We start from the raw sequence: 57,671 nt of genomic DNA on the forward strand, positions 1-57,671 counted from the left end.
CTCCTGCGGATCCTAAGAAGGATCAGACTCCTGCGGATCCTAAGAAGGATCAGACTCCTGCGGATCCTAAGAAGGATTCTGAGTCTACAGATGATAAGATTCATGCTCTTAAGTTAGCGGATGCTAAGGCTGAGTTTACTAAGCAGAAGGCTGAGTTGAATAAGAAGAAGACTGCTCTTATTACGGCTGCTACTGATCTTAATAATGCTGCTCAGGCTGTTCAGTCTGCGAAGAATAGTGTTGATGATGCGAAGCGTAATTTGGCTCAGAATAAAGATAAGAAGAATGTAAACTCTTTGAAGGATGCCCTAAATAAAGCTGATGCTGATTTGAAGAAGGCTGAGAAGGTGCAGGAGAAGAAGAGTGCTGCTTTCAAGGATGCTTACAAAAACTTTATGGAGTTGTTGACTGGTAATTATGCTAAGGCTGTTAACGCTTTAACTGCATTGGATGAGACAGCTGTTAATACTGCTGATACTGTGGCTGGAGTTGAGGAAGCTTTGGCTGATAATGAGGCTGTTAAGAATGCTTTGAATATTGTTCCATCTGCAACGATTCAGCAGGGTAATACTGGCGCTACCAAGCAGGGTCAGCAGGGTAAGCAAGACCAGCAGGGCAAGCAGGGTAAGACTGAGGTTGAGAACAAGAACGGCAAGGACAAGCGCGGTAACACCCACACTGGTACTGGTGTTGGCGTAACTTTGACCGCTTTGGCTGCCACCATGCTCGCTGGCATGGGTGCTGCTGTTCGCAAGGCTCGTCACTAAGCAATGCGCGCGCACTTATGCTAAGTGTGTGAGTGCGCGCTTGAAATAGGCTTGCGTTAGGCGGCGGCGCGTGTTTTGTGCTGCAGCTTGCACGCGGGGTTTAGAGTTTGCTTGGTTTGCCGAAATTTCCTTTTCTTACCGTGTAGGTTCTTTATTCTGCTTGTAAGTGCTTAATGCTTGTTGCTAGAGATGGTTTTCCGCTAGGGACGGGATTCTGTTTTTAGTATTAAAGGCTTGTTAGGTTTTCTAACAAGCCTTTTTCTTTTCCCCCGCGCCAACCTGCCTGAGCGCTAAAGAGCGTAGCGCGCGAAGGCAATTTGGCGCGCTGAGCCGCTAAAACGTAAAGTCTAGTGGACTTTACGTGCGGCGAAGACGTGAGCGCGGCTAATCCGCGCGAACGACATGACCTGCCTTTTCGCTTAGACCGCGCGAACGATGACCTGCTTTGTAGTGCGATTGTACTGGATTTACGGCGTGTCGTTATACAATTGCACTACATAAACACGCAGAACTGTAGTGTGTTTGTACTGAATTTCGGTGTTTTTTGATACAAACACACTACAAGGCTGCATGGGTTACATTAAGTGAGGTAGAGATTCGAGATTTTTCGCACTGAATGAGATGAACCTCAGCGCCGAAGGTGGTGATTCATCGAATGAAGAAGAAAAATCGAGAATCTCGGTGATAAAAACCACGCAAAAGTCCTAGATATTCAGAAGGTTTGATGTATTTCTATACGAGCAATAAATAGCGCCATACTGAGGCCTTGGAATATTAACGTTCATAAGACCCCCGTAAAGGAGCGCGTCACTTGCGAGGAGAGAAATACTCAAACCTCGCGCAATACCGAGTAAGGGGAATCGTTCGCGCGGTCTAAGCGCAAAATCGCAGTGTGCTATTGCTCAAAAATCATGGAAGAATCGCTAGGATATCCATAAGCGTACGCACTCATAATATGCGAAATAGTAATGTTTGCAAGAATCTCCATAAATTCCTGATTTGTGTTGCTAGAAAGCGCGCTATGGTTTACGCTACCGTCTTTGTTTGTAGGGAAAATGGCTTGATTTAGCGCGTCTAGTTCTCCGCGCGCGCAATCCATATACGCTATTGCAACTATTGGCAAGTCTTTTGCGCTAGCTTCGTCTTTTGCAACGCCAGAATCCAGATTCTTTTGCGGTATTTCGTATACTTTTTGTCGCAAGTCGCTTCCGCTTGAAGCAAAGTGCATAAGTGTGTTAGCAATCGTAGCTGTAATATCGCTTTGTCTTAACGAAACGTTATCAACATCTTTTGCAGCTAAAGTTTGTAACATAAAAGCTAGTTTGTCTTGTTCTAATGCCGCTTTTGCAAGTGGGTCGTGATTCCAATACAAGTTACTAGTACTATTTGCAAAGTCATACAATTTTTTGTAAACGCTTGATTCCATTTGATTTGCGATTTTAGAGGCGTTTGCCGCTCCGCTTTCGTTGCCTTGACTTAGATTAGCCAATCTCCATGTGTTTTGCGCGCTAAAAACAACGCCTTGAGCAAATCGTGCGTTGCATTGTACCGCAACGTTTTTCCAAGAATTCGCAGCATTTTGCAAGTTGTTTCTAGTTACGTTTGCTTCTTTTTTATCTACGATTTTTTGATTGCGCTTTGCGCTTTGTAAAACCTGGTAGCACGCATTATTGCTTTTAGATGAGCTAGTCGCAGCGTTATTAACGTTATTAAATTGCTTTGATCCCGAGCAAGCGCTAAAAGCCATTAATACAGCAATAAGCGATGCAAATACTAAAACAAACTTTTTCTTGCGCATTAGAACACCTTTTGCTACGTGTTTGATAATATTTTGCACGCCTTGCAAGGCTTTAGAACAAAACAAAACGTGTCTGCATAATCTACTAAAATAGTCTGTGACTGTGACCAATGTTGGCTTGCTTTGTGTCTAACATTTTATGCTTAACATTTTTAATCATAGTCATAAAATTTTGCGCTTTACATACTTGTTAAAATTAGATTTTAGCGTTTTGTTATGCGTAAAACGTATAAAAGAAGAATAAGTTAATTTTATAAGTGAAAATTTATAAATGAATTACAGGAGGACATGCACGATGGAATTGGATTTGGCGGGAATGCATCAGCTTGCGGCTCAGCAGGGGATTAATGCCGACGAGCTGGACGAGGCACTCGCCGAGGCTTTGCGTCTTGCATACATGAAGACTTCCCACCCAGCAAGGCATGCTCGAGTTGAGCTAGATGAGCGTGCTGGTTGCTTTACTGTATGGGCACGAGATGAGATTCCAGGTGTTCCTACAGAAGATAATCCTCACCCAGCATTTACTTTGGGCGAAGAGTATGACGATACGCCTAGAGATTTTGGACGTCTTGCTGCAGCAACAGCTCGCCAAGTTATTACGCAGCTTTTCCGCAAAGTGGAAGATGACCGCGTATTTGGAGCTTTTTCTGGTCAAAAAGGAAAGCTTATTAACGGTATTGTGCAACAGGATTCTAAAGATCCTTCTAATATTCACGTTGCTGTTGGAGATGTTGAAGCCATTTTGCCTAGAAGAGAGCAAGTTCCTGGCGAAAGATATCGCCACGGTGAGCGTATTCGCGTTTATGTTGTAAACGTTGCTCGCGGCTTGCGCGGACCAGAGATAGTTGTTTCTAGATCTCACCCAGATCTTGTTCGCAGACTTTTTGAGCGAGAAGTTCCAGAACTTGTTTCGGGAGCTGTTTCGATTATGGCTATTGCTCGAGAAGCTGGCGCGCGCACTAAGATTGCTGTTCGTGCTAATACCGATGGTGTTAATCCAAAGGGTGCTTTGATTGGCCCTGGTGGTTCGCGCGTTCGTGCTGTATTGGAAAATCTTGGTCAAGAAAAAATCGATATTGTTGATTGGTCGCAAGATCCAGCACAGTTTGTTTCCGCTGCATTGTCTCCAGCAGTAGTAACAGAAGTTCATGTTGTTAGTGAGAAAAGTCAGACTGCTGTTGCTTTTATTCACGATTCTCAGCTTTCTCTTGCCATTGGCAAGGAGGGTCAGAATGCGCGACTTGCAGCAAAGTTGACTGGTTGGAAGATTGGAATTGAGTCTGCGGAAGAGCATGCTAAAAAGCAAGAAGCAATGAACGCTGATTCTAATTCGGCGGAATAAGATTTTTGCTAGCATTTAGCAAACTTGCGACACTCCCGAGAATCCAACGTTTCGAGTAAGCTGAAAGCTGCAATCTGGGCTTATTAGCAGCTTTTTGCCTAGGGAACGAGGTACAAAATCATGGTTGAAATCATGGTTACACGATGAGATATCGCATTATGAGATATCTAAATAAAAAGCATAAGAGTAAGAATCTTATAACAATATAAAGTGGTTGCGTTCGTTTTACGCTGCCACAGACTGAGGAGAACACTGAGTGGTAAAAAAGCGCGTATACGAACTGGCCAAAGAATTTGGTGTAGATAGTAAAACCGTATTGGAACGTTTGAAGAGTATGGGCGAATTCGTAAAGTCCGCTTCTTCAACTGTTGAAGCTCCTGTAGTGCGTCGTCTAAAGACGGAATTTGTGCCTGCGGATTCTGCTGCAAAGAGCGAATCGAAGCCTTCTGCGTCTAAGAATGTTGATCATGCTTCTAATAAATCTGCGGATTCTGCGTCTAATAGCAAGCCAGAATCTCATGGTCAAAATGCAGAAAAGAAGGCTAATCAAAAGCCAGAACAAAAGTCTTTTGCAAAGCAGAATTCTGCGCAAAAAGTGCATGAAAATCACGAATCTAAGACTTCTAATGCGCATGCTGCTAACAATGCAACTCCTAAGCCTTCGGCTGGAAACGCAAAGCCTAATAATTCTTCTAAGTCTGGCGATTCAAAGCGCGGCGCGGAAAAGCGCGGTGGTGTAGAATCTAAATCTTCCAAGCAAGAGCGTTCTTCGCAAATGCCTCCACGTCCTAGACCACATCAAGGTTCTAGTTCTGGGTCCGCTCCTCGACCAGGAAACAATCCGTTTAGTCGAAAGCAGGGTATGCGCGCGCCTACACCTGGAGACATTCCACGCCCACATCCAATGTCGCGACCAGGCACGGCTGCAGAGAATGCTCGTGGCTCAAAGCCAGGGTCTGGTAATGGCAATGGCGGCAACGGCGGTGGTCGCGGTCGCGGTGGTCGCGGCGGAAACCGTCAAGGCGGCGGCAATGGCGGCAACGGAGCAAATCGTTCCCAATGGCAAGGCTCGCATCGTTCAGGCGGCGGCAATGGCGGCGCAGGAACGCGCCCATCGGCAGAGTCGCGCTTTAACGCAAATCAAGCTGCAAGCTTCCAAGCAGCGGCTGCAGGTGCTCCAAACGCAGGCCCATCCAGGGGTGGTCGTGGTCGCGCAGGAGCCGCAGGTGCATTTGGTCGCCAAGGTGGAAAGTCTTCTAAAGCTCGTAAGAATCGTCTTGCAAAGCGCAGAGAATACGAAGAACTTAAAGCACCAGTTATTGGCGGCGTGCGTATTCCTTCGGGTAACGGCGCTACGATTCGCCTTCGTCAAGGCGCAACGCTTTCGGATTTGGCAGAAAAGATTGATGTAAATCCAGCAGCTTTGGTTACTGTTTTGTTCCATCTTGGAGAGATGGCAACAGCTACGCAGTCTTTGGATGAAACAACATTCCAGATTCTTGGCGAAGAAATCGGCTGGAATATTAGTCTTGTTTCTGCAGAAGAAGAAGATAAAGAGCTTCTTCAGCAGTTCGATATTGACTTAGACGAAGAAGAGCTTCAAGAAGACGATAATCTTGTAACTCGTCCTCCAGTTGTTACTGTTATGGGCCACGTTGATCACGGTAAAACTCGCTTGCTCGATACAATCCGTAAGTCGAATGTTGTAGCGCGCGAAGCTGGCGGCATTACGCAGCGCATCGGTGCTTACCAAGTTACAGTCACCTTAGACGGCGACAAGCGCAAGATTACGTTCTTGGATACCCCAGGCCACGAAGCGTTTACAGCTATGCGTGCTCGTGGTGCGGAGCTTACAGACGTTGCAATTCTTGTTGTTGCAGCAGACGACGGCGTTATGCCTCAAACTGTTGAAGCAATTAACCACGCGCAGGCTGCTCACGTGCCTATTGTTGTTGCAGTAAACAAGATTGATGTTGCTGGAGCAAACCCAGATAAGGTTCGCGGTCAGCTTACAGAGTACGGTCTTGTTCCAGAAGAATACGGCGGCGACACCATGTTTGTGAATATTTCCGCAAAGCAGGGAACCAACGTAGATAAGCTTCTTGAGGCTGTTCTTTTGACTACAGATGCGGAGCTTGATCCTAAGGCGAATCCAAACATGGACGCTCGTGGCGCAACTGTTGAAGCTCGTTTGGATAAGGGTCGCGGTGCTGTTGCAACCGTTCTTGTTCAGCAAGGTACGCTTAAAGTCGGAGATTCCATTGTTGCAGGCACGTCTTATGGTCGCGTTCGCGCAATGCTCGACGAAAATGGCAACCACTTGCAAGAGGCAGGTCCTTCCACGCCGGTTCAGGTGCTTGGTTTGACTTCTGTTCCAACTGCAGGCGACTTGTTCTTGGTTACTTCCGACGATCGTTCTGCTCGCCAAATTGCCGAAAAGCGTCAGGCTACAGAGCGTGCGGCTCAGCTTGCAAAGCGTCGTAAGGTTGTGTCTCTTGAAAGCCTTAAGGAACAGTTTGCTAAGTCCGAAGTGGATATGCTCAACATTGTTATTAAGGGTGATTCTTCTGGCTCCGTTGAAGCTTTGGAAGACTCCTTAATGAAGATTGAGGTTTCCGACGAAGTTGGAATTCAGGTTATTCACCGCGGCGTTGGCGCGATTACTCAAAACGATGTGAACCTTGCAACTGTTGATAAGGCCGTTATTATTGGCTTCAACGTGCGTCCAAATCGCCAGGTTGCAGACTTGGCAGATCGCGAAGGCGTGGAAGTTAAGTACTACTCGGTTATTTACAAAGCAATCGAAGATATTGAAGCTGCTTTGAAGGGTATGCTTAAGCCAGAGTTCGAAGAGGTTGTTACATCTCATTCCGAGATTCGCGAAATCTTCCGCTCGTCCAAGTTTGGCAATATTGCTGGTGTTATGGTTCAAGATGGTGAGGTTAAGCGCGGAACCAAGTGCCGTATTTTGCGTAACGGTGTTGCAACTGTTAACGATCTTGAAATCTCCACTTTGCGTAGGTTTAAGGATGACGTGCAATCCGTTAGCGAAGGCTACGAGGCAGGCATTAACCTTGGAAGCTTTAACGACATTGAGCTTGGCGACGTAATCGAAACCTTTGAAATGAAGCAGATCGAGCGCAAATAATATGGCTGGAACAAACCCTAGAGCCGCGCGAATTGCGGCTTTGATTCACAGAGTGATTGCGTCCAATATGGAATCGCATTTGCACGATAAGCGACTTGCTAACGTAACGATTACAGAAGTGAGAGTTACTAACGATTTGCAAATAGCTAAAGTGTATTGGACGCAGCTTGGTACTGCTGGAAAAGAGCAGGGCGAGCGTATGCGCGCAAACCAGGCTTTGCAACAGGCTAAGGGTCGTTTGCGCACTTTAGTTGGAGCTAAAGCAGGCTTGCGATTAACGCCTCAAATCCAATTTGTTTACGATGAAGTTCCTAGCGAAGCTCACGAGATTGAAGACATTTTGGTTGCGGCTCGCAAGCGTGACGAGGAGCTAGCTAAAGCGCGAGAAACAGCGCAATATGCTGGGGAAGCGGATCCGTATAAAAAGCCTCGTGAAGATGAGGATTTTGACGACGAGGATTTTGACGAAGACAGCGACTTTGAAGAGGATGACTTTGCGGATTCGGGAGATTCTGCGGATTATGGCGACTTCGATAGCGATGTAACTAGCGACTTTAGAGAGGGCAATGAGTAGTCCTGAATTACCATCTTCTGGAATTTTGCTAGTAGATAAACCAAAAGGCGTTACCAGTCACGATGTTGTATCTTTTGCACGCGGCCTGTTGCACACTAAACGAGTGGGTCATGCTGGCACTCTTGACCCAATGGCAACAGGCTTGCTGATTCTTGGATTTGGTAACGCCACGCGCTTGCTCAACTATTTGCTTGGTCACAATAAAACGTACGAAGCTGTGATTCGTCTTGGCGAGTCAACTAATACAGACGACGCGGATGGAAATATTATTGCAAGCGCTAAGAGCGAAAATACTATTCTAAGCTCTTCAAATAACGCAAATATTGATGAAATTCTTAAAGAATTGCGCGTTGTGATCGAAAAGAATTTTACTGGCTCGATTATGCAAACGCCAACATCTTTTTCTGCTATAAAAGTAAATGGCATTCGCGCTTACGACTTAGCGCGTGAAGGTAAAGATGTTCATTTAGAGCCTAGAGAAGTTTTTATTTACGATTTTTCTTTGCTGGATGCGCATTTTAGTGTGGGCGTAAGCGGCGCAAAGGTTATTGACGTGCGCGCAAGCGTTTCTTGCTCTAGTGGCACATATATTCGCGCTCTAGCTCGCGATTTGGGGCGTGTTCTTGGAGTTGGAGGCCACTTAGTGAGCCTTAGAAGAACGCGTATTGGCGATTTTTCTATAGAAGATAGTCGCGTGCTTAAGCTTAAAAGTGTTATTCGCACATTTACAAGCAAAAATGGCGTGACTCAAACTCGTGCGAAGGCTGTTTTAGACGATTCATACTATTCGCAAGGCTCATATGAATCGCGAGGTTCATGCGATTCTCGTACTGCTGGCGATTCGCGAGCTGCTTTGCCAGCTTCATCGCCTTTAGAAAACACTCTTAATCAACACTTGCTAAGCATGTTTGAATCTGCAAAATTAACAATGCAAACAGTAGAAGTAAGCGAAAATCAAGCTAAAGACTTGCGATTTGGCAGAAAAATCACAATTCCTACGATTAGCGCAAAAAACGCGATTGCATACGTAAAAGCCACAAAAGATGAGCAAAACGATGTTGTAGCAGTTCTGGAAACCGCTGAAAAATCGCAAGCAACCGCAGATTTAAGCAGAACGGTTTCTATATCTAAAGCCAAAATTACAACAACAAACGAAAAAATCGGAAAAAATACAAATCAAATAGAAGCTAAACCAATTGTAGTATTTGTACAAAGCTAGTTTGCTGGTAAAATAGGTGTTAGTGTGAAAATGGGGTTGCGGCAAAGTGGCGTCTAAAATAAAGCGATACCAATATTTGCAGCTCTTGCGAACAGTAAGGATATAATGAAGGTCATCGACATTCGACCAGATGCCAACGGTATGATTAGTTGGCCAACGTTGAGCGCTCAACGTAAGTCAGTTGTTACAATAGGCGTATTTGACGGAATGCATCTTGGGCATCGTAAAGTTATTGAGCGAACAGTAGAGATTGCGCGCAAAAACAACGCGTTTTCGGTTGTTATAATGTTTGACCCTCGTCCAAGCGTTGTGCACGAAAATCCAGATTTATTCGACGATTTTGGCGATGACGCGCAAATTCCAGTAGATTCGCAAGCGCTAACAAGCGTTCGTCAGCGTCTTAGAGTTTTGCAACAGTTAGATGTTGATCACGTTATTATTGTTCGATATAGCCTTGCTTTTGCAGCAAAATCGTACAGATTCTTCCTTGGGCAGCTGGTTGGAAAGCTAGGCATGCGCGCGCTTGTTTTAGGCTCGGATGCAGCTTTGGGCGCTAAAAGAGCTGGAAACGTTCATGCTATTAAAGAGCTTGCGCAAGCTACAGGCGTTTTTAATCTTGTTGTTGTAGATGATTTTGGGCCAGGAGACGTTCGCGTTCCAGATCCGATTGTTCCAGAGGTTCCTTTAGAAGGCGGAGAGCCAAAAGATCCTGCAAGTGGCATGAATAAGGCGGAATATCGCGCTTGGAGCAAGGGCATGCCGAATAAAAAGGTTCGTGCTTGGAGCTCTACAAATGTGCGATGGATGCTTGCAAATGGCAGGGTTCGAGATGCTGGAGATATTCTTGGACAGCCGCATAGAGTAGAAGGCACTGTTATTCACGGAGCTGGTCGCGGTCATCAAATTGGGTTCCCAACTGTAAATCTTGGGGAGCGAATTGACGGATATATTCCTGTTGATGGCGTATATGCTGGCTGGATTATTGATTTAGATGCAGACGAGCAAAATGGCGCTTCTTCTAGCAGAAACATTCCTAGCGTAGGTGTTTTGCGTAAAGATGAGCTTCATCTTGGTTCGCATTCACCTTGGCGTTGGGCTGCTGCAATTTCAGTTGGCACTAATCCTACTTTTGAAGATGACGCAGCAAATCGCGCGGATGCTTACGACGATACTCTAGAAGAGCAATCGTCTAATGCATATAATCCGTCTGATTCTTCTAATGCATCTAATACGTCTAATCGAACTGTTGAAGCATATGCATTAACAGACAAGATTCAAGACTTATACGGTCACAGAGTTTGCATTGAGTTTGCGCGATTCTTGCGCCCGCAGCAAGCATTTGACTCGCAAGAGCAGCTTAAAGACGCTATTAGCAAAGACGTTGAGCAAACGCGCGCGCTAGTGTCGGAATGATTTAAAGAAGTTTTGCGTTTCTGGGTCGCTGCAAGCATCCATAACCTCGTACGGCGTGCCATTTTCTGCAACGACGCCATTTCTAAGCAAAACTACTCTGTCGGCCGCTTCGTGCGCAAAATGCATCTCGTGAGTGGCCATTAAAATGGTTGTTCCTTGCTGCTTTAGTTCCGCAACCATGTCTAGAACTTCGCCAACAAGCATTGGGTCTAGAGCAGAAGTAATCTCGTCTAAAAGCAAAAGTTGTGGGCTTGTCATAAGCGCGCGCGCAATCGCCACTCGCTGCTGCTGCCCGCCCGAAAGCTGATCTGGGTAGGACTTTGCTTTATTTTCTAGCTTAATCCTAGACAGAAGCTCCATTGCGCGGCTTTCTGCGCGATCTTTGCTCCAATGATGAACTTTTCGCGCAGCAAGAGTTACGTTATCTAAAACACTCATATGCGTAAAAAGATTGAATTGCTGGAACACAACTCCGATTTGAGATCTAATTTGATCTTGATTTATGCGCGGATCCGTAATATCTGTGTTTCCAAGCCAAACTTGGCCGTCGTCTACTCTCTCAAGCAAATTAATGCACTTCATAAGAGTAGATTTGCCGCTTCCAGAAGGCCCTAAAAGAGCCACCACTTCGTGAGGCGCAATATCAAAAGAAATGCCTTTAAGAACAGGCGTTGAGTTATACGACTTGCGAATATTGCTTAAGCGCAAAACTGGAGTTGAATCCGTATTGTCGCTTGCATTTGTTTGATTGCTTGTGTTCGTGTAATCACTCATTTGTTGATTTACCTTTTGATTTGTTACGTTACTCATCACACAGTTCCTCCGTTTAGCTCGCGCTTGCGAAGTCTTGCTGTATACCAATCGTTTAGAACAATAAACGGAATGCTTAGCGCTATAAACACAACGCTTGCTACAACGTATGGAGTGAAGTTATAAGAAGTTGCTACAGATATTTGAGCGGCTCGAACTGCGTCTACAGCACCCAAAACCGATATAAGTCCTGCATCTTTTTGCATAGATATAAAGTCGTTCATTAATGCAGGAGCCACTTTTCTTAAGCCAAGAGGAATTACCACTAATCGCACAGTTTGACCAGATGTTAAGCCAAGTGACCTTGCAGATGCTCGCATAGATGGATGCACGTCTTCAAATCCTGCGCGCAATACCTCTCCAACGTATGCAGAGTAACTCATAATAATGGCGATTGTGCCAAGTATTGCCGGAGGAATTCGCCCAAAAAGCTGCAATCCTGGTATGCCAAAGCCGATTAAGTAAAGCACAACAAGCATTGGTATGCCGCGCATAATAGTTGTGTAGAATTGCGCTATAGCGCGCAAAGGGAAAAGCATTGGGCTTACGCTTGTGCGAATAACTGCGATTAATGTTCCAAGTATTGCTACTCCAATAACAGCAAACACAAGCACTTGCAAGTTAAGCATTAAGCCTTGCAAAACGGATGGCAAAGATAGCATAAAGTATTTGCCAGAGAAGAAAGTTTCGCGCACTCTTGGCCAACCAGGACTCATTGCAAGCGCCGCAATGCACACGCCAAGCAATACTAAAGTGCTTATTATGCTTGTTAAAACAGATTTAAGATTCTGTTTTTTGCGTATTGCTCTGCGCTCAAGCTCGATATTGCTTAAAGCGCACGTTCCTTCATCTAATGCCGTATTAGCGCTAGATAGTGACGACGCATTAGTGAGTGACTTATTTGATTCGTTGCTTGCAGAATCTGTTGTACTGCCGTTAAGTACTGTCATTGGCGGTAGCCTGAGCCTTTCGACATAATGAATGATACGCACTATTGTAAGCACTTTTATGTGACGATTGGGTTACAAATTGCTTACAATAATGCGTATTGGTAATGACGTTGGTACGATTTTTATTTATTTTGATCTATTTTTAATCTATTTTGTTTGATTTAATTTAGATCAATTTACTTAAGAACTGGCACATCAGTTGTGTACTCTGCAAGCCACTTTTCTTGGAGCTTCTTCAAAGTGCCATCTTTTTCTAGCGCGTTTACAGCCTTAGTAACGTCTGCAGTAAGCTTAGAGCCTTTTGGAAGCACAAGGCCAGTTCCTTCCTTATCTTCCGATCCTGCAATCTGTCCAAGAACAACACCATCCTTAACTTGCTTACTGCGAACAATGTTCACAGAAGATGGAGTATCTATAACAAGTGCGTCAATTTGCTTAGAGTCAAGAGCCTGAACCAATGCGTCGTTATCGTTAAAGGTTTGAATATCGCTCTTAATCTTGTCTTTAGCAAAGCTGTAGCTTGTTGTTCCAACCATTGCGCCAATCTGCGCGGTTTTAAGATCTGCTAAAGTCTTTGCGTTAGCAAACTTGCTGTCTTTTTTAACAACAACTCCTTGAGTTGCATTGTAGTAGCTTGGCGAAAAGTCTACTGCCTTCTTGCGTTCTTCGGTAATAGAGAACTGCTGAAGGTTAAAGTCAAAGTCCTTTGGACCTGGAGTTACTGCGGAGTCAAAGGTTGTACGAACCCACTTAACCTTGTCTTTGCTATATCCAAGTTTCTTTGCAACAGCGTATGCTACTGCGGATTCGTATCCCTTACCGTTTTCTGGCTTGTTATCGTACATCCAAGGTGTGTAAGTTGGCTGAGCTGTGCCGATTGTCAAAACGCCTGGAGTGATCGTCTTTTGGTTTGGATCTTGTGCGTTTTGGCTTCCGCATGCCGCTGTGCTAACCATTGCAGCCACTGCTAATGCTGCTGCAGCGATTTTTGTAGCTGCGATTGCTACGCGGTTAGTGTGCAAGTTGTTATGTACGAAAATAGCCATTTTTTCTCCTTGTTTTTGCTAAAACCTTAAAATTTTTCGCTTATTCGTTTTTTAAGCGATTTAAGTAGGTTTTGCGGCCGTACATTTGATAGTTTATAAGACGATAGGCGTATTTAAGGCTTAATTGTTACAGAATTGTTATCGCGATTGTTTATAACGTGCTATATTTTGTTGATTTAATAGCGTAAATTTGCTCTACTTATGTTCAATTTTGTAAATGTTAAGTGGCTGTTACAATCGGTGTGTTGCGGTGTGTTGTGTTGTTTTGGCGTGTATTTACGATTTTAGAGTCATAAGTATTTGACTGTATTTGGTTGTATTTGATTATGTTTGACTATATTTGATTTTGTTAGATTTTATTAGATTAGATTTATCGAACTTATTTTAGGGGAGACTATGCAAAAGGAATTTTCAATCGGTAATTCTGGCGATTTTAGCAATCTTTCAAATCTCGCGGTTATAGTGGCACTTCAAAAAGAGGCTCAACCTATTTTGCAAGCTTTTAGTGGCGAATATAAGTCTTGGCAAGATTACGGAGTTACTTTTATTCAAGGTAAAATCGCGTCTAATAACAAATGCAATAAAGCAGTTCTTACAATATGCATTGCTGGAATGGGAAAGTGTGCTGCAGCTGCAGCAGCTCAGGCGCTTATAATCGAAGCTAAGCCACAAGTATTGATTTTTAGCGGAATCGCAGGAGCATTAAATCCGCGTCTTAATGTTGGAGACATTGTTATAGGCAAGAATCTTCACTATTTAGAAACAAATACGCAAATTATTGCAGATTGTGCTCCATACAAAGAAGTTTTTGAATCGGACTCAAAGTTATGCGCTTTAGCGGCAAATCAAGCAAAGTTATTAGGCTTTAGGCTTGAAAAGTCTTTGCAAGAATCGTCTTCGGATGCTTGCGATTTTTCCGCGGAATCTAAGCAAAGCGCGTCTAATGCAAATATTACGTCTGATACAAGTTCAAACGGCGTTGCATACGTTTGCGGAAACATAGCAACAAGCGACCAATTCAACACAGACTCAAAGGTTCTAGATGCAGTTCGCGAAGAGGTTTTTGGCGATTGCGAAGAGATGGAAGGTGCTGCAGTAGCGCATATTGCAGCTAAAAATAGCGTGCAGTTCCTTGCGATTCGCGCAATGAGTAATCGTTGCGGAGAATCTTATGAATCGCTTGATGAGCATAAAGACGATTTAGTTCTTGCTGCAAATCGTGCTGGAAGCTTGACTTTGAGCGTTTTGAACGCGCTTGTTAAATAGCTTACGCCTTCAAAGTAGCATACTAGTTTTTAGACGCTAAATTAAATCCGCTAAAAGTAAAGCCAGGGCTTACAACGCAAGACACCAATACATCTGCGTTGCTAGGCACAGTTCGCTGCCATGTTCCAGCAGGAATCACAAGATGACCGCGCGTAAGTAGGCTGTTGCCATCTTTAGTGTTTCCCAAAGTAAAACGTTGCAAATCGGCCTCTGCACAAGGATTTTGGCCGCATCCGCCAAGTTCGATCGTAAGATTTGCAGGCCCATGCCAAAGCCAAATCTCGTCTGCATCAACTTTATGCCACGCGCTTGAATCGCCAGCTGGTAAAAGAAAATAAATAAGCGATGCTAGTGGCCTTGGAGCGCTGGCTGCGGAGTTTTCGTCAACTTGTGTATTAGTTGCGTTTGCGCTCGCGTCTGTGCTGTTATTTGAGCTATATAGTTGCGATGTTGCCAATCGCGAGCGTACCATCCGCCTTCTGGGTGCGCTTCTAAGTGCAATTCTTTAACAAGATTTTTCGCGTAATCGCTCATATCTTCTAATTTAACGCTCATAATATCTCCTGATATTTTCTGTTTTTATGTTGACTTATTTTGCGTAAGACTTATTGCGCAAAAGCGCCATTATTGTACACAAGATTTCCAGATATTACAGTTGCTTTTGCGCTTCCTGCGCCGTGACGAACAAAATTGTGCAAAGTCTCTTCAACTCCTTGCGGCGAGCTTGTGTCTGTTGGAATGTTAAAGAACGCCAGGTCTGCTGTTGCACCAGCATTAATTTGTCCAATTCTGTGCGGTCCTACGTGCAAGCCCATAACGCTTGCGCCGCCTAAAGTAAGCATGCGAATAATTCGATGTGTTAAATCATCTTTTCTATAGCCCTGTGCTGTTGCTAGGTCGTAGATTTTTGCAGCATCGTCTAAAACGTCTAAAGATGGGGAAGAAGATAGGGAATCCGTACCAATCGCAAGCAAGTTTCCTTCTTCCATGTAGTCGCGAATTGGCGCATCTCTCTCTGTAACAGTAATGCGATTGGATCTTGGGCAAAGTGCCACTCCAACTCCGCGTTGGCGCAAAATCCTGCGGTCTTCGCCATCCGCCCAAACGCCGTGCGCAATATGAACGTCTGGCCCCAAAGACCCAAGCTGATCCAAAAACTGAATTGCAGATGCCGTCATTCCGTGCGATTTAAGTTCGCTATAGCTTTCCCAAACATTGCTATTCCAATCTGGCGCAGAATACGTAGTTAGCGTATCTGCGTGATTTCCTGCTTCCATTGGCGTTTCAGCCAAGTGTATGTGCAAGCGCATGTTTAGCTGCCTTGCAATGTCTGGCAAATCCACAAACGGCTCTGTTTCTAGGCTATAAGGCGCATGTGGGCTAATACCTATACTCGGTATGCTGCCGTTGTTCATCATTTGCCCAAGCATTTCTAGCAGCTTAGCGTAGCCTTCTTCCTTCCAATCAACGTTTTTCCAGCCCATTACCTCCCAATAGGCAATTCCGTGCATTCCCTGGCTTGCAAGCGCTCCAACCGCTTCAATATCGGTTACAATATCGGCAGCTGCACTAGTGCCAGCTTCCACCATCATTCTTGCGCCTTCGTATGCAGAAGTCTTCCAAGTTGTTAGCGATGGATTTTTTTGTTTATCTTCTTGCAACTTGTCGTAAACAACGTTAAATCCTTGCTCCCAATCGTGGAAATTTCTATATTCTCCTCGTCCTACGCTTGCCATATTTGTGTATTGCAAATGCGTGTGCGCATTGATAAGACCTGGTGTCATAAGACCGTGCCAATGTTTCTCATTTCTAAACATTTGAATATAAGAATCACTTGGCATCTCGTCTTTTAGAATATTAAGAACCCATTGACGTGTTCCAACGTGCACAACGCGTCCGTTAGATACAGCAACAGCACCTTCGGGGATTATTGGCCCCGTTACTGGAATAACCATTGATGCACTGTATAGTGTGACTTCGCTAAGGGGTGTTGGGTGTGCAAGTTTGCGTATTGGGTCTGTAAGCATTGTGTTCCTTAAGGAATTATGTTGTACTACTTTTGCTTTATTTATTCTATTATTGCTTAGATTTATTATGATTTGGTTAATTGATTTATGCTAACTATTTGCTTCTTCCGCAAATCGCGTTAAATCCCACTTGTAGCCGTTGTTTTTATTGGCTTCGCTTGCGCTATATCCGCGTTTTGCTAGTGCGATTCTTGCTATTTGATTATCGGAGCTTTCTGACAATTGGTAGATTCTAGAATCAAGTCGATTTTCGTTATTTTTATTACTATTGCCGTCTTTATTGCCATTGTGCTCTAGCAAATACGCAACCGCGCTCACTTGAACAGCAAAACTAAAGTCCATAATCTCAATAGGATTTCCGCCGCCTGTAGTGTAATTTGTGCCGTCTCCTTCGCTTATTAGCGTGATTTGCGGACCTAGTGGAACTTGGATTTTTCTTTGTGCTGTTCCAATAATTGGCTTAAAATCAGGGATTTCGTCTAGTGCAATCTCGTTTGCAATTCCACCAATAACAGCCAAAATTGCGTTTTCTTGCATGTTTTGCATATTTTGCAATGTAATCGTGTGCCTAACGCCTGTTGCAGAAACAATCATATTGCTTTCTTTAATAGCGCATTCAAGATTTTTAGCTTCAAATCCATCGAAAACTGCGCGTAAGGATTGAACAGGATTTGTATCGCAAATCGTAACTTTTGCACCCAATGCGCGTATTCTTAATGCAAATCCGCGGCCAACTGGTCCATATCCAACAACAGTTACTTTAGCGTTTTCAAAGCATTCGCTTCCAAGAATTTGTTGCATTGTTGTAACGCATGTTTCGCCAGTTCCATGACGATTGTCAAAATCAGTTTTTAGAGCGCTATTATTTACTGCGATTACGGGGTAGTGCAAGTGCCCAGCTTTTTGCATTGCTTCAAAAGCGCGCACTCCACTTGTTGTTTCTTCTGCGACGCCTATTAGATTTGCTGCGATTTGTGGGCGTTCTAGGCTTGCTAGGCGCGCAAAACTTGCGCCATCGTCGATTATTATGTTTGGCTGTATTTCGTCTAGAAGTTTTAGAGCGCCTTCGTGCGTTTGCTCAGGAGACCAATCGCGGTTTGCTTGCACTAAAATTCCCTCTTTTTTAAGTTGATCTGCCACTCTCTGGTCGGTTTCGTCTGGGCCGCAAAAAACGCCAACAATCGCTCCGTGTGCGTGTAGCTCCCTTAGTAGCACGGCTGTTTTTGGCTCTAGCACAAGGCAAACAGCTATTCTAACGCCTTCTAAATTAAGACCGTTTTCTTGTAAATTGTTAAGTAGCGTGCGCATTACTGGCATGTGGTTTTGCGCGTAGTCAATGGCATCTTTTCCGCTTAAATTAGGCGCGTCTACAGTGGTCTCTAGGTTTTTTGCACATATTTTTACGCAAAAATCAGCGTCTTCCTTAGAATTTACTGGAATTATTCCCCAAGATTGAGCGTTTTGCAAGAATTTTTGTGCATTGTTATTGTTGTTATTGTTGCTGCTGTCACTTTCATTATTTTCATCTTCAATAAACACTCGCGAACCTGCAAGCGAGCGATTAGTTTTTTGCGATGTAAAAGCAGCCCATTTGCTAAAGTCAACCATATTAATCTCCATTAATCTCCTACAATCCCAGCGCTTTCAACGCTTCTTTAAGATTATTTACTTCAACTACATCAATTCCTGCAACGTGAATCTTTTTTTGCAAATGGCAAACAATCGCACGTTTATAGCCAATTCTTGCAGCTTCTTTAAGTCTAGTTTCCATTCTAGAAGCCGATCGAACTTGACCAGTCAAGCTAATCTCGCCAATTGCGCACGTAAAAGGCAAAACTGGCTTATTTTTTGCAGCGCTTGCAAGAGATGCCACTATTGCTAAGTCGCAAGAAGGCTCTTTTGCTTTAGCGCCAGCAATCGTAGAAACGTAAATGTCTTTAGCAAGAAGATTCAATCCGCCATGCCTATATAAAACTGCTGTAAGCATAGCGATTCTATTTGCATCTACTCCCGAAACTGCACGCCGAGGAGCAGGCAGAACAGAGTCTGTAACAAGCGCTTGAACCTCAATAGCAAGGCTTCGATTGCCCTCTAAAGTAAGCGTTACGCATGTGCCTTCGTTTTTGCAATCCTCGTTAGAAGACAAAAACAGGCCAGAAGGGTCGGGGACTTCTTCAATTCCACATCCGCTCATATCGAAGCAGCCAACTTCGTCTGTAGGTCCAAAACGATTTTTAACAGCGCGAAGCATGCGCAATGCCGTTTGACTATCTCCTTCAAATTGGCAAACTGTGTCTACAAGATGTTCAAGCGTGCGCGGACCTGCAATCGAGCCGTCTTTTGTAACGTGACCAACTAAAAGCACTGGAATATTACAAGTTTTAGCAACGTCAATAAGCGCGCTAGCTACTTCTCTAACTTGAGTGGAGCCTCCTGTAATGCCATCAACATCGCTAGAAACAATAGTTTGTGCCGAATCAACAATTGCAAGTGTTGGCTTATACTTTTCGATTAGTGCTAAAGCTGTGTTTAAGTCTGTTGTAGAAGCAAGAAGAAGATTTTGACTTATAGCGTTTATGCGTGACGCGCGCAATTTTACTTGCGACTTTGATTCTTCGCCAGAAATGTATAAAACTAAATTTGTTGCAGACTCGTTGCTTTGAGTGGATTCGCCGCCATTTTTAGCTACTTTTCCAGCGGTTTCTAAAAGCAGAGTAGACTTTCCGATTCCTGGCTCGCCTGCTATAAGCGTTACGGACCCTGGAACAAGTCCGCCTCCTAAAACGCGGTCAAATTCGCTAAATCCTGTGTGTATTCTAATTCCATTATCTGCCTGAATGCTGCTAATCGGCTGTGCGTCTACACTGGAATCGATGTTTAACGCGGCAATCGCGTTTGTTTTTGCGCTTCTTGAATTTCTAGACGATCTTAAAGCTTTAGAAACGCCACTTTGCAACTTTGGCTCGCTAAACTCGCTTAGTGTACCCCATTCGCCGCATTCTGGGCAGCGGCCGTACCATTTTGACCCACTCCAACCACATTCGGAGCACAAGTAATAAGTAGAAGATTTTGCAGCCATGATTTGACGCTAGCTGCATTTATAGACATTTTGCCGTCATACTTTTGTGAGATAATCCAAGTATGTTTAACAGTGTTATGTGGGGTAAAAAATGAATTCTTATACAAATAATTCTTCTACTTCTTCGCAAGGATTTTCTGCGTCTCATAACAATTTACGAAAAGTGCTTATTGTTGCATTAATAGTTGTTGTTTTGGCAATTGTTTCCGCGTTTGTTTGGCCAGGTTGGGCGTTAAATCACCAGCAAAATGCACAATCTGCTAAAACGCATGTGCCTTCTGCAAAAACGCCATCTATTAAGGCTAAAGATTTGCCTAGCACTTCTACTGCTCTGTTAAAAGCTATGCCAGATACTGTTCTTGATTTTGCTCGTGTTGATGCTTCTGCTAGCGCAAAATGGTCTTCGGCTTCTCCTTTAGAAGAATACACAGTTAAGTATTCAACTGGAGAATCTGGAAGTGATGTTTCGCTTGTTGTTGCTCAATGGAGCAGTCGCGACTTAGCGAATAAGCAATATGAGCTTTTGCTAGATGGATTAAGTGGGGTAGATGTTGCTTCTGGAAAAATTCAAGTTTCTGGAAAAACCACTGGCAGCTATGTGTTAAAGACTGAGTCGGGCAATAAAGCTAAAGCTAGTGCCATTTGGCAAAACGACACAGCTGTGTTTGAGTTAACTGGATCAAAGCAATCTGTTGAAAGATTCTATAAGCAATTCCCAATGTAAACTTTGCAAAATATAAGCTGTTTTGCATGTATTTTGTATGTGTTTAACGTATGGTTTTGCGCATGTTTTGCATGTGTTTTTGTAAAACTTTGCTTTAGGATTTTCCAAAGTCGTCAAAACGGTGTAACATTAGGCAAGTTGCACACTTTACATATGAATGGAGGCTTCAGATGGGTTCTGTCATCAAGAAGCGCCGCAAGCGGATGAGCAAGAAGAAGCACCGCAAACTGCTGCGTAAGACTCGTCATCAGCGTAAGTAATGCTGTTTGGCGCGCCTGCCCGTTTGGGCACGTAACACTTTTGAAAGCGTTGGATTTTCCAGCGCTTTTTTTATTTCGATTGACTTATTGCGATTGAAGATTGTAAAAAATTTCCCGAAAACGTATGCAAATTAACTAATTTTACATACATTCTCGGGAAATGATTGGTTAAATATTAGATTATGTAGACTGCTACTTACTTATTTGGATTTGTAAGAGTGCGAGGACCGTTTGGATCTCCAACAATCACAGTATCAACCATGTTCAAGAACAGGCCGTGTTCAACAACGCCAACAGTTTCAATCAAATCTTTAGCAAGCTCTTGTGGGTGGTCAATGCGCTCCAAATGCAAGTCAACAACAAAGTTGTTCTCGTCTGTGCGCACTTCTTTGCCATCTGCGTCAAGACGCAAAACTGGCTTGTATCCACGCTTTTCAAACTTGCGAATCACTTGTGCGGATCCGAATGGAATTACCTCAACAGGAAGTGGGAACTTGCCGATTGTATCTACAACCTTGCTGGCGTCCACAATCCACACAATGCGATCGGAGTTGATTGCAACAATCTTTTCCCAAAGAAGAGCCGCGCCGCCGCCCTTAATGCCGTTAAAGTTCTTATCAACTTCGTCTGATCCGTCAATCGTAACGTCAATATGGTTAACATCGTTAATATCAAGAATCTTAATGCCGTAGCCTTCTGCCTGCTCTTGAGTGCGGCGAGAAGTTGTAACTCCAGTAAAGCTTAAGCCTTCTTCTTTAACTCTGCGGCCAAGCTCGTCTACTAAGAATCGCACTGTAGAGCCAGTTCCAAGTCCAACCATCATGCCATTTTGTACGATTTTTGCGGCCTCAATGCCAGCTGCCTTTTTAAGCGCGTCCTGTTGTGCTTTATCCATGTGTGCCTACTTTCTTGTCTTTCTTGCTGGCGTGGCTAAAATACCAGCGTGTTTATAGCGATTTTTACTAACCGCCACTTATTTCATACATACTACATATTAGTCTGCGTTCAGATTTTATTCTGTTTTGTTTGCAGCTTTTGTTTGAATATAAAATTCAGTTGGCTCTAAGTTAAAAGTGCCATCTGGCATAACGTATCCGCTTAACTGTATTGTGCCTGTTATAAATCGTGGATTTCCGTTAAAACTTGGGCTTGTGTTTGGAGCAGGCGTAAATTGCAATGTTCCGCATACGCGCAATCCTGGAACTGCTTTATATTTTTGTTCTGATTTGTTTTGGGATTCGTTATATTTGGATTCGTTATTTTCATGCGATTCGTCTGTGTCTTTTGATTCTTCTATGGCTTTCGATTCGTCATTTGTATTAATGATTTGCGTAGATGAGTCGCAAGCAGCGTTGTTATTTGCGTATTTAGTGGCATCGCTAAATGTTTCACGCTCTGTTTCACGGCTTGTTTCACGCGTATTATCGCCATTAAAATCAGGATTAATATCTTCTCCAACGCATCTGCCAATGTGGTATTCGCTACTAGAAATTTTTCCATCCAATAGCATTTTTGCGTCTTGCGGAACGTCAACGCCATCCGAATATGATGAAGAAATCAACGATTTCCACCCTTCTAATGGCAAATATCCATCCTTCAATTTGCTGCGGCAATCTTCGGCATAAGTTCTAGCAAGCTCGTCAACCTTCTCGTTTCCCGCGTTTCCAGCGTGTCCCTTAACCCAAACAAACTTAACTGAGCCTTTACGCTTACAAATCTCTTCGTCAATTGCGCGAATAAGTTCTGCGTTTTTTACAGGCTCTTTTTTGGAGTTCTTCCAACCGTTCTTTTTCCAACCATGAATCCAAGTTGTTGCACAATTAATCGCATATTGCGAGTCGCTTTCGATTGTTAAAGGCTCACTTCCAGGATGTGCTCGCAAAGCTTCTAGAACTGCACATAATTCACCTATTTGATTCGTGCCGTTAGTAGCTCCGCCTGCATCCGCGTTACCAGCGTGATTGTGCTCGTGAGCGTTGCCCGCTTCGTCTATGTGGTCTGCCCAAGCCCAGCCCATTGATCCGTTTGGATTTCCTAGAGCAGATCCGTCTGTAGAAACAACAATCATTGCAAAACCTTTCAAAAAATGCGCTGGCAGCATAGCAACCAGCGCATATATAAAAGCTGTTAACTTCGACTAATCGTAAATCAACTTCGATTAACCGAAGTTAACTTTAACTAATCGCAATTAAAGCGTTACGCTAAAGCCTTGTCAACTACAGCAGTAGCTTCCTCAAGCACCTTGTCAAGCGCTTCTGGAGAAACGAAGGACTCAGCATAAACCTTGTAAATGTTCTCGGTACCAGATGGGCGAGCAGCGAACCAATTGTTCTTAGTTGTAACCTTCAAGCCGCCAATCTTAGCGCCGTTTCCAGGAGCCTCAGTGAGCTTTGCTGTAATATCTTCGCCAGCAAGCTTAGTCGCTTCAACGTCGTTGCCACTAAGAGCCGCAAACTTTTGCTTTTGCTCAAGAGTGGTTGGAGTATCTACGCGCTTGTACCAGCTTTCGCCAAAGCGAGCAACCTGGTCTTGATGAAGCTGAGCAGGATTCTTTCCAGTCTTTGCAGTGATTTCTGCAGCGAGCAAATCAGGAATCAAGCCATCCTTATCGGTGGTCCACACGCGGCCATCCTTGCGCAAGAAGCTCATTCCGGAGCTTTCTTCTCCTCCGAAAGCAACTTCGCCACTAAAGAGTGGGTCAACAAACCACTTAAAGCCAACAGGAACTTCCACAAGCTTTGCGTTAATGGAAGCAGCTACGCGGTCAATCAAAGAAGAAGACACAAGCGTCTTGCCGATTGCAGTATTCTTTGGCCAATTTGGACGAGCGCCGCCGAACAAGTACTCCACGCATACTGCAATGTAGTGGTTCGGGTTCATAACACCCCAGTTAGGGCACACAATACCGTGGCGGTCAGCATCTGGATCGGTGCCGCCAACTAAATCGTACTTATCCCAAGCGCCAGCGTTAAGCTGATCAACTAAGCCCTTCATTGCGTAAGGGGAGCTTGGATCCATACGAATCTTGCCATCGTGGTCAATTGTCATGAATCGCCAAGTTGGGTCAACTTCTGGACGTACAACGCCAATGTTCAGGCCGTACTTTTCGTTCATAAGTGGCCAATAGTTTACGCTTGCGCCGCCGAGTGGGTCAATTCCCAAACGAACTCCGCTAGAGCGAATAACATCGAAGTCAATAACATTTGCCAAATCGCTAACGTAGTGTTCGCGGTAATCGAAGCCTTCAACCAAATCAGACTTGATTGCTTCTTCGAAAGGCACGCGCTTAATGGACTTGTAATTGTCGAGCAATTCGTTTGCGCGGTTTGCAATCGCATTAGTTACGTCTGCGGGGGCAGGGCCACCAGTTACAGGATCGTACTTAAAACCACCGTCGGTTGGAGGATTGTGTGAAGGAGTTACTACGATGCCATCTGCCAAACCTTCGCCGCTAAAACGCTGAGTGCCATCAGCTGCGCGATTATGCGTCAAAATAGCTTGCGACACAACAGGTGTTGGAACAAAGTCGCCTCGCGAATCCACGCGAACGTGAACACCGTTAGCAACCAAAACCTCAATAGCGGTTTTTTGAGCAGGCTCAGAAAGAGCGTGCGTATCTCGACCAATATAAAGAGGGCCAGTTACGCCAGCGTTCTTGCGATACTCTGCAATAGCTTGGGTGATTGCAACAATATGAGCTTCGTTAAACGAAGTTTTTAATGCAGAACCACGGTGACCAGACGTGCCGAAAATAACACGCTGTTCTGGAATGTTGGAATTTGGAACTTCATCGTAGTAAGCGCCAATCAAAGCGTCGACGTCTACTAGATCTTCTGGGGTGGCGGGCAATCCCGCATTTTTTGCTACCATAATTTTTTATTTTGCCACGGCGATGGTATTTTAACGTAAGTCGGCGGTATTTTGGGTTAAAGAAGATTGCAAACTCTCTGGCACACGCACGCATAATGCTCTTTTATCTACGCTAAAACGCAAGTGTTTTGTGTAGCCCAAAATATCTCCGTCAACTTGCACAGGAGCAGATCGCTCAAGTTTTACAGTAGCTGCCAGCCCCTGCGATTGATCGATTTTAGAGTTTGTGGAAAATGGGCTTTGTTGCGCTTTTCCAGTAACAGTTTGGTGTACAACATCTCCAAATAAGTTAGCCCATCCAATTAATCCGCCAGATGTGTCAATAATCTCAAAGTCGAGTATGCCATCGTCGTAAGCGGCTTCTGGCATAAGCGAAAACATTGGAATCTGACCGCAATTTCCAGCCATAAGCGTGCGGAAAGATATTGCACTAGATGTGTAATCCGTTCCATCTTTGCGCGTAAAAGTAACGTCTCCGCGGTATTTTGGCGCAAACAAGTGCTTAACGCCTGCAACAAAGTACGCAAGCCAGCTTATGTTCTTTTTTAACGCTGGATTAGTGTCGTCTATCATAAGCGCGTCGAATCCGATTCCCGCAATAATCAAAAACGCGTGACCGTGGTCTTCGTACGGTTTATCGAGTATAAAAACGCGACCAACGTCAACAAACCTAGACCCATGGCTAGTTGCCACTCTTAGTGCAGCTTGAACATCGTCTACAGGAATCCCCATATTTCGCGCAAACAAATTTCCCGTTCCAATTGGAATTATCCCCATTGCGTGGTTCGTTCCGCTAACTGCGCTCGCAACTGTTCTAACAGTGCCATCTCCGCCAACAGCAACAACAACATTTGCGCCATTTTTCAAAGCTTCTAACGCGCATTCGCGCCCGTCTTTATTAAGCTGCGTATCTATTATTTCGTACGTAAAATCGTTGCAATCGCAATATTCTTTAATGCTTTTTCTGTATTCTTCGGCTTGCGGTTTAGAAGGATTTAGTATAAAAGCGTAGTGAACGCTGTCTCCGTGCCTTTCTGCCAGTTTTTCTGCTAAATGATGCTTCTTCAAGGTACGCGTAACTATCATGATGACGAATGGCGCAAAAACTAGCGCAAAAACAATCACCATTAACGCAATTGTTGCTTGAATTGGCATATCTGGCATATTTATTATTCTTGCACACATCTTTAATATATGGACATTATTTTGACAATATTTATAAAATTTGATTATTTCTTTACATTTTCATCACTTATTGCGTTATTTTACGCATTGCGGCATTTGATTAGAGCTTGATTGCGGCATTTGAATATGAGTTTGATTATGCGCTTAATTACATTTTGACATTGGCATGTTTGCTGAGTTAGTGCCATTTATATGATTTTTATATGCTAAGCAAGTGATAAACTTACAGCGTGCGTTTGCGCGTAGAACTAGCAGGGGTTTAAGGTTATGTCTGAATCGCAAGAAAATAATATGAGCGTTTTTGAATCCGACGATACTGAACAATTTGAAGTATCGAAAAAACGTGTTAAAGGCAATAAGTCTGCGCTTGTATTGCTTTACTCGTTTATTATTTTCTTAATACTTGTAGTTGCGGCTTTTGTAGGGTCGCAAGCATACTTCCGTAACCGTGTTGCTCCTGGAGTGCATTTTGCTGGCAGCAGTGAAGTTTCGGGCGCGCAGATTGAAAAAGTCGCAGATGCTGTAAATAGGGCGATTGAAAACACAAAGATTGAGATTAAAGACGATTCTGGAAAAATCTCTGTTGAAACACTTAAAGACTTATCGGTAAGTGTAGATAAAAGCGCAACTGTGCAAAACATTATGCGCGCAAAGCACAATAACGTGTTTACAATGCTTATGCCTTGGTTGCAAGAAAACGTTGGACTTAAAGCCAAGTTAGACAACGAAAGCATGGACGCGTACATTGTTAAAAAGTTTGTTAGCGAAAAAGATAGGGCAATGCCGTATACAGCTAAGTTCGATTCTTCTTCTAACTCTTATGTTGTAGAAGATGGTGTTCCAGGCCGTACGATTATAACTTTGCCAGTTCGTGAGGCAATTAAGCGTGTTCTAGAAAATCCTGGTAAAACAGTAAAAGTTACGGTTGGCTCTCGTAGGGTAGAAGCTCCAATTAAGCGTGATGTAGCGCAAAAAACTGTTGATCAACTCAATAATCTGCTATCTAAAAAAATTACGTTAGATAATGGCGATTCAAAAGATTTTACGCTTTCAAAGGCTGTTTTAGCATCTTGGATTAAGATCGATGCAGATTGTGCAAAAAAGAAGATTTCGTACAAGGTTGATGCCTCTGCTGCCGACGCATGGCTTTCTAAAGAGCTTGCTAAGAATCTTAATCAACAAAAAGTAGACCAAGAAGACACCTATAACAAGCAAGGAAAGTTTATATTAACAACGCTTAAGGGTGAAAATGGTATAGAAGTTAAGTATTCTAAAGACTTTGCAAATAAAGTTGTTCAAGCTGTAGAAAAGTCGGCAGATGCAAAGCTTAGTGTTCCAACAAATGTTGTTAAGTTTGGAATCGAAAAAAAGACTGTTGATATGCGAGTTGTTGTTAACAAGTCAAACCAAACAATAAGCGTTTACAAAGACGATCAGCTTCTTAAAACATTCCCAGTTTGCAGTGGCTCAAACGGTTATTACGAAACGCCAAACGGAACGTACTTTATTTACTTGCGCTACCGAGTGCAAGATATGCGCGGATTTAACCGAAACGGCTCTAGGTATTTCTTGCCTGGAATTACTTGGGTTAGCTACTTTAACGGCGGAATCTCATTCCACACAGCTCTTTGGAACAATGTTGGTATATCTCAAGGATATCCTGCAAAGTACGGTTCTCATGGATGCATAAACATGTATGAGCAAGATGCAAAGTGGGTGTTTGAAAACTGCCCTCGCGGAACAGTTGTGGAAGTTGTTGGAGAACAACCAGATGGACCAGTCCGCTAATAAAGCAGCGAATTTGAAGGGCAATTTGCCTGCTGCATCTAGAAGAGTTAGTAGCACTCCGATCCAGGTTCGTGTTACAGAAACGCTGTTTGATACTCCTTCTAGCGAAGAGCGCTTAGATAAAAAGCCTCCGATTGTTCAATTTGCTAGAAAGTTTGCAACGTCTAGCTTTGGACTTTGGGTGCGTATAAGTGGCAAAATCGCTCGGCATTTTGGCTGGTTCCCTAGCGTTGAGCCATATATTGGCTACGGTACCGACCGCTACGCACGCTTGATTTGCCGAACCGTTTTAGCGCCTAAAAATGGACATCATTCCGCGTTAAAGCGCGGTATTTACGCAATGCTTGTTGTTCCTGCAATTCGCGTTAAGGTTGCTCTAAGTATTGATAATGTTGCTGTTGAATGGGCGCAGGTTGGCGATTCTTCCGTGTATGATAAGCCAGATTCTGCATATAACAGCAGCGCAGAGTATTGCGTTTCGGATTGTTCGGGTTACTTGGATTTGGTTACCGAAAGGTCGCTTTTGCCAGGCGAACACAAGGTTTCGTACACGGTTGATAATCGCAATGCTGTTGAAGCAAGCATGTTTGTTATATCGGAGCAAACGCCTTTAGGTATTATTTCCGACGTTGACGATACTATTATGGTCACTCAAGCGCCTTCTCCTCTTAGAGCTGCTTACAATTTGCTTATTATGAACCCCGAGCATAGGCATGCTGTTGATGGAATGAGCCACTTTTTTAGGCGTATTAAGGATTCAATTCCTAGCGCTCCATTCTTTTATCTATCCACTTCTCCTTGGAATGTGGAAGCTTCAATTCGACACTTTATTTTGCGCGAGGGTTTTCCTGCAGGACCTCTTCTTCTTAGGGATTTAGACCCGCGTCCTAAGACTTTTGTTCCAACTGGCCCGCAGCACAAGCTTGAGTTTGCTCAACAGCTTATGGATGATTTTCCAGACATGCGATTTATTCTTATTGGAGATGACGGCCAAAAGGATCCTTCGACTTATGCAAAAATCATTGAAAAGTTCCCAGATCGCGTTCTTGCTGTTGGCATACGTCAGCTTAAAAAAGACGCAACTTTGGTTGATTTTAGGCGAAGCATGTCTAAGAATTTTGGCGTGACTCTTGCATCTTCTAGAGTTGCTAAAACTTGCAATGGTATTTTTGTTGAAGCTAAGGGTGCTGCTGGTACTTTTGAAGGTGTTCCATTCTTTGCTGCTCAAAATGGCAATTTGCTGGAAGATATTATGATTCCGTTTATTGCTGATTCTGTTAATAGCAAAGCGTGATTTTAATCAAAGACTGATTTTAAGTGTTTTAAGTGTTTTAAGTGTTTTAAGTGTTGTAGTTGTAAGTGTTGTTAAGATTGTAAAGATAATAAAGGTTGTAAAGGTTATAAATGGAAGATAGTTCGCTAAAAGTTAGTGATTTTAATACTGTTAATAGTGATTTTAATACTGTTAAAAAGCCACTTCTTGCAAAACGAGTTGACTACGTTCGTAAGTTTCATAACGATGTATTCGTAGACGAATATGCATGGATGAATAACACTAAATCCAAGGAGTTGCGTGATTATATTGACGCTCAAAATGAGTACACTAGCAAACGCGTTTCTAGTTTAGAGCCTTTACGTAAACATTTGTTTAGCGAGCTAAAAAGTCGTGTTCAAGAAACAGATATGTCGGTTCCAACGCGCATGGACGGCTATTGGTATTACGTTAGAACAGAAGAAGGCAAACAATATGGCGTTCAATGCCGTATGAAAATTAAGAGCGAAGATGATTGGAATCCACCCGTTATAGATGAGCGCGCGCATGCTGGTCAAACGCCACGCGAAGAGGTTATTTTTGATGCGAATATAGAAGCTAACCGTTTTAATGGCGGATTCTTTCAGCTTGGCGGAATGGATATTAGCTTAGACGGAAGTCGAATGCTGTTTGGAGTTGACTCTAAGGGTGATGAAAGATTTGACTTTTATATTCGCGATTTTTGCTCGGAGAAAAGTGGCGATTTTAATGGCAAAAGTGGCGGCTTTGATTGCAAAAATGTTGAAGAAAATGGTGGCGAAAGTGGCGATTACAACACTCGCTATAACAACAGTTTTGTAACACTTTCGGATTGCATCAAAGGCGTATCTTCCGCGCTTTTAACGCCAGATGGAAAATGGGTTTTCTACGTAACTTTAGACAGCGCTTGGCGACCATATCAAGTATTTAGGCATAGGGTTGGAACAAGTGTAGAAAATGACGTTAAAGTTTTTGAAGATTTAGACGAACGCTTTTTTGTTAGCGTGTACGAAAGCTTCGACGAGCGAAGCGTTATTATAAACAGCAGTTCTAAAACCACTTCACGCGTGTTAATGCTGCCTCTAAGCACTCCAGAAGGCGATTTTAGAATGGTGCTTAAGCCTATAGAAAACGTGGAATACGACGTTTCGTTTGCGTGCTTTGAGAATTCTGGAGAAGATGGCAAAGACATTCCACTAATGTTTGTAAGCCACAATCTTAAAAATCCTAATTTTCAAATTGATGTTATAGATTTGCGGAAGCACTCTGCGGATTCAATGCCATTTAATATTGGCGAAGGCATCTGTGTTGCGCAAGGGTCTCCATACGGATGCCAAAATGGCGATTTAATAGAAAAAGGCGCGAGTAAAAAGGCCATTAGTGCGCCGTATTACAACAGCAAAAATCCTAAGATTTTGCAAGGTTTGCGCGGCTTGAGCGTAGATGGTTTAAGCGTTTATAAAAACTACGTTGCTCTTTCTTTCCGTGCGAATGGCTTGCCTCAATTAGCAGTTATGACTAAAAGCAATGCTGTTGAAGATTTTAAGGCAGGCTGCCCATGGAGATTCCGCCTTGTAAAAGAAGATGGGTTTGTGGAAGATTCTTGCGAGTCTGCGGATTCTTGCGATTCGTTAGTTTCTTGCGATTCTTGCGCAAAAGTCGGAAGCTTCCGTTCCGCTAGCGCTCGCAAAGAATTGTCTAAAATAAGTCTTGAACAAGCAAAAAATAGTCGAATCAGTCTTATTGGAGCAACGGGAAATCCGTGTTATGAAGCGCCAAAAATACGTTATTCTTGCTCAAGTTACGCAACTCTTGGAGCGTTAAAAGAACTAGACCCAGCAACAGGTAAAAGCGTTTTACTTAAGCGCGGGAAAATTTTAGGCGATTTTAACGAAAACAACTACGCAGAAAAACGAGTGTGGGTTAAAGTTCGAGACGGCGAGAGCGTGCCAGTTTCGCTAGTGTGGAAAAAAGACGCTGTTGCAAAAACAAATGCAATGTTTATAACCGCTTACGGAGCGTACGAGATTAGCAGCGATCCGTATTTTTCTGTTGCGCGTTTAAGCATGTTAGACAGAGGCGTGCTTTTTGCTCAAGTGCATGTTCGGGGCGGCGGAGAAATGGGTCGCGCGTGGTATGAGAATGGCAGGCGGCGCAATAAAAAACACACTTTTGAAGATTTTGTAGATGTTACGCGCGCTTTGCAACAAGCAGGTTATGCTGATGCGAATCAGACTGTTGCAAATGGTGGTTCCGCGGGCGGTCTTCTTATGGGAGCTGTGGCAAATATGGCTTCGCAATGCTATGCAGGAATTGAAGCGGACGTTCCTTTTGTAGACGCGCTTACGTCTATGTTGGACGACTCACTGCCGCTTACTGTTACCGAGTGGGACGAGTGGGGAGACCCGTTGCACAATGCGCAAGATTACGCGTATCTAAAGTCGTATACGCCTTACGAGAATGTGCCTGAACACGTCGATGCAAGTGAGTTTCCAAAGATTCTTATAACGTCTTCGATTAACGACACTCGCGTTCTTGTTACGGAGCCGCTTAAGTGGCTTGCGCGATTGCAAGCGGCTGGAGCGGATGCGATTGCGCGCATTGAAACAGAAGGTGGCCACGGCGGAGGCTCTGGTAGATATAAAAAGTGGGAAGAAGTTTGCTACGAAAACGCGTGGTGTTTAGATGCCATGGGTATTTCGTAGAATATCCTTAAAACACATTGGAGGCTGATTGTGGTAAGAATTAAGCCAGATAAGCCCTATGCGGAAGACCTTCCATTAACGCATACAGCGTTATTTAAGCAAGTGCCACTAGACCAAGCGAGGGAGCTGCTAGAACACTTGCATGAGTCGGTTTTTTCTAAGGGGCAGGCGATTTTTAACGAAGGAGATACGGATCGCCGCATGTATCTTTTGGAGCGCGGACGCGTTAAGCTCGTTCGTCATTCTAGAGATAATCGTGTGCAATTGCTTAGCATTCACACGCATGGGGAAATTCTTGGGGAGATTCCTGTTTTTGACCCGTATGGCGGGCCGCGTACGGCTTCTGCGATTGCTATTACAGATAAAACTCGCGTGCTGTGGCTAGAAAATGAAGTGCTTTTTAACTGGTTAGGTCATCATCCGCGAGTTGCCGTAGATATGCTTCAAGTTTTAGCTGCTCGCTTAAGAGCAAACAACGAGCATATTTCTGATCTTGTTTTTATGGACGTTCCAGCAAGATTAGCAAAAACGCTTTTGAACCTTGCTTCTAGATTTGGAGAGCCTGTTAGAGAAGGCGTGCTTGTTCCTCACGATTTAACTCAAGAAGAGCTTGCGCAATTGGTTGGATCTTCTAGAGAAACAGTTAATAAAGCGTTGATGGATTTTGCGCAAAGAGGTTGGATTAAAAGACATGGAAGGTCGATTATTATTTACGAGCCTGGAATGTTGATTCGCCGAGCAGAAAGATAAATCGTGCAAATCGCGTAAATCTTATAAATCTTGTAAATTGCGGTTTTTGCGTGCCGCAACGTAGAGGCAAGCCTCTAGAATAGTACGCATGCCTAAAAAGAAATCCCTAACAACTCGTAGAGTACTCGCACTGTTTCTTACGTACATCACTTTGTGTGTTGCAGGTGGTGTAGCTTCTAGTATTCTCTTTGTTCCAGGGGTAATGAGCATAAACAGCGTTGTTAAGTCTGTTGTGCCTTCTCTTAGGGTAGATGGTATTGATTTTGACGTTACTGCCTTGCCTCAAAAATCGCGATTATACGCTTCCGATGGCAAAACGGTTATTGCAACTTTTTATGCTCAAAACCGCACTGTTGTACCACTTAGGCGAATATCGCAATATATGCAACAGGCAATGGTTGCTCGAGAAGATCGACGATTCTTTGAACATTCTGGCGTAGACGTTCAAGGTGTTATGCGTGCGTTTGTGCAAACATTTATTAAAAAGTCAGATATGCAAGGCGGATCTTCTTTAACACAGCAATACGTTAAAAACGTTCTTATGATCAAAGCTAAGGAAGATAACGATCCTATATCGGAATATCATGCTGCAGAAAGTACTGTTGCTAGAAAATTGCGAGAAATGCTAATCGCAATTCAAATGGAGAAAAAATACTCAAAGTTAGAGATTTTGCAAGGCTATTTAAACGTTGCACAATTTGGTAGTAACAATCTTTATGGTGTAGAAACAGCTGCTCATCGTTACTTTAATACTACGGCTGCAAAGCTTAATCTTGTTCAAGCGGCAACGATTGCTGCAATCACAAAAAATCCTTCAAGGTACGATCCTTCTATAGAAGAAAATTGGCCAGAATCGCAAAAACAGAGGAATATTGTTCTTGATTTAATGCTCAGGCAGAATTTTATAAGCCAAAAAGAGCATGATGATGCTGCAAAAATTCCAATTAAAGATACGCTTAATATTCAGCACGAAGTTGCAAATGTTGGATGCCAAGCTGCTGGAGACGCTGCATTCTTCTGCGATTACGTTACTAAAAAAATATTGAATTCTCGCGAGTTTGGTAAAACCACTGTTGCGCGTCAAAAGCTTCTTAACGAAGGCGGATTAGACATTTACACAACAATGGATATTCTTGCAAACTCTTCTGCAATGGACACAGCTAGGGCTACTGTTCCAATCCACGATCCAAGCGGTTTTGAAGTTTCGATTGCTGCGATTAAGCCTGGAACTGGAGAAGTTCTTGGATTTGGAAGCAACCGTATTTACGATGCTACAGATGCAGCAAAATCAGACCCTACACACACTGCGATTAACTACGCTGTAGACGAGCGAGACGGCGGAGGTTTAGGCTGGCAGATTGGTTCTACGTGGAAGCCAATTAACATTGTTGCTTGGCTGCTTGCTGGAAAGTCGATTAATCAGCCTCTAAGAACAAGCATGCTTTATAACAATACCGATTTTTCTTGCGCAAGGTATCGTGGAATTGGGCGCTGGTCTGTTCAAAACTCTGGCGGCGGTAGTGTTAGCCCAGAAACGCCTTTAATGGGTCTTGTTCATTCTCATAACACTATTCAGGCAGCAATGGGAACCCAGCTTAAGCTTTGCGCTGTTGCGGAAGCAGCTAGAACGTTGGGGTATCACAATTCTCCACTTGGTCAAGAAGACGTGTTCTCTAAGAACTCGTTTAATCCTCCTATGTTGATTGGTGCTGTACAAGCTTCGCCGCTTACAATGGCAAATGTTTATGCAACAATTGCAGCTAATGGCGTTCAATGCGATCCTATAGCTATTAAGCGTGTAGTAGATAAGAACGGTAAGCGTTTGCGTGTTCCTAGCGCTAATTGCCATCAAGCAATACCAAAGAAGGTTGCTCAAACAGCAGCATACGCCATTAATCAAGGCGTTGTTCAGCCAACTGGTGTTGCACATATGGCTCAGCTAGAAGGTGGACGAAAAACGTTTACTAAAACTGGTACTAACGAAGACTTTTACATGGCAACAGCTGGATTTGTGCCAAACAAGGTATCTGCGTTTATTGCGGTTGGAAATGCGGAAGTTCAAAAAAGCTTTAACAACATGCGCATTAATGGCGTCTACCACAGCACATGGTATGGTACCTACATCGCTATGCCTGCTTGGAAAAAGTTTATGGATACGTACCTAAAGGCATCTAACACGCCTATGGATAACGATTACGGAAAACCAGATCCAAAGTATATGGCTGGCGGAAAAATGCCGTTGACTAGCGAGCAGATGCGTAGGCAATATGAGTTGCAACAGCAGCGTGATAGGGAAGAAGAAGCGCGCAGGCAGGCAGCTCAAGAGCAAAGCCAGGGTTCGCAAAGCGATCAGAGTGCACAAGGCTCTCAGGATTCGCAAGGTGATCAAAACTCGCAACAAGATGCAACTACAAACGGACGCTACGCAACGGGTGACGGAAGGCAAGACCAATATTCTGGTGACGCCAGCAGTGGCGATACTTCCAGCTTGTATTCTGGCGGAACTCGTTAGTGTGTTGTTGCTAGTGTGATGTCACTAGTGTGACTCGCCTAGAGCGCGTCTACTCCAACAGCATCCTTAACACTATTAAAGCCGTCTTTTCTAAGAATCTTTGCAAGACCGCGCTTTAACGTTGTAATTTGTTGAGGGCCTCTGTACATAAGCGAAGAAACGAACATAACCAAGTCGGCTCCGCTTCGAATCTTTTCATAAGCTTGTTTTGGTGTAAATACGCCACCAATTCCAGCAATTGCAAAGCGAGACCCAAACTCTCTTCTAGTTCGCTTAATAAGCTCATTGCTTGCGGCAAATGTTGGAGCCCCTGAGATTCCACCTTTCCAATCTGCAGGAATGTCTAGTCCATCTCTATTCTTGCGCAAATTTGCAATGCTCACGCCATCAACCTTATGTGCGCTTAAAATGTCTAACAAAGACTTAAATTGAGGCCATCCGCCCTTTAAGTTCAAAGGCATTTTTACAAGAGTTGGCTGAGGTCTGCTAACTTTATCTAAAACACTAAAAAGCTTATCTAAAGCATTTGGATTACTAAAAGGTTCGCCAGCCATAGTGTTTGGGCAAGAAATATTAACCTCAATCATCGAGCTTTTTCCGCTTGCGCGCTGCATAGATATGCGATAATCTTCAATGCCTTCGTCTAAATCACCAACAAGATTATCGTTAGTTCGCGCAATGCTTACAGAAAGTTGCATGCTTTTAGCATTTGTCCACGCTTTTTCTACTCTAGGAATCACAAATTCGCTGCCGTCGTTTGCAAGACCTGCATGAACAAGAAGCGAATCATATTGCGGAAGCCTATGATACCAAGGCTTAGCATTTCCTGCGCATGGGCGAGCAGTTGTGGAGCCAACTGTTTCAAAACCAAAACCAGCGTTGTCTAGAACTGTGCACAAATCGCAGTTTTTATCGAGTCCTGCGCTTAAGCCAAATGGATTCGCAAAATCTACTCCCATAACTTGCGTTTGTAAAATTGGATCCGTGTAGTCAAGCATTTGTCGCAAAAGCCACATTAATCCAGGAATGCGCTCGCTTATTTTGCAAAATGCGATCATGCGGTCATGTGCTTCGTCTGGCGGAATATTAAACACTAAGTGCGGCTTAATAATGTGCTTGTAGCTAAAAGTAAATAGGTCTGTTGCAGCAAGATTCACAGCATTGTGTAAAGAATTTTCAGATACGTAACTCATGATTCAATACTATACGACCTTAAGCATTTTGCAATTTTGGTGCAAAGCGAATCGACTTGCATTAGCGCGCTACGCTCTAAGCGAAAAAGGCAGGTCGTTGCGAATGGTATAGCAGCACAGCTATATTTGTGAGTTATGCCTACTTATGATTTGGGATTAGAACACGTTTCCCTTGAATTTGCAACAAAAACGATTTTCAAAGACGTAACTCAAGGCGTTTTTGAAGGCGATCGCATAGGAATCGTAGGCAAAAACGGAGACGGAAAGTCCACTCTTCTAAAGCTTCTTCAAGGTGTGATTAGCCCAGATTCGGGAAGAGTTACGCGCAGAAATGGCCTAACATTTGGCATTTTAAGCCAGCGAGATCCGCTAGACGATAATGCTACGGTTCGCCAGGCTGCGCTAGAAAATCGCCAGGATTACGAGTGGGCTGCAGATTCAAAGCAGCGAGAAATTGTGGAGTCTCTTTTGGGCGGAATCAACCTTGAAGCTAAGGTTGGCACGCTTTCTGGAGGACAGCGCAGGCGCGCGGATTTGGCAAGGCTTCTGCTGCACGATTGGGATATTTTGGCTTTGGATGAGCCTACGAATCATCTTGATGTTCTTACAATTCATTGGCTTGCGGAGCATCTTTTGCATAGGTGGCAAGACGGGCAGGGCGCTCTTTTGCTTGTTACACACGATAGATGGTTTTTAGACGAAGTTTGCTCTTCTATGTGGGAAGTTCACGATGGCGCAATCGACCCGTTTGAAGGCGGCTACAGTGCGTACATGATGCAGCGAGTTGAGCGCGAACGCCAGGCGGATGTTCGCGAAGAGCGCAGGCGGAATTTGGCTCGTAAAGAGCTTGCGTGGCTTTCTAGAGGTGCTCGAGCGCGTTCTACAAAGCAAAAATTCCACGTTAAGCAAGCTCGCGAGCTTATAGCAGACGTTCCACCAATGCGAGATACTCTTGAGCTAAAAAGAATGGCAACTTCTCGTCTTGGTAAGCAAGTTGTTGATTTGATTGACGTTACGCAAATTTTTGAGGATTCATCAAAGCCTGTTGGAGCAGATGCGGATATTGTAAAATCGCCATTTTCGCAACCTACGCATGATGGTAGCGTTACGATTTCTGTAGAAGAATCGCAAGTAGAATCGCAAGAATCGCCATTATCACAAGAAGAATCGTCATTAAAAGAAACGTGTGCAGCATTACAAAAAACGATTAGCGGACGCATGATTTTAGACAATCAAACGTGGCTAATAGGGCCAGGAGACCGATTCGGAATAGTGGGAGCCAATGGTGCTGGAAAATCAACGCTTTTAGGCATAATCGACGGCTCTTTGCATCCAACTAAAGGTCATGTAAATATTGGCAAAACTGTAAAATTTGCCGTCCTTTCTCAGCGCCTAGAAGAGCTGGAAAAGCTTGGAAAATATAAAGTCAAAGAAGTTTTGAGCCGATATAAGCCAAGCTACATAATCGACGGCAAAGAAGTGACTCCTGGTCAGCTTATGGAGAGGCTTGGTTTTAAGCCAGAGCAGCTTATGACGCCAATCGCAGACCTTTCGGGCGGCCAGAAGCGCCGCATGCAATTGCTTTTGATTCTTCTAAACGAGCCAAATGTGTTGATAATGGACGAGCCTGGAAACGACTTGGATACAGACATGCTTGCCGTTATGGAAGATTTACTAGACACTTGGCCAGGAACTTTGATTGTTGTGTCTCACGATAGATACTTGCTTGAGCGAGTGACTGATCAGCAATTTGCGTTGATTGACGGGAAAATTCGCCATCTTCCAGGCGGAGTTGATGAGTATCTAAAGATTATGGAAGACTACGAGCGTGCAAATATGCAAGAGTCTAAGGCAGATTTTGCGGCAGAATATGGGGGTAAGTCGGAGTCAAAGTCGGAGTCTGCAGAAGGTGTTGGATTAGATTCAAATCAAAAGTCAAATCAAAAAGCTGAAGCAAAATTAAGCGGAAAAGCGTACTATGATGCTACAAGAAGAGTTGCGGCAATAGAGCGCAAACTAGAAAAGCTTGAAGAAGAAAAAAGTGCGATTGAGCAAAAAATGGCAAGCCACGATCCTAGCGATTTTGTTGGCTTGCAAGAGCTTAACGAGAAGTTGCAGGCGAATCAAAGCGAATCTAGCGCGTTAGAAGAAGAGTGGCTTGAGCTTAGCGAGCAGATTTGATACAAAAGCACCACACTTTTTGCATCGCGATTTTGCTCAAGATTAATGCCACGTGCTAGTTAATGCCGCGTGCTAAATTGTTGAGTTATGGCTCAAATTAAGGATATGTTGGAATCTGTAAAACCTATTCGCTTTGATGGCAGAGATGTAGACGAGTTGCGACCAGTAAAAATCACGCGCAATTTTACAAACGTGCCAGAAGGCTCCGTTCTTATTGAGTGCGGAAACACGCGCGTTATGTGCACTGCCACTTTTACTATTGGCGTTCCGCGCTGGAGGAGAGACACTGGTTTAGGTTGGGTTACAGCCGAGTATTCAATGCTTCCAAGGGCCACTGCCGAGCGCACCGATCGCGAGTCTGTTAAGGGAAAAATCGGCGGACGCACGCACGAGATTAGTCGACTTATTGGTCGTTGCCTTAGGGGCGTTATAGACATGAAGGCAATGGGCGAGTGCCTTATTCAAATTGATTGCGATGTTCTTCAAGCAGATGGCGGCACGCGCACAGCTTCGATTACAGGCGCATATGTTGCTCTTGTAGACGCGCTAAATTGGGCCGAAAAGCACAAGCATATTCGCAGTGCTAAAAACGTTCTTAAAGACTCCGTTTCCGCTGTTTCTGTAGGTGTTATTAATGGCACTCCAATGCTTGATTTGCCTTATGTAGAAGATAGTCAAGCTATGACAGATATGAATGTTGCTATGACTGGTTCGGGCAATTTTATTGAGATTCAAGGCACAGCGGAGCATCGTCCGTTTAATCGCGATGAGCTTAACGTCTTGCTTGATTTGGCAGCCAAAGGCAATCGCGAGCTTCAAGCGGCTCAGCGCGCAGCTTTAAGTCAAAATTAAGTCAAAATTAAATAGAAGTTTATAGAAGCTTATATCTGTTTATATCTGTTTATTCGATAAATTATTAAGGAGTTGCGAGCGTGAAACTTGTTGTGGCAACGCATAATGAGGGTAAACTCGTTGAAATTAAGCGGATTCTTAACGAAGAGTTTGCGGAAATATCGGAGCATATTGAGCTTGTTACTGCTGGCTCTCTTGGACTTCCAGACCCAGTAGAAACAGGTGTGACTTTTGAGCAAAATGCGCTGATTAAAGCTAGAGACGTTTCTGCAAGAACTGGATTGCCAGCAATAGCGGATGATTCTGGCTTGATTGTAGACGTTTTGGGCGCGGCTCCAGGCATATTGTCTGCTCGTTGGAGTGGTGTTCATGGAGATGACAAGGCAAATAACGCGCTTTTACTTAAGCAGCTAGAAGATATTCCAGATCAATGCCGAACAGCGCGATTCCGTTGTGCTGCGGCTCTTGCTGTTCCTAAAGGCTGCGTTGATGCGGATCTTGAAAACGCTATGTGGAAAAACAACGGTTTTGAGACTGTTCGCGTGGGAGAGATGGTTGGGTGCTTGATTCGCGAGCCTAGAGGTTGCAATGGTTTTGGCTACGATCCACTTTTTGTGCCAAACGATCAGCCTATTAGGGATGGTGTTCAAATGCACGATTTAACTAGCGCGCAACTTAGTCAGCAAGAAAAGAATGCGATTTCTCACCGCGGAAGTGCGCTAAGAGCGCTTTTGCCTGAATTAAAAGCTATGTTTGTTAAATAGTTGTGACTTGAGTTTGTGATTTTAGCTCGCGACTTGAGTTGTGATTGTATCTTGCGATTAGTAGCGGCAATAGACTTGTGATTAAACTACAAAATGTGCGCGAGATGGGACTTGAACCCACACGTCGTAAGACACAGGAACCTAAATCCTGCGCGTCTACCATTCCGCCACTCGCGCAAAATCGCCTAAACAGGCAAAAAATGGATTTTTAAGAGCCACTTGACAGAATCGAACTGTCGACCTTCTCATTACGAGTGAGACGCTCTACCGACTGAGCTAAAGTGGCAACTGCCCGAGAAGCATTCGCGACTCGCGCACAAATCAAATACTATATATGAATATTTAGATTTTGTCTAGTGCGCCGCGCCGTAATGTTCGCATGTGTTCTAGTCAAAGTGTATTTCTGTCCGCTTTTGTGAGTATCTTGGCAATTGGAAGATGTGATGCAAGCACCTTGCTTAAGCTCATTTTTACACTTGTTTACATTATGATTTTTGCTTACGATTCATGATGATTTTGCATTGTGTTTAAGTGTGCCAAAGATTGTGCTTAGACTTAAAACATTTATTAAATCATCACATCACTTAATAAAGATGAAAGGACCTAGAAATGGCCATCAATCCACCAGTTGACGCCGTTAAGACCCCAGAATGGGCTGCATTGCAAAAGCACTATGATGAGTTGCAATCCGAAGGCGTGAGCCTGAAGAAGTGGTTTGCCGAAGATGCAAGTCGCGTGGATAAGTTGAGCTTCGAAGCTGGAGACCTCCACTTCGATCTTTCTAAGAATTTGATTAAGCCAGAAACGCTTAAGCTTTTCGCAAACCTTGCTAAGGCTGTAAAGCTCGACGAGCGCACTAAGGCAATGTACACTGGCGTGCACATTAACAACACCGAAGATCGCGCAGTATTGCACACCGCTTTGCGTCGCCCAGCAGAAGACGCTGGCAAGTTCATTGTTGACGGTCAAGATACTGTTGCCGACGTTCGCGAAGTTTTGGGTCGCATCTACGACTTTGCAAACAAGGTTCGCTCGGGAGAGTGGAAGGGCGTTACTGGCAAGAACATTAAGACTGTTGTAAACATTGGTATTGGCGGCTCTGACTTGGGTCCAGTCATGGTTTACGAAGCCTTAAAGCCATACGCAGACGCTGGTATTAGCGCTCGCTACGTTTCCAACATTGATCCAAACGATATGGCAGAAAAGACCAAGGATTTGGATCCAGAAACCACGCTTTTCATCATTGTTTCCAAGACTTTCACCACTTTGGAAACTTTGACTAACGCTCGTAGCGCTCGCACATGGTTGCTTAACAAGCTTCAGGAGAGCGGTGCTATTGACGGCAGCGATGCAAAGAAGGCAGAAGCTGTTGCAAAGCACTTCGTAGCTGTTTCCACCAACCTTGAGAAGGTGGAAGAGTTCGGCATTAATCCAACCAACGCTTTTGGCTTCTGGAGCTGGGTTGGCGGCCGCTACTCTGTAGATTCCGCTGTTGGTACTTCTTTGGCTGTAGTTCTCGGACCTGAGCGCTTTGAGGAGTTCTTGCACGGCTTCCATGCAATCGATACTTACTTTGCTGAGACTCCATTCGAGAAGAATGTTGTGGTTCTTCTTGGTATGCTCAACGTTTGGTACCGCAACTTCTACAAGGTTGCTTCCCACGCTGTTCTTCCATACGATCAGTACCTGCATCGCTTCCCAGCGTATTTGCAGCAGCTCACTATGGAATCCAACGGTAAGTCGGTTCGTTGGGATGGCACTCCTGTAACAAGCGAAACTGGCGAAATCTTTTGGGGCGAGCCAGGCACCAATGGCCAGCACGCTTTCTATCAGTTGATTCACCAGGGCACTCAGCTTATTCCAGCTGATTTCATTGCTTTTGTGAACACGCCAAATCCTACTAAAGATGGCGATCAAGATGTTCACGAGCTGTTCTTGGGCAACTATCTTGCACAGACTAAGGCTCTTGCTTTCGGCAAGACTGCAGACGAAGTTCGCGCTGAAGGCACTCCAGAAGAGATTGTTCCAGCTCGCGTATTTAGCGGCAACCGTCCAACCACCTCTATCTTTGGCGATGCTTTGACTCCATTTAGTTTGGGCGAGTTGATTGCTCTCTACGAGCACATCACCTTTGTTGAAGGCACTGTTTGGGGCTTGGATTCCTACGATCAGTGGGGTGTGGAGCTTGGCAAGCAGCTTGCAAAGCAGATTACTCCTGCAATTTCTAAGGATGATAGCGCTTTGGCAGCTCAGGATGCTTCTACCCAGAGCTTGATTCGCTTCTACCGCGCTCATCGCAAGTAAGTGAGTGTGTAACAATCTTATTTGATTGTTGATCTAAAGCCTCTTGTTGATTAAACTCTTCAAGAGGCTTTTTTATTTTTTGCTCCAACCTGTCTGAATGCTCTTCCTTGTTTGCTGTTGCGCAAGTAAGGTAGAGATTCGAGATTTTTCGCAGCGGATGAAGCGAACCTCAGCATGAAATGGTGATTCGCTGAAGCAGCAAGAAAAATCGAGAATCTCGGTGATAAAAACCACGTAAAAGTTCTAGATATTCAGAAGGTTTGATGTATTTCTATACGAGCAATAAAAGAGGAGCGTAGCGACGGGACTTGCGAGGAGAGAAATACTCAAACCTCGCGCAACGTTAAGTAAGGAATTAGCGCTCTATGCTTAGAGCGTAGCGCGAAAAGGCAATTCAAAAATAGGTTGACTTAAGAGTGGTGATAATTTATAATGAGCACGGTCGGTAGGTAAGGCTACCACGGGGATACGGGTTGCTGCCGCAACACAGTGGAGACACTGCAAGTTGGTCAACAGTCGTTGTCGATTTCAAGGCTTCGACTAATGCAACGCCATCGCCCTGCGAAGCTGAAGCTTGAACGACAAGATTAATGTTGATTTCTTTTGATTTGTAAATCACATTGTGTCCTCTTGCTTGCCGTCCGGTTCAATGACGATGCGATAGTACGGTTTTGCGTTGGCGCGCACAAGCTAGAGGAGGTGATTGCCGTGAAAAATGACAGTAGCAGTAGTACAAGTTGTAATCAAAGTGCTAATACAGTTAATGCTGTAAGTGACGATTCAGACAGTATTAGTAGTAGTACGGACGTTCCCCCTGAATATAAAAAAGCCAGCAATCGCCGCCAGAATACTTGCGTTTAGTGATTTAGTGATTTAGCTGATTAGGCTTACTAGCTTTATTGGGCTTATTAGCCTTATTAGTATTACGCAAAATAGTGGTGATAAGCGGCTCTCAAAGAAAATACGCGTTACCAGAGGACTTATCATGACAATATTTACAACATCTGGAAAAAGTGGTGCCAGCGCGCAAGTAGACGAAAACACTCGTTTTTGGTCCGACATTATTGTGTGCGTTGGCATAATCGCGCTTTTTGGAGTAAGCGCTTTCCTTTTGCAGCGCATTAACCAACCAATTGGCCCTAGTGGCATACCTTCCGCGGTTTCAACCGACCTTATTAATTTGCCGTATTACACGCTTAGATCCGTGTTTCGTATGATGCTTGCGCTTATTGCGTCGCTGATTTTTACGATTATTTACGGCTCTCTTGCAGCGCGCAGCCGCCGCTTGGGCAAGGTTCTTATTCCGCTGCTAGATATTTTGCAATCCGTTCCAATTCTTGGCTTCCTTTCGGCTACAGTAACGATTTGGCTTGTTATTTTCCCAGGATCGATGATGGGCGTTGAAGCCGCTTCGATTTTTGCGATTTTTACAAGCCAGGCTTGGAATATGACTTTCTCGTTCCACCGCTCGCTTTTAAGTGAGCCTAAGGAGCTGGACGAGGCCGTGCGCAGCTTGCAACTTACGCATTGGCAGCGATTCTGGGTGCTGGATATGCCAAACGCAATGATTCCGTTGCTTTGGAATTGCATGATGAGCGTTGGCGGCGGATGGTTCTTCCTTACTGCTTCCGAGATGATTTCCGTAAACAATCACACTTACGCGCTGCCTGGAGTTGGTAGCTTTGTTGCGCAATCTGCTGCAGAAAACAAGCTTGGAAACATTTGGTGGGCCATTTTATCCATGATTGTTGTTGTGCTTGCAATTGACTTCTTCCTTTGGAAGCCACTTACCGCGTGGGCAGAGCGATTCCGCATAACGCAAAGCGCATCCAATGAAGAGCGAAAGAGCGCGATTCTAACGCTGATTCGTCATTCGCATGCAGACGAAGTTATTAGCAAGCTGTTTTCGCCTATTCGCGAATGGTTGGAATTGGTTACGCGTCCATTCGGCCGCACGGGTGCAAAATGGCCTCGTAAAGCGTCTGCCCGCAAGCTTGGCGATTTAGTTTTTAACGTTGTAATGATTGTTCTAATTATTGCTGCGGCTGCGCAAATGCTTTACTTTGTAGCAACTCGCACAGGTTTGCAAGAGTTTGTTACAGCTGGAGTGTTAGGTGCTTTGACTTTTGCGCGCGTTGCTGTGTTGATTTTTGTAAGCTCGCTGATTTGGGTGCCAGTAGGCGTGTATATTGGTATGAATCCTAAGATTTCTCGCATTATGCAGCCTGTTGTGCAAATCTTGGCTAGCTTCCCAGCAAACTTTGTGTTCCCATTTGCAATGATGTGGTTTATGGCTTGGCACATTGACCTTGGTTGGGGAAGTATTATTTTGATGGCGCTTGGCACGCAATGGTACATTCTGTTTAACGTTATTGCAGGCGCTAGTGCGATTCCGGATGATTTAAAAGAGATGACAAGAAGCTTTAGATTAAATCGTGTGCTTAAGTGGAAGACTCTTGTTTTGCCTGCGATTTTTGGATCTTGGTGCACTGGCGGAATTACGGCCGCTGGTGGCGCTTGGAACGCTTCGATTGTGGCAGAGATTGTGGAATACGGCAAGAATCACATGGCAACTCAAGGTTTGGGCGCGTATATTACGAATGCAACAACCGTTGGTGATTCTGTAAAAACGCTTGTAGGAGTAACGGTTATGAGCTTAATTGTTGTGTTAAGTAATCGACTGTTCTGGGCGCCTTTGCAAAGGTATTCGGCAAAAAGATTCGTGTTGAATTAAGCGATTTGTTGAATTAGGCGATTGGCTAATCGCAGTTAACCGATGATTAGTTGCTTATTAGTCACCATTAATCACTAAATCAATAAATTCAAAAAAATTAAACTTATAAACCTACAAACCTACAAACCTAAAAACTTATAAACTTTACGAAAAGATTGGCAAAATTATGAACACTTTGAACAAAACCGCGGAAAAGGCTGCGCAATCTTCAATTACAAGCGATATCATCGACGCAAAGCACATAAGTCAAAGCTTTACGTCCGATAGTGGCACTACTCAGCACGTGCTTCACGACATATCGTTTACGCTGCGCGAGGGAGAGATCGTAGCAATTCTAGGGCGTTCGGGCGCTGGAAAGTCAACCTTCTTGCGAACAATGGCAGGCTTAATTCAGCCAACAGAGGGAACAGTTACGTATCGCGGCCGCGAGCTTACAGGTCCAAACCCAGGAGTTGCAATCGTTTTCCAAACATTCGCACTTATGCCGTGGCTTACTGTTCAAGACAATGTGGAGCTTGGTTTGCGCGCTAGAGGAGTTAGCAAAGAGAAGCGTACGGAGCTTGCGCTTGCTGCAATCGACGCAATCGGCTTGGATGGCTTCGAAACAGCGTATCCAAAGGAGCTTTCTGGCGGTATGCGTCAGCGCGTAGGCATTGCTCGCGCACTGGTTTTGCGCCCAGACGCACTGTTTATGGACGAGCCTTTCTCTGCTCTTGACGTTCTTACTGCAGAAAATCTTCGCCAAGAAGTTCTTAAGCTTTGGTCTAGCGAAGAGCGCGATATTAAGTCTGTTGTAATCGTTACGCACAATATTGAAGAAGCTGTGCAAATGGCGGATCGCGTGGTGGTTTTGGGATCTCATCCAGGTCATTTGATTGCAGACGTGCAAGTTGATTTGCCTCGACCAAGAGACAAGCATAGTGCCGAATTTGAGGCGATGGTAGATAATCTTTATGCGATTTTGACTGGCTCTAACCCAGAAAGCGATCTTGAATCGCAAGATACGGATTCAATGGAAGCTTCCGATTCGCCTAGTGCGGCTGCCGACTCTTTGCCTGCGGAACAAACGGATGCGGAAGAAACCGAAGCCGCTGCAATCGCCGACATGCTTATTCAAAAGCATCACGATGCAGAGGTGGAAGCTAAGCAAAACGAAGAGCAAGCGGAAGCTGGCGAGCCTAAGTCAGAGCCAGTTGCTGTGCACTTGCTGCCGAACGCAACGCCAGGAGGCATGGCTGGTTTGCTAGACGTTATATCGGAAGAGCCGAATGGCATTGATTTGGCTGATTTGGCTGCGGATTTGTCGTTTGAAATCGATGATTTGTTCCCACTTGTGGATGCTGGAACAATGCTTGATTTGCTTACAGCAGAAAATGGTCATATTACGATTACGCAAGCGGGTCAAGAGTGGCATAATGCCGACATTTTGCACAGCAAGCAGGTGTTTGCGCGACTTGCGATTGAGCATGCGCCTCTTGTTCACGCGATTGACCAGGCTTTGAGCAGAAACCGCAACGGCAAGCTTCGTGGTGAGTTGATTTTGGATTTGCTTCGCAGTAAGCACACGGACGCTTTGGCTCGTCAGCAGTTTGATATTGCGATTAGCTGGGGTCGTTATGGTGAGCTTTTTGACTACGATGCCGACGACGACGAGTTAACGCGTACTGTTGAGACGGCGCCGCTGAATGGCGTTGCGCGCTAAAATAGTGCGAAATAGTGCTTAATAATGTCCATTATTGAGCATAAATTTATGTTCGTATGCTTTCAATAAGCGGATGCCGCATAGTCTGCTTATTAGTAGTCTAGCCAGCTTTTGAAGATTGGCGGATGGAAGCCCCAAAAAGCAAACTTTTTGGGAAAGATTATTCAAAGTAAAGTTTAAAAGTCAAAATTAAAATTAGACAATTTACTTTGATATAACTTGCGCTGATATGCGGCGGCGATGGAGGAATTATTATGGTGAATGCTGTAGAAGCATTTGATGCTAAGCATCTTAAGGCTGCCGAAGAAATCCCAGCTTTCCGTCCTGGAGATACTGTTGACGTTAACGTTAAGATTCAGGAAGGCAACAACACTCGTATCCAGACTTTTACTGGCGTAGTTATTGCTCGTAAGGGTGCTGGCGTTCGCGAGACTTTTGTTGTTCGTAAGGTTAGCTTTGGTACTGGTGTTGAGCGTCGCTTCCCACTTCATTCTCCAGCTATCGATTCGATTAAGCTGGTTCGTAGTGGTCGCGTTCGTCGCGCTAAGCTTTACTACTTGCGCGCTTTGCGTGGCAAGGCTGCTCGTATTGCCGAGCGTCGTGACAACAGCGCTGCTAAGTAAATTTATTTAGGTTAAGGATTTACATAAGGATTAATATGCATTCCGAAGACTTGCAAAATAGCGATAATCATATTGTTAATGTAGCAGGTCACGGCTTGAATCCTTCTCCTGTTCCACCCGAGCCAGAAGTCAAGCGTAATCTTGCTTCTGGCTTTGGTGTTATGAGCGTTTTTAATTTTGGTTCTAAGAGTGCTAGGAGGGGTATGCACTCTAAACATTGCAAAATAAGGGGAAATCACGTTTCTGGTAATTGCGTGAATCATAGCGATTATGTGAATTATGCTTTGCGTGGTAATAATTCGGAGCAAAGCGATTATCAAAATTCGCAAGCGCAAAATGGCTCTAAAGCAAGAACAGTAAAGCTTTTCAAAACTTCTTGGAAAGAGCTTATTGCTTGGTATCTTGTGCCTATTATTGTTGTAATTTTTTTGCGTATTTTTATTCTTGGCGTGTATTTTATACCGTCGGGATCTATGCTAGACACAATTCATATAGGCGATTACGTTGTTACGTCTAAACTAACTCCTAGGGTTTTTCCGCTAAATCGTGGTGATATTGTTGTTTTCGAAGATCCTGCTAATTGGCTAAGCGGAGAAAGCAGCAGTGGCGGCATTCTTTCAGGCAAAGATTTAATTAAGCGCCTTATTGGTCTTCCTGGAGATACAGTTGAGTGCAAAGGGGATGGCGACCCGATTTTGGTTAATGGCGTTCCAGTTCTTGAATCTGCTTACATTAGGCCAGGTGTAAGTCCGAGCGCATTTGCTTTTAAGGTAAAAGTTAAGCCAGGCCATGTTTTTGTTCTTGGAGATAATCGCGCTAATTCAGCGGATTCTAGGTATCATAAGAACGATGGGGACGATGGTTTAGTGCCAATTTCTAAAATTGAAGGTGTTGCGTTTATGCGTTTTTGGCCGTTTAATCGTATGGGTATTTTTGAAAATCACAGCGATGCTTTTGACAATGTAAAAGCTAAATCTGCAAATAAGTAAGACGTAAGTAGACGTAAGTAGACGTAAATAGACGTAAATAGGCATCGCAAATAAGTAGTTAAGAGTAGGCAAATTTTGGCAATTATTCCATCTTTTGACTTTGAGCAGAGCCTTATAAGCAGCGGATTTGACTGGGTTATTGGCTTAGACGAGGTTGGTCGCGGCAGTCTTGCTGGTCCTGTTATGGTTGGAGCTGCTCTTTTTAGCGCGCAAAAGATTAAGTCGGGCAGTTTTCCGCAAGGTTTAGCGGATTCTAAGCTTCTTAATGCGCATAAGCGGGAAGGTTTGCTGGAGCCGATTGAAAATTGGTGCGATGCTTTTGCTGTTGGCTCTTGCACAAATCGTCAAATTGACGAGTGGGGTATTAGCTACGCTCTTGGTGTTGCTGCGATTAATGCGATTAACGATGTTCAAAATCGCATGCGCTCTAGCCTTAAAGATGCACAGATTGCTGCTATTTTGGACGGTCCGTTCAATTACGTTGGCAAAGCTTTAGGTACTTTTGATGCGCCTAGTATGCAATTTTCTGTAAAAGTTCACACTTTAGTTAAGGCAGATCAAAAGTGCGCTAGTGTTTCTGCGGCTTCTGTTATTGCAAAGGTGACTCGAGATTCGTTGATGATTGATTTAGCGCAAAATCCAAAATATGCTGTTTACGATTGGGCGCATAACAAGGGCTATGGTTCTAAAGCGCATAGGGATGCGATTTTGGAGCACGGCGCTAGCGATTTGCATCGTTTGAGTTGGCATTTGGGGTAGCTCGTATTTTGTAGCGCGCATTTTGTGTAGTGTGTATTTTGTGTAGCTCGCAATCTACAATTCGGCGTGTTGATGCCTGGCGTTTAGCGTAATCTTATGTGTTGTAAGAGGTAGTGAATCTGTGTGTTAGAGAGTGCTTGTAAAAGTGTATTTTACGGGTTTGCAAAGTGGTTTATAATGCTTTAAGAGTTTAGATGTGCTGTGAGTATTAGATTTGTTTGATGTTTATATGTTGGGCTGTTTTTGTGTTTGTTTGCATTGTGTTAAATGTGTTTGCTCTTATGCATAAGATAACTACGTTGATTTTGTAGGTTTTATTGATTTTGTAAGTTTTGTAGGTTTTATGAACAAGAAAAGGATAGTTAAATGATTAGTCGTTTCTTTGCTTTTGTTCCAGGTGTTAAACATCTGGTTGCCTTAAGAGCGGCGTGTCTTGCTATATCTTCTCTTGCAAACATCGGTTTTGTGTATGTTTGTGTTGGTATTCTTTCGCCTATTTTGATTCCAGCAAAATACACTGGTAAATCTTTGCTTAGCTCCGTTGAGTTAACGTCTTATTTGATTTCGCTTGTTGGTATTTTGATTATAAAATACGTTGCTTTCCATCAATCTTGTATTTTTTCTACCGAGATTGGCACTCGCGTAGCTATGAAGCTTCGACCGAAGATGTTGCGATCTATGATTTCGCTCAGTTCGGCTAATCGTACTGATTCTGTTGAGTATTCTTCGATTTGCGTAAATGAAGATATTGCTTGGGTTCAGCGTTGGGCTGGTTTGCTTTTGCCGCAAATTTTTGCAGCTTTTCCTATGCCTTTTGCTGTTAGCATTGCGTTGTTCTCAATCAACACTTATTTAGCGAGTATTTGCCTTATTGCGGCCGTTTTTTCTGCTTTAGCTCTTTGTACTGCGCTTTATAACGTTCGTGTTTTGTTGCGTTGTTTGTGCGCTTTTTTGACGTATTTTATGGTTGCTGTTGCTGTTGTTTGCACGGTTTGGCTTCTTTCAGTTAGGTCTGTTGGTCTTCCTGCAGCAATGCTAACTTTGCCTCTGCTTATGTTAAGTGTGGATCCAATTCGCCGAGTTGCTAATTGCATGCATATTAAAAATCGTGCTGTTTTGGGGCTAAATAATATTGGCGATTTGTTCAAAAGTGTTGCTGCTAATGGTGGTTCTTCCAATAATTCATCTGCTTTGGATTCCGAATATTCACAATCCGTGCTAGAAAAAATAGACAATAAGTCGTCTTTGAGTATTCCAGATGGCGCTAGCAACGTTTCTCTTCATGTTCGTTGTAATTTTGTTAAGAATAATCGTCCTTTGCGAGCATCCTTTAATGTTTCTAGTGGAAAACTGAATATAATGCCAAGCGAGTATTACGATTTAGTTGCGAATAACGTTCTTAATGGCGTTACTTTTAGCTCTAAATCGAATGTTGCGCTATCTTACAGTGATAGTTACGCTTTGCCTGATTTGGGTGCGGATTCGCCATTTGTGGCATCTGATTTTGGCGATATTGTGGGAAATCCTTCTTATATAACTCTAAATAACGTAGATCCTGGTGCATTGGCGGATCTTGTAACGATTGTTCGCAAGAATAGTCACATGTTTTCCGCCACTTTGCGAGAAAACTTACTGATGGCGTCTAAAAATGCTACTACAACGTCTATGTGGCAGGCACTTGGGGCTGCTCGCGCGGATGGTGTTGTTTATGCAGATTACAACGGTTTAGACTTGCGAGTAGAAAATATTCATGCCGAAAATAAGCAAGACATTCTTAGGCGACTTGTTATGGCGCGCGCGTTGATTCGCCGCACTCCTGTATACATTTTTGACTATTCTTCCAAAGATATTAGCGCTAAAGAAGCTAAAAACTTATGCGATATTTTGCGCAAAATTGCCAAAAAAGCAACTATTCTTGTGTTTCTTCCAAGCGATAGCTACGCCACTAGTGCAGACAATTTAGTTAAAGTTAGTGTGTTTAGTGATTCGCGTGCGCGAGCTGCATCTGTAGGCGCACTAAGTGGTGATTCAAATGGCGATTTGAGCGCGCAAAGTGGCGATACAAGTAGCGATTTAAGTGGCGATGAGCGTGAAAATGAGCATGAAAATATTGCGCATAATAGTGGCAAAAAATCAAAAGTGTCTTACTTAAAGAAAGCATTATTTGCCATTCTCAGTGCCTTCTCAACTGTAATAAATATTGTTTGCGCTTTGCTGATTCCTGTTTGCGCAATCGCAGCAATGTTTGCTATAGCAAGCAGGCCGCTTTTTGGCTTAGGTGTTAAAGACTATGTTCTTGTTGTAGTTGTTTGCGCATGCTTAAGATGCTTAACGCTTGTTGCGTCTTTTGCAGGACTAGACCTTCATCACGCTCACTTACACAAGGCAGGTCTTAGTATGAGCGTTGGAATGATTCTTTCGATTATTCCAGCAATCGTTTTGCTAAGCTACTTTAGTGTTCAAATCGCGATTTTTGCGTCTGTGATTTGTTTGCTAATCGTGTTTGTAATTCCAGGATTGTTTAGTTTGAGCCTTAAAAGCTTTATTAATAAAGTTCATTTAGACCAAAAAATGGTTGAACTAGAAGTAGACGATGTAGAGCTTGGTTTGCAAGAAGTATTAGCATTCCGTCAAGGAGACTATTGCGTTAAACGAGTTGTTGATTCAATGCGAAAATTGGCTCAGCAACGCGTAAGATTATCGCGCAAAGTCGGCAGAATGCAAGCGATTCTTATGTCGGTTTCTCTTATTGGAATCGCAAACGCAATAATGCTTGTTTCTAGCACAATCCACCCGCTTGTAACTAAGAATCCGCAATGGAACGTTGTGTACGCAGTTATGGCAATCATTATTCTTATTAGCCTTATTCAGCAAGTGCTCAACATTGTTATACGTCGTATTCCTTGGGTTGTAGATATTAATCATGCTGCGCAATCGTAGTAACCGTAGCGGTCGTAGTAACCGTAGAGTAGGTGATGCGCGCTATAGCAACGCTCCAATCTCTAGGAGCGTAACGTCTTTTATATGGCTTATTGCGCTCGCGATTCTTGTAGGAATTGTTATTGGCTTAGTTTTGCCTAAACTCAACCAAGATGTTGGAAATATCACTGGAGAATACGTTGCCAGTGGAGATGCTGCCGAAAAGCTTAGCAAGTTAAAAGTAGATAAGTCGCATGCTTCTGGATATAACAGAAGCGTTTTTGGGTATAGAACTACAGACGATGATAAAAACGGTTGTGATGTTCGAGAAGACGTTCTTGCGCGTGATTTAACGCATGTTCGCTTTAAGTATGCGGGATCTTGCAAAGTGGCGTCTGGGCTTTTACACGACCCATATACAGGATTAGATATTAACTTTGTGCGAGGCAGAAAAACTAGCGCGCTTGTTCAAATTGATCACGTTGTGGCTCTAGAAAACGCTTGGCAGTCGGGTGCTTGGAAGTGGAATCGCGCTAAGCGACTTAAGTTTGGTAACGATATGCTAAACCTTCTTGCCGTGCAAGGAGCAGCAAATCAAGAAAAAGGTTCTGCTTCCGCAGCCTATTGGCTTCCATCTAATAAGTCTTTTAGATGCGGTTATGTAGCTAGGCAGATTGCTGTTAAGTATAAGTACGACCTTAGCGTTACAAGCGCCGAAAAGCAGAGTATGGCGTCTGTTTTGCACGGGTGTTCTGCGCAAGAGCTGCCTACAAAGTAGTGGCGCGTTGCTCAAATCGGCGTGTCGAGCTACAAAATCCGTCAATTTTTCCCGACTTTGTAGCTCTACTCGGCAAAATCTGCAACAAAATGCGCAAATGTCGAATAAAAAAGTGTGCAAACCAAAACTGATTTGCACACTTATTAATCAACGTTAAATTAAAGGCTTAAAGCTATGTTAGGCTTTTAGGCTTCCCACTTAGTAGGCTCAATAACCTCTTTGCCACCCATGTATGCTTGCATAGCTTTTGGAATATCAATCGAACCATCTTCGTGCTGATGATTTTCCAAAATAGCAACAAGCCAGCGAGTAGTAGCCAAAGTGCCATTAAGCGTGCTAACTGGGCGAGTTCCGCCATCTTCTATGCGCTCGCGAACATTCAAGCGACGAGCCTGATACTCCGTGCAATTAGAAGTAGAAGTAAGCTCGCGGTAGCGGCCTTGAGTTGGAACCCAAGCTTCGCAATCAAACTTACGAGCAGCAGAAGAACCAAGGTCACCAGCAGCAGTATCAATAATGCGGTAAGGAACTTCCACCTTAGCAAGCATCTCTTGCTCCATCCCAAGCAACTTTTGATGTTCTGCGCGAGAATCTTCCTGCTTGCAATAAACAAACATTTCTACTTTATCGAATTGATGCACGCGAATAATGCCAGAGGTATCTTTTCCAGCAGCACCAGCTTCTCGACGGTAGCAGCTCGACCAGCCACAGTAGCGCAAAGCGCCATTGCTTAAGTCAAGGATCTCATCCTCATGCATGCCAGCAAGAGCAACTTCGGATGTGCCAACTAGGTATTGATCATCTGGCTCGCGAAGGCGATAAATCTCGTCTGCGTGCGAATTCAAGAATCCAGTTCCGCGCATAACTTCTGGACGCACAAGTGTTGGCGTAATCGCAAGCGTAAAGCCGTGCTCTTCTGCTTGGTCTACAGCCATTGTAAGCATTGCGATTTGCAATCGAGCTACAGCTCCGCGCAAGAAGTAGAAGCGAGAGCCTGCAACCTTTACGCCTCTGCGCATATCGATTCCAGCAACGCCAGTTCCAAGAGTTAAGTGGTCTTTTGGCTCAAAGCCTTCTGCTGCAAAGTCGCGAGGTGTACCAACCTTCTTAACAACAACGTAGTCGTCTTCTCCGCCTTCTGGAGCTTCGTCTTCTACAATGTTAGAAAGCTTCCACATTGCTGTTGTGTAGTCGGCAGTAGCTTGCTCGGATTGAGCCTTAAACTGTGCAACTTTTTGCGCTAACTCTTTTGTTTGTGCAATAAGTTCGGCTTTTTGGTCTGCGCTTGCGGCCGCTACCTTTTTGCCAATTGCTTTTTGATCGGCTCTAGCTGCCTCAAATGCCTTTAAGCTTGTGCGGCGCAAATCATCTGCGCGAAGCACTTCATCGACAAGTTCTACGGACTCGCCACGCTTGCGTTGCGACTCCTTAACTACGTCGGCATGTTCACGAATAAATTGGATATCAAGCATGTTTTCTAGCCTAGTGCCGTAAGGCGACAGATAATGCGTATAAGCATGGTGCGAATGGCATACGCAAATGAGCATGTGTACGTGTAAAATTTATTAAATCTTGTTTTAAGGAGTAAAAATGGCACTTATTCACGCTACTCAAGAAGATTTTGAGAAGATTGCAAGCACCAACGAGGTAGTTGTTGTTGATTTTTGGGCCACTTGGTGCGGTCCTTGCCGTGCTTTTGGGCCGATTTTTGAGCAAGTAAGCGCAAAGTTTGAAGATGTTCCGTTTGTTAAGGTAGACATTGATCAGTCTCCAGATTTGGCGAGTGCGGCTGCGATTAAAGCGGTTCCAACAGTTATGGTTATTAAGCGCGGAGATGTTATTTATCGTCAAGCTGGCGCTTTGCTTCCAGCTGATTTAGAAGATTTAGTTAATCAAGCTAAGGCTTATGATCCTAGTAAAGATGATGAAAATAGTAAAGATAATTAAAAACAGTAAAGATAATTAGGTGATTCTGTAAGCGAGTAAAGTGAATTTAATAAGGGTATAAAATAATCGCAAGAACCTTGATTTTTAGCGCTTCTCTTTACGTAAGACTACAATTACATATACTTTGTGCAAAAAGTCGTATAACTAAAATCGTATAAAAGATTGTATAAAAAGTCGTATAACGTTTTAGATTTACACTTTGCACTAACTTCTATCAAGGAGAGTTATGACAAGTCACAGAAAGAAAACTGTTACGCTTACTTCATTGAGCATGCGTCAATGGGCAAGAGTTGCAGTGATTTTTATTAGTATTGTGGCTGTTGTAGTTCTTGGAGTTGTTTCTCGAAACTTTTATTCTGGTTCCAAATCGAATTCCGCAAAGTCTTATGTAACCGCCTATTCGGCTACAGATAGCGAAAATCAGGTTTCTCGTGGTGCATACAGAAACTCGCTTAAACCATCTAAAAAAGGCGCAACTTCTTATATTACTGTAAATATAAATGGCCATCATCGCGCGGTTTTTGGAACAGATTTTACAAACGTTAAGTCCGTTTTAGAAGCGGGGGACATAACTTTGGATTCGCACGACGTTGTTACGCCGTCTCTTGATTCAAAGGTTAGCGAATCTACTGTTATAACTATTAAGCGCGCTGGTGCCAAGCTTGAAACTTCCGACGAGCCTATTGCTTTTAATACGGTTAAAAAAGAGACGTCGGCTCTTCCAAAAGGTACAGAAAAGGTTAAAGATCAAGGTGCGCCTGGCGTTATGGAAACGAGCAAAATCGTTACGCGTGCTGGCAAGAAGATTGTGTCTTCCAACGTTTTTGTGTCTTTTGTTAAGCAAGCTCCAAAAGATAGGGTTGTTCTTGTTGGAACTGGCGGCGCTAGTGTAGATTCTGCTTCTGCTGAGTCTATTGGAACCACAGTTCCAGCTGGCGAGATGCAAGAGTGGGCTCATTCGTGGCTGCTTTCAAATGGATACAGCGAGGCTGATTTTACTGCTACTGTGTTTATTATCTCGCATGAATCGGGTTGGCGCGTAAATGCTATGAATCCTTCTGGCGCATATGGCTTGCCTCAAGCTTTGCCTGGAAGAAAGATGTCTTCTATGGGAGCCGATTGGGCAACTAATTATCAAACTCAGCTTCGTTGGTTCTGGAATTATTGCAATGGTCGTTATGGCTCTATTCAAGGCGCCTACAGACATTGGCTATCGCACAGAAGCTACTGATTTGACTTGTAATTATTTTTTCGAGAATCGTGGGGTTATAGAGAATCGTGGGTTTTTAGTTTTGTAAACAACAAACTCACGGAGTAGTCTTATAGCTTGTTTTAAGGCGATTATTGTAGAGTCGAGTATATTTCTTGATTTTGCAATAATCGCTGATTATTTTATGCGTGTTTTGCAAATATGGAAGGAAGTTTAAGTGACAATATTGCCTAGAAAATCATGGTTTAATAAGAGTGGTGACTCTGTTAGCAAGTCTTATAAATGCAAGCCTTTTGGGAATTTGCATGAACTTAGCCATGCTCTTGTTGGTGAGCAAGCGTATAAGAATAATCGTCTTACGCGTGCAGCCTTGGTTTCTTTGGCAATTCTAACTTTTATAACGTTTATTGGTAATTTTGCGCAATTGCAACTTACGGCCGCGCTGCCAACTATTGTGCACGAATTTAACATTAGTGTTACTACAGGTCAGTGGCTTACGTCTATTTTTCAGCTGATTATGGCCATTATGGTGCCGCTTACTGCGTTTTTAACTAGGCGATTTTCCACGCGTCAAATCGTTATATCGTCTATGATTCTTTTTACGCTCGGCTCAATTATGGCATGGCTTAGCAATGACTTTATTATGGCGCTTGCTGGTCGAACTTTAGAGGCGATTGGCACGGGCGTTATGTGGCCAGTGTTGCAAATCACCGTGTTTTCCGTGTACCCAGTAACACGGCGAGGAATGGCAATGGGCAGCGTTGGTATGGCTATGAGCATTGCGCCTGCAATCGGCCCAACTGTTGGTGGCATGCAAACCGATTTTAACGGGTGGCGTTCAATCTTTCTTTCGCTTAGCATTATTGGCGTAATTTCTATTGTTCTTTCTGCATTCTTCTTGCACAATTTTGGTGAGCAAGATCGCAGCGCCAAAGCCGACTTTTTCTCCGTTGGGCTTTCGATTATTGGCTTCGGCGGCGTTATGTTTGGCTTTACAAATATTGAAGCGTACGGAATTGCTAGCGCGTTTTCTTGGGCGCCTATGATTGTTGGCGCGTGTGGTGTGGCGTGGTTTGTTGCTAGACAGTTGCGCGCGCATGCTAGTGGTAAGCAGCCGCTACTTGGCATTAACGTTTTGAAGAATCGCTATTTTACAGTTGGTACTGCTTGCGCATGCTTAACGTTCTTTGCGTTTAGCTCGATTATGGTTGTTATTCCGCTTTATATTCAGTCTGATCGCGGTTTTTCTGCCACTATGAGCGGCCTTGTGCTTTTGCCTGGCGCGTTTGGAATGGCCATTTCGCAATACTTTGGTGGGCGTATGCTGGATCGTTTTGGCGTGCGGCCAGTGGCAATGGCTGGCTCGTTGATTTTGCTTTTTGGCACAGTCATGATGAGTCTTATAGACATGCACACGTGGATTTGGTGGATTTCTATTTGGCAATTTACGCGTCAAATTGGCATGGGATTCTTGCTTATGCCTGTTACAACGTGGTCATTAAACTGTTTGCAACGCAGCGAGCTTGGCGATGGATCTGCTGTGACTAACACAATGCGCCAGCTTTGGGGTGCGATTGGTGCGCCTGTGCTTGTTGTAACAATGGCCACTTTTACGCAATGGCATCACGTTCTTACGGGCGTTGGAAGTGCGGATAATGTTGCGGCTAGTATTTTTGGCGTGCAATGGACTTTGAGGATTAGCGCGATTATTACGGCTATTATGGCTTTGATTGTTATTTTTGGCGTTAAGGGAGAAGGCGCGGGTTCGGCGCATCAGCTTGCACGCAGGGCGATTGACCGTATGCGCGTTTTGCACATTCCGCACGCGTCGGAGCATAAAGACGTTATGCACGATCATACGCATCATCAATACTGATATCTGCCCATCTTTTTGTTGCTCTACACGCTGTGAATCAGATACAAACGCACCACATAAACTCACATAGATTACGACAAGTGAGGTAGAGATTTGAGATTTTTCGCCCTGAATGAGATGAACCTCAGCGCCGAAGGTGGTGATTCATCGAATGAAGAAGAAAAATCGAGAATCTCGGTGATGAAAGATACGAAAAAGTCCTAGATATTCAGAAGGTTTGATGTATTTCTATACGAGCAATAAAAGAGGAGCGTAGCGACGGGACTTGCGAGGAGAGAAATACTCAAACCTCGCGCAACAACAAGTAATGAGCGTT

Annotated in this window: 41 protein-coding genes, 2 tRNA genes, 2 pseudogenes and 1 riboswitch; of the genes and pseudogenes, 28 read left to right on the forward strand and 17 right to left on the reverse strand. The window is 43.9% G+C overall.

What is annotated here, in order from left to right; all coding sequences use genetic code 11:
- Positions 1–767: pseudogene (locus tag AC1EKB_RS02300) on the forward strand (hypothetical protein); the annotation flags it as partial.
- A gap of 895 nt (positions 768–1,662) precedes the next feature.
- Here AC1EKB_RS02300 and AC1EKB_RS02305 read toward each other — a convergent pair.
- Positions 1,663–2,565 carry a hypothetical protein gene (locus AC1EKB_RS02305; protein ID WP_481248740.1) on the reverse strand — a complete coding sequence of 301 codons (903 nt, stop codon included), beginning with the start codon at positions 2,563–2,565 and terminating at the stop codon, positions 1,663–1,665.
- 295 nt (positions 2,566–2,860) lie between these two features.
- Here AC1EKB_RS02305 and nusA point away from each other — a divergent pair, with 295 nt between their 5' ends.
- From nusA to ribF, 5 genes are all read left to right on the forward strand, one after another.
- Positions 2,861–3,907 carry a transcription termination factor NusA gene (gene nusA / locus AC1EKB_RS02310; RefSeq protein WP_004131711.1) on the forward strand — a complete coding sequence of 349 codons (1,047 nt, stop codon included), beginning with the start codon at positions 2,861–2,863 and terminating at the stop codon, positions 3,905–3,907.
- 256 nt (positions 3,908–4,163) lie between these two features.
- Positions 4,164–7,055 carry a translation initiation factor IF-2 gene (gene infB, locus AC1EKB_RS02315; RefSeq protein ID WP_415694568.1) on the forward strand — a complete coding sequence of 964 codons (2,892 nt, stop codon included), beginning with the start codon at positions 4,164–4,166 and terminating at the stop codon, positions 7,053–7,055.
- 1 nt (position 7,056) lies between these two features.
- The gene (gene rbfA / locus AC1EKB_RS02320; protein ID WP_481248741.1) at positions 7,057–7,629 is read left to right on the forward strand and encodes a 30S ribosome-binding factor RbfA; all 573 of its coding nucleotides are present in this window, start codon (positions 7,057–7,059) and stop codon (positions 7,627–7,629) included.
- Entirely contained in the window at positions 7,622–8,848 is a 1,227-nt protein-coding gene (gene truB / locus AC1EKB_RS02325; protein ID WP_481248742.1) for a tRNA pseudouridine(55) synthase TruB, read from the forward strand. The genes rbfA and truB overlap by 8 nt, the downstream gene beginning before the upstream one ends.
- Positions 8,849–8,953: 105 nt before the next feature.
- The gene (gene ribF, locus AC1EKB_RS02330) at positions 8,954–10,261 is read left to right on the forward strand and encodes a bifunctional riboflavin kinase/FMN adenylyltransferase (RefSeq protein WP_415694571.1); all 1,308 of its coding nucleotides are present in this window, start codon (positions 8,954–8,956) and stop codon (positions 10,259–10,261) included.
- On the opposite strand, the gene AC1EKB_RS02335 is transcribed toward ribF, so the two are convergent.
- The 3 genes from AC1EKB_RS02335 to AC1EKB_RS02345 all read right to left on the reverse strand — a co-directional run bounded on the left by AC1EKB_RS02335 (position 10,247) and on the right by AC1EKB_RS02345 (position 13,067).
- Positions 10,247–11,071, reverse strand: a complete 825-nt coding sequence (locus AC1EKB_RS02335) for an amino acid ABC transporter ATP-binding protein (RefSeq protein WP_004133426.1) — start codon at positions 11,069–11,071, stop codon at positions 10,247–10,249. The two genes, ribF and AC1EKB_RS02335, sit on opposite strands and share 15 nt — an antisense overlap.
- Positions 11,071–12,021 (reverse strand): amino acid ABC transporter permease, encoded by a 951-nt coding sequence (locus AC1EKB_RS02340; protein ID WP_481248743.1) that lies wholly within the window; start codon positions 12,019–12,021, stop codon positions 11,071–11,073. Before AC1EKB_RS02340 ends, AC1EKB_RS02335 begins: the two co-directional genes overlap by 1 nt.
- A gap of 176 nt (positions 12,022–12,197) precedes the next feature.
- A complete protein-coding gene (locus AC1EKB_RS02345; RefSeq protein WP_415694573.1) occupies positions 12,198–13,067 on the reverse strand; it encodes an ABC transporter substrate-binding protein in 870 nt (289 codons plus the stop codon).
- A gap of 396 nt (positions 13,068–13,463) precedes the next feature.
- On the opposite strand from AC1EKB_RS02345, the gene AC1EKB_RS02350 reads away from it, so the two are divergent.
- On the forward strand, positions 13,464–14,333 hold the full coding sequence (locus AC1EKB_RS02350) for a 5'-methylthioadenosine/S-adenosylhomocysteine nucleosidase family protein (protein WP_481248744.1): 870 nt from the start codon (positions 13,464–13,466) through the stop codon (positions 14,331–14,333).
- 22 nt (positions 14,334–14,355) lie between these two features.
- Here AC1EKB_RS02350 and AC1EKB_RS02355 read toward each other — a convergent pair whose 3' ends face one another.
- The 5 genes and pseudogenes from AC1EKB_RS02355 to radA all read right to left on the reverse strand — a co-directional run bounded on the left by AC1EKB_RS02355 (position 14,356) and on the right by radA (position 19,439).
- Positions 14,356–14,805: a cupin domain-containing protein gene (locus AC1EKB_RS02355; protein WP_481248745.1), complete on the reverse strand. Its 450-nt coding sequence runs from the start codon at positions 14,803–14,805 to the stop codon at positions 14,356–14,358.
- Positions 14,772–14,888 (reverse strand): annotated as a pseudogene (locus AC1EKB_RS02360) (hypothetical protein); the annotation flags it as partial. The pseudogene AC1EKB_RS02360 and the gene AC1EKB_RS02355, both read right to left, overlap by 34 nt.
- Positions 14,889–14,938: 50 nt before the next feature.
- Positions 14,939–16,360 (reverse strand): amidohydrolase family protein, encoded by a 1,422-nt coding sequence (locus tag AC1EKB_RS02365; protein ID WP_481248746.1) that lies wholly within the window; start codon positions 16,358–16,360, stop codon positions 14,939–14,941.
- Positions 16,361–16,450: 90 nt separating this feature from the next.
- On the reverse strand, positions 16,451–17,968 hold the full coding sequence (locus tag AC1EKB_RS02370) for an adenosylhomocysteinase (protein WP_481248848.1): 1,518 nt from the start codon (positions 17,966–17,968) through the stop codon (positions 16,451–16,453).
- A 19-nt stretch (positions 17,969–17,987) separates the two neighbouring features.
- Positions 17,988–19,439, reverse strand: a complete 1,452-nt coding sequence (gene radA / locus AC1EKB_RS02375; protein ID WP_481248747.1) for a DNA repair protein RadA — start codon at positions 19,437–19,439, stop codon at positions 17,988–17,990.
- A 91-nt stretch (positions 19,440–19,530) separates the two neighbouring features.
- On the opposite strand from radA, the gene AC1EKB_RS02380 reads away from it, so the two are divergent.
- Entirely contained in the window at positions 19,531–20,163 is a 633-nt protein-coding gene (locus tag AC1EKB_RS02380; protein WP_004131724.1) for a hypothetical protein, read from the forward strand.
- A gap of 170 nt (positions 20,164–20,333) precedes the next feature.
- Complete coding sequence (locus tag AC1EKB_RS02385) at positions 20,334–20,423, forward strand: 30S ribosomal protein bS22 (protein WP_004268639.1); 90 nt, start codon at positions 20,334–20,336, stop codon at positions 20,421–20,423.
- 196 nt (positions 20,424–20,619) lie between these two features.
- On the opposite strand, the gene rpiA is transcribed toward AC1EKB_RS02385, so the two are convergent.
- The 4 genes from rpiA to AC1EKB_RS02405 all read right to left on the reverse strand — a co-directional run bounded on the left by rpiA (position 20,620) and on the right by AC1EKB_RS02405 (position 25,457).
- Positions 20,620–21,318 carry a ribose-5-phosphate isomerase RpiA gene (rpiA, locus tag AC1EKB_RS02390; RefSeq protein ID WP_481248748.1) on the reverse strand — a complete coding sequence of 233 codons (699 nt, stop codon included), beginning with the start codon at positions 21,316–21,318 and terminating at the stop codon, positions 20,620–20,622.
- Between the two features lie 117 nt (positions 21,319–21,435).
- On the reverse strand, positions 21,436–22,491 hold the full coding sequence (locus tag AC1EKB_RS02395; RefSeq protein WP_481248749.1) for a ribonuclease H family protein: 1,056 nt from the start codon (positions 22,489–22,491) through the stop codon (positions 21,436–21,438).
- Positions 22,492–22,619: 128 nt separating this feature from the next.
- Positions 22,620–24,293: a phosphoglucomutase (alpha-D-glucose-1,6-bisphosphate-dependent) gene (gene pgm, locus AC1EKB_RS02400; protein WP_481248750.1), complete on the reverse strand. Its 1,674-nt coding sequence runs from the start codon at positions 24,291–24,293 to the stop codon at positions 22,620–22,622.
- Between the two features lie 30 nt (positions 24,294–24,323).
- Entirely contained in the window at positions 24,324–25,457 is a 1,134-nt protein-coding gene (locus tag AC1EKB_RS02405; protein WP_415694582.1) for a diacylglycerol/lipid kinase family protein, read from the reverse strand.
- Between the two features lie 288 nt (positions 25,458–25,745).
- On the opposite strand from AC1EKB_RS02405, the gene AC1EKB_RS02410 reads away from it, so the two are divergent.
- The 5 genes from AC1EKB_RS02410 to AC1EKB_RS02430 all read left to right on the forward strand — a co-directional run bounded on the left by AC1EKB_RS02410 (position 25,746) and on the right by AC1EKB_RS02430 (position 34,524).
- Positions 25,746–27,266: a L,D-transpeptidase gene (locus AC1EKB_RS02410; protein ID WP_481248751.1), complete on the forward strand. Its 1,521-nt coding sequence runs from the start codon at positions 25,746–25,748 to the stop codon at positions 27,264–27,266.
- The gene (locus AC1EKB_RS02415; RefSeq protein ID WP_481248752.1) at positions 27,250–28,560 is read left to right on the forward strand and encodes an App1 family protein; all 1,311 of its coding nucleotides are present in this window, start codon (positions 27,250–27,252) and stop codon (positions 28,558–28,560) included. The genes AC1EKB_RS02410 and AC1EKB_RS02415 overlap by 17 nt, the downstream gene beginning before the upstream one ends.
- A gap of 110 nt (positions 28,561–28,670) precedes the next feature.
- Positions 28,671–31,262 (forward strand): S9 family peptidase, encoded by a 2,592-nt coding sequence (locus AC1EKB_RS02420; RefSeq protein ID WP_481248753.1) that lies wholly within the window; start codon positions 28,671–28,673, stop codon positions 31,260–31,262.
- Positions 31,263–31,292: 30 nt separating this feature from the next.
- Positions 31,293–32,012: a Crp/Fnr family transcriptional regulator gene (locus AC1EKB_RS02425; protein WP_004131732.1), complete on the forward strand. Its 720-nt coding sequence runs from the start codon at positions 31,293–31,295 to the stop codon at positions 32,010–32,012.
- Positions 32,013–32,100: 88 nt separating this feature from the next.
- Complete coding sequence (locus AC1EKB_RS02430; RefSeq protein ID WP_481248754.1) at positions 32,101–34,524, forward strand: transglycosylase domain-containing protein; 2,424 nt, start codon at positions 32,101–32,103, stop codon at positions 34,522–34,524.
- A gap of 38 nt (positions 34,525–34,562) precedes the next feature.
- On the opposite strand, the gene AC1EKB_RS02435 is transcribed toward AC1EKB_RS02430, so the two are convergent.
- The gene (locus AC1EKB_RS02435; protein ID WP_481248755.1) at positions 34,563–35,717 is read right to left on the reverse strand and encodes a quinone-dependent dihydroorotate dehydrogenase; all 1,155 of its coding nucleotides are present in this window, start codon (positions 35,715–35,717) and stop codon (positions 34,563–34,565) included.
- Positions 35,718–35,852: 135 nt separating this feature from the next.
- On the opposite strand from AC1EKB_RS02435, the gene AC1EKB_RS02440 reads away from it, so the two are divergent.
- The 3 genes from AC1EKB_RS02440 to AC1EKB_RS02450 all read left to right on the forward strand — a co-directional run bounded on the left by AC1EKB_RS02440 (position 35,853) and on the right by AC1EKB_RS02450 (position 39,514).
- Positions 35,853–37,898, forward strand: coding sequence for an ABC-F family ATP-binding cassette domain-containing protein (locus tag AC1EKB_RS02440; RefSeq protein WP_481248756.1), 2,046 nt, complete (start codon positions 35,853–35,855; stop codon positions 37,896–37,898).
- An 87-nt stretch (positions 37,899–37,985) separates the two neighbouring features.
- Positions 37,986–38,750: a ribonuclease PH gene (gene rph / locus AC1EKB_RS02445; RefSeq protein ID WP_004112121.1), complete on the forward strand. Its 765-nt coding sequence runs from the start codon at positions 37,986–37,988 to the stop codon at positions 38,748–38,750.
- Positions 38,751–38,830: 80 nt separating this feature from the next.
- Positions 38,831–39,514: a non-canonical purine NTP pyrophosphatase gene (locus tag AC1EKB_RS02450; protein ID WP_415694589.1), complete on the forward strand. Its 684-nt coding sequence runs from the start codon at positions 38,831–38,833 to the stop codon at positions 39,512–39,514.
- A 96-nt stretch (positions 39,515–39,610) separates the two neighbouring features.
- Here the strand turns inward: AC1EKB_RS02450 and AC1EKB_RS02455 are convergent.
- Both AC1EKB_RS02455 and AC1EKB_RS02460 read right to left on the reverse strand, forming a co-directional pair.
- Positions 39,611–39,691: transfer RNA gene (locus AC1EKB_RS02455), tRNA-Leu, on the reverse strand.
- A gap of 36 nt (positions 39,692–39,727) precedes the next feature.
- Positions 39,728–39,800 (reverse strand) — tRNA-Thr (locus tag AC1EKB_RS02460).
- 323 nt (positions 39,801–40,123) lie between these two features.
- Between AC1EKB_RS02460 and pgi the strand changes: the two genes are divergently transcribed.
- The 8 genes from pgi (at position 40,124) to AC1EKB_RS02500 (ending at position 52,322) form a co-directional block, all read left to right on the forward strand.
- Complete coding sequence (gene pgi / locus AC1EKB_RS02465; protein WP_481248757.1) at positions 40,124–41,818, forward strand: glucose-6-phosphate isomerase; 1,695 nt, start codon at positions 40,124–40,126, stop codon at positions 41,816–41,818.
- Between the two features lie 434 nt (positions 41,819–42,252).
- A riboswitch (M-box (ykoK) riboswitch) is annotated at positions 42,253–42,413 on the forward strand.
- Positions 42,414–42,803: 390 nt separating this feature from the next.
- On the forward strand, positions 42,804–44,552 hold the full coding sequence (locus tag AC1EKB_RS02470; protein ID WP_481248758.1) for an ABC transporter permease: 1,749 nt from the start codon (positions 42,804–42,806) through the stop codon (positions 44,550–44,552).
- A 166-nt stretch (positions 44,553–44,718) separates the two neighbouring features.
- Positions 44,719–46,254, forward strand: a complete 1,536-nt coding sequence (locus tag AC1EKB_RS02475; RefSeq protein ID WP_481248759.1) for an ABC transporter ATP-binding protein — start codon at positions 44,719–44,721, stop codon at positions 46,252–46,254.
- Between the two features lie 254 nt (positions 46,255–46,508).
- A complete protein-coding gene (gene rplS / locus AC1EKB_RS02480) occupies positions 46,509–46,877 on the forward strand; it encodes a 50S ribosomal protein L19 (RefSeq protein WP_004127473.1) in 369 nt (122 codons plus the stop codon).
- A 35-nt stretch (positions 46,878–46,912) separates the two neighbouring features.
- Positions 46,913–47,866, forward strand: a complete 954-nt coding sequence (lepB, locus tag AC1EKB_RS02485; protein WP_415694594.1) for a signal peptidase I — start codon at positions 46,913–46,915, stop codon at positions 47,864–47,866.
- A gap of 75 nt (positions 47,867–47,941) precedes the next feature.
- A complete protein-coding gene (locus AC1EKB_RS02490; protein ID WP_481248760.1) occupies positions 47,942–48,625 on the forward strand; it encodes a ribonuclease HII in 684 nt (227 codons plus the stop codon).
- Between the two features lie 366 nt (positions 48,626–48,991).
- Positions 48,992–51,565: an ABC transporter ATP-binding protein gene (locus tag AC1EKB_RS02495; RefSeq protein WP_481248761.1), complete on the forward strand. Its 2,574-nt coding sequence runs from the start codon at positions 48,992–48,994 to the stop codon at positions 51,563–51,565.
- On the forward strand, positions 51,549–52,322 hold the full coding sequence (locus AC1EKB_RS02500) for an HNH endonuclease family protein (RefSeq protein WP_016793387.1): 774 nt from the start codon (positions 51,549–51,551) through the stop codon (positions 52,320–52,322). Before AC1EKB_RS02495 ends, AC1EKB_RS02500 begins: the two co-directional genes overlap by 17 nt.
- Before the next feature lie 185 nt (positions 52,323–52,507).
- Here AC1EKB_RS02500 and serS read toward each other — a convergent pair whose 3' ends face one another.
- Positions 52,508–53,794: a serine--tRNA ligase gene (serS, locus tag AC1EKB_RS02505; RefSeq protein WP_004131752.1), complete on the reverse strand. Its 1,287-nt coding sequence runs from the start codon at positions 53,792–53,794 to the stop codon at positions 52,508–52,510.
- A gap of 118 nt (positions 53,795–53,912) precedes the next feature.
- Here serS and trxA point away from each other — a divergent pair, with 118 nt between their 5' ends.
- From trxA to AC1EKB_RS02520, 3 genes are all read left to right on the forward strand, one after another.
- Positions 53,913–54,269 (forward strand): thioredoxin, encoded by a 357-nt coding sequence (gene trxA, locus AC1EKB_RS02510; RefSeq protein ID WP_415694372.1) that lies wholly within the window; start codon positions 53,913–53,915, stop codon positions 54,267–54,269.
- A 226-nt stretch (positions 54,270–54,495) separates the two neighbouring features.
- Positions 54,496–55,500 (forward strand): aggregation-promoting factor C-terminal-like domain-containing protein, encoded by a 1,005-nt coding sequence (locus AC1EKB_RS02515; RefSeq protein WP_415694373.1) that lies wholly within the window; start codon positions 54,496–54,498, stop codon positions 55,498–55,500.
- Positions 55,501–55,696: 196 nt separating this feature from the next.
- Positions 55,697–57,355, forward strand: a complete 1,659-nt coding sequence (locus AC1EKB_RS02520) for an MDR family MFS transporter (RefSeq protein ID WP_415694374.1) — start codon at positions 55,697–55,699, stop codon at positions 57,353–57,355.
- Positions 57,356–57,671 lie beyond the last annotated feature (316 nt).

Source organism: Gardnerella sialicivorans subsp. sialicivorans (assembly GCF_056746795.1).

Bases quoted from the DNA above. Each gene is read 5' to 3' on its own strand.
- AC1EKB_RS02305 (WP_481248740.1), bottom strand. From the start codon at position 2,565: ATGCGCAAGAAAAAGTTTGTTTTAGTATTTGCATCGCTTATTGCTGTA.
- nusA (WP_004131711.1), top strand. From the start codon at position 2,861: ATGGAATTGGATTTGGCGGGAATGCATCAGCTTGCGGCTCAGCAGGGG.
- rbfA (WP_481248741.1), top strand. From the start codon at position 7,057: ATGGCTGGAACAAACCCTAGAGCCGCGCGAATTGCGGCTTTGATTCAC.
- truB (WP_481248742.1), top strand. From the start codon at position 7,622: ATGAGTAGTCCTGAATTACCATCTTCTGGAATTTTGCTAGTAGATAAA.
- ribF (WP_415694571.1), top strand. From the start codon at position 8,954: ATGAAGGTCATCGACATTCGACCAGATGCCAACGGTATGATTAGTTGG.
- AC1EKB_RS02335 (WP_004133426.1), bottom strand. From the start codon at position 11,071: ATGAGTAACGTAACAAATCAAAAGGTAAATCAACAAATGAGTGATTAC.
- AC1EKB_RS02340 (WP_481248743.1), bottom strand. From the start codon at position 12,021: ATGACAGTACTTAACGGCAGTACAACAGATTCTGCAAGCAACGAATCA.
- AC1EKB_RS02345 (WP_415694573.1), bottom strand. From the start codon at position 13,067: ATGGCTATTTTCGTACATAACAACTTGCACACTAACCGCGTAGCAATC.
- AC1EKB_RS02350 (WP_481248744.1), top strand. From the start codon at position 13,464: ATGCAAAAGGAATTTTCAATCGGTAATTCTGGCGATTTTAGCAATCTT.
- AC1EKB_RS02355 (WP_481248745.1), bottom strand. From the start codon at position 14,805: ATGGTACGCTCGCGATTGGCAACATCGCAACTATATAGCTCAAATAAC.
- AC1EKB_RS02365 (WP_481248746.1), bottom strand. From the start codon at position 16,360: ATGCTTACAGACCCAATACGCAAACTTGCACACCCAACACCCCTTAGC.
- AC1EKB_RS02370 (WP_481248848.1), bottom strand. From the start codon at position 17,968: ATGGTTGACTTTAGCAAATGGGCTGCTTTTACATCGCAAAAAACTAAT.
- radA (WP_481248747.1), bottom strand. From the start codon at position 19,439: ATGGCTGCAAAATCTTCTACTTATTACTTGTGCTCCGAATGTGGTTGG.
- AC1EKB_RS02380 (WP_004131724.1), top strand. From the start codon at position 19,531: ATGAATTCTTATACAAATAATTCTTCTACTTCTTCGCAAGGATTTTCT.
- AC1EKB_RS02385 (WP_004268639.1), top strand. From the start codon at position 20,334: ATGGGTTCTGTCATCAAGAAGCGCCGCAAGCGGATGAGCAAGAAGAAG.
- rpiA (WP_481248748.1), bottom strand. From the start codon at position 21,318: ATGGATAAAGCACAACAGGACGCGCTTAAAAAGGCAGCTGGCATTGAG.
- AC1EKB_RS02395 (WP_481248749.1), bottom strand. From the start codon at position 22,491: ATGATTGTTGTTTCTACAGACGGATCTGCTCTAGGAAATCCAAACGGA.
- pgm (WP_481248750.1), bottom strand. From the start codon at position 24,293: ATGGTAGCAAAAAATGCGGGATTGCCCGCCACCCCAGAAGATCTAGTA.
- AC1EKB_RS02405 (WP_415694582.1), bottom strand. From the start codon at position 25,457: ATGCCAGATATGCCAATTCAAGCAACAATTGCGTTAATGGTGATTGTT.
- AC1EKB_RS02410 (WP_481248751.1), top strand. From the start codon at position 25,746: ATGTCTGAATCGCAAGAAAATAATATGAGCGTTTTTGAATCCGACGAT.
- AC1EKB_RS02415 (WP_481248752.1), top strand. From the start codon at position 27,250: ATGGACCAGTCCGCTAATAAAGCAGCGAATTTGAAGGGCAATTTGCCT.
- AC1EKB_RS02420 (WP_481248753.1), top strand. From the start codon at position 28,671: ATGGAAGATAGTTCGCTAAAAGTTAGTGATTTTAATACTGTTAATAGT.
- AC1EKB_RS02430 (WP_481248754.1), top strand. From the start codon at position 32,101: ATGCCTAAAAAGAAATCCCTAACAACTCGTAGAGTACTCGCACTGTTT.
- AC1EKB_RS02435 (WP_481248755.1), bottom strand. From the start codon at position 35,717: ATGAGTTACGTATCTGAAAATTCTTTACACAATGCTGTGAATCTTGCT.
- AC1EKB_RS02440 (WP_481248756.1), top strand. From the start codon at position 35,853: ATGCCTACTTATGATTTGGGATTAGAACACGTTTCCCTTGAATTTGCA.
- rph (WP_004112121.1), top strand. From the start codon at position 37,986: ATGGCTCAAATTAAGGATATGTTGGAATCTGTAAAACCTATTCGCTTT.
- pgi (WP_481248757.1), top strand. From the start codon at position 40,124: ATGGCCATCAATCCACCAGTTGACGCCGTTAAGACCCCAGAATGGGCT.
- AC1EKB_RS02470 (WP_481248758.1), top strand. From the start codon at position 42,804: ATGACAATATTTACAACATCTGGAAAAAGTGGTGCCAGCGCGCAAGTA.
- AC1EKB_RS02475 (WP_481248759.1), top strand. From the start codon at position 44,719: ATGAACACTTTGAACAAAACCGCGGAAAAGGCTGCGCAATCTTCAATT.
- rplS (WP_004127473.1), top strand. From the start codon at position 46,509: ATGGTGAATGCTGTAGAAGCATTTGATGCTAAGCATCTTAAGGCTGCC.
- lepB (WP_415694594.1), top strand. From the start codon at position 46,913: ATGCATTCCGAAGACTTGCAAAATAGCGATAATCATATTGTTAATGTA.
- AC1EKB_RS02495 (WP_481248761.1), top strand. From the start codon at position 48,992: ATGATTAGTCGTTTCTTTGCTTTTGTTCCAGGTGTTAAACATCTGGTT.
- AC1EKB_RS02500 (WP_016793387.1), top strand. From the start codon at position 51,549: ATGCTGCGCAATCGTAGTAACCGTAGCGGTCGTAGTAACCGTAGAGTA.
- serS (WP_004131752.1), bottom strand. From the start codon at position 53,794: ATGCTTGATATCCAATTTATTCGTGAACATGCCGACGTAGTTAAGGAG.
- trxA (WP_415694372.1), top strand. From the start codon at position 53,913: ATGGCACTTATTCACGCTACTCAAGAAGATTTTGAGAAGATTGCAAGC.
- AC1EKB_RS02515 (WP_415694373.1), top strand. From the start codon at position 54,496: ATGACAAGTCACAGAAAGAAAACTGTTACGCTTACTTCATTGAGCATG.